We start from the raw sequence: 55,307 nt of genomic DNA on the forward strand, positions 1-55,307 counted from the left end.
GGAATCGGCGTCGCCGGAGCCCGCGCCCTCGCCGAAGCGCTGGACGGGATCGAGTCGCTCGACCTCGGCCGCACGATGTCCGAGCGCAGCCTCGGTTCGACCGGCAACGACCCCGGGGACGAAGGCGCGTACGCCCTGGCCGCCGCCCTCCCCGGCAGTCCGCTGCGACGCCTGGAACTGCGCCACACCGGTATCACCGGCCGCGGTGCCAAGCAGCTCCTCGCCGCACTGCCCGACGACAGCCCGCTGGAACACGTCGGCCTGGGCCCCGGCCTGCCCCGACGCGTCAAGCGCTCCTTCACCGAACGGCTGCGCCCCGCCCGCGCGGCCCACCCGGACCTGCGCGCCATCGGCAGCGTGTACCGGTGAGCCGCGACCTCCGGGCGCCCGGGGCCCTGACGAGCGAGGACGCGGGGTCCTGGCTGCGGGTCCGCCGCTACGCCGTACCCGCCTGGATGATCGAGCAGGCCACCCGGCACCGCCTGGCGGGGGACTGGCGGGCCGCGTGCGCCGCCGCGTCCGTCGAGATCGGCTTCGACCCGGCGGCCCTGGCCTCCCGGTACGGCACCGCCGTCGCCGACGCGGTCGCCGAGGACCTGCGCCACTTCGCGCCCGACCTGCTGCGCTGGCACCTGCCCCGGGTCGGGGGCGGGCGCACCACGCTCGCCCCGAGCCGCCGGATCCTCCTGGCCTCCTACGCCGCGGACGGCGGGCCCCGCCGGGGACGCCGGGTACCCGTGCTGTACGTCACCACCTTCGGGATGGTGGACGGCCCGCAGCGGCTGCGGCTGGAGTGCGAGCCACTGTCCCCCGAGCGCACGGGCGGCGGGCGCATCGACTGGACCGACGAGGACTGGACGGCTGCCCGCCGCTTCTGGGACGCGCGGTGCACGACCGAACTCCGCTCCCGCTACGGCCCGGCCGACCGCCTTCCCTTCTTCCGCCCCGACGGCACCCCGCTCGGCGACGGCGAACTGCCCACCGCCGACCCGGGCCCCGGCGACGCGGCGGGCCGCGCCGAATGGGCCGCGGTCCTGTCGGCCCGCGGCGAGTTCGTCGAGGCCCTCGCGGTGTCCGGCACGGCGCTGGACCTCGACCTGCCGGAGCGGTCGGTCGGCTCGCCCGAACATGCCCTCGCGTCACTGGCGGCCTCCGGCCCGGACCCGGCCCGGCTGCTGTCCGAGGTCCGGCTGCTGGCCGCGGCCGGCGCGGGAAACCGCTTCCGCTACGTTCCCGACTGGCGTTGCCGCGTACTCCTGGAACTGCCCGGCGCCGGGGCCGCGTCGGCACGGGACACGGAGGCCGGTGCGCCGCTGCGCCTGCGCCTCGCCGAGCCCGACGAACTGCGCGGAGTACCCCGGCTGCCGGAGTACGCCTGGCGCCCGCTGCCGGACCTCCAGCTGCTGCGGACCGGCCGGATCACGCCGCGGGCCCTGCACCCCCTGGTCGCCGCCGCACTGTTCCCCGGGGCCGACCCGGCCGAGGGGCCGTCCGGGCCCGCCGCGCCGCGGCCCGTGCGGGTGCGGTGCACCGGTGTCTGGCACGAGGTCCGTTCGCGGGGCGGAGTCCTCGACGTGCCGCACACCGCGCAGGAGCAGCAGCGCGAGCGGGCCCTGCGGGCCTTCGGCGGGACCATCTCCGGCTGCTTCGCCGTGCGCGAGTCCTGGACCTCGGGCGAAGGGCGGCTCCCGCGCGCCCTGCGGGAGGAGCGCCGGGACCTCTTCCTGCGCGCCGCACACGGGGACGCCCCCGGCGTGCTCCAACTCCTCGACGCCGGTGTCGACCCCCATGTCCGGGACGCCAAGGGCCGCACCCTGCTCCACATGCTGACCCACCTGGAGCACGAGGAACTCCTGCCCCGGCTGCTGGCGGCCGGACTCGGCCTGGAGACCCAGGACGACCCCGGGCGCACCCCGCTCCTGGCCGCCGTGCGGGACGGCGGCACCGCCGAGCTCGTCCGGGCGCTGATCGACGCCGGGGCCCGGCTCGACGTGACCGACGAGGCGGAAATGTCCCTGAGCCAGCTGGTGCGCCGCTTCCGGCGCGACGACCTGACCTTCGTGCGGGAGCTGGTGGACGAGCGGTACCCGGACATCGGGGCCGACTACTTCGACGAGTACATGGAGTGGCGGGACGAGGAGGACGCCGACGCCGGCGAGGAGCAGCAGGACGCCCACGAGGACGAGCCCTTCGACGGGGCCGAGGAAGCCGAAGGGGCCGAAGGAAGCGACGGAGCAGGGGAAGGGGCCGGTGACCGGTGAGCACCGCACGACCGCAGCACCACCCGGCCGGCTTCCTCGCCGCCGCCGATGCCCTCAACGCCCGCCTGGACGCCACCCGCACCGAACCCGCCGTCCTTCCCCAGCTCGAAGCCCTCGCACTGGCGGTGACGGCCAATCAGCCCGTCCTGCTGTGGGGCGAGCCCGGCATCGGCAAGTCCGCCGGCATGGAGCGGCTCGCCGACGCCCTCGGGGTGGGGCTGGAAACCGTCATCGCCAGCGTCCACGAGCCCTCCGACTTCGCCGGGCTGCCGATCGTCGGCGACGACCCCGCCACCACCGGCGTCCCGATGGCCCCGCCGGACTGGGCGGTGCGCCTGGCCCGTACCGGACACGGACTGCTGTTCTTCGACGAGTTGTCCTCCGCCCCGCCGGCGGTCCAGGCCGCCCTGCTGCGGGTCGTCCTCGAACGCCGGGTCGGCAGCCTGGTGCTGCCCCCCGCGGTACGGATCGTCGCGGCGGCCAACCCGCCGTCCAGCGCGGCCGACGGCTGGCACCTGAGCCCCCCGCTGGCCAACCGGTTCGTCCACCTCGACTGGACGCACGACCCGCGCACGGTGGCCCGCGGCATGGCCGGCACCTGGCCCGAGGCGGCCGTCCCCACCGTGGACCCCGCACGGGCCGCGGGCGCCGCCGCCCGTGCCCGGGGCGTGATCTCCGGGTTCCTCACCGCCCGTCCGGGCCTCGTCCACCACCTGCCGAACGACGCCGAGGGCCGCGGCCGTGCCTGGCCCTCCCCGCGCACCTGGGAGATGGCGCTGCGCCTGCTCGCCACCGGGTACGCGGCCGGAGCCGGCGGCGAGGCGCTGTCCGCCGTGCTCACGGGGGCCGTCGGCGACGGTGCGGGCCTGGAGCTGCTCTCCTACCTGGAGCACCTCGACCTGCCCGACCCGGAGCGGGTCCTCGCACACCCGGAGGCCTTCGCGCTCCCCGAGCGCGGCGACCGCCAGCTGGCCTTCCTGATCGCCGTGGTGGCGGCCGTGCAGAGCGATCCGACGCGCGCCCGCTGGGAGGCCGGCTGGGTGGTCCTCGCCAAGGCCGTCGACGCGGGCGTGCCCGACGTCGCCGCGCGGGCCGCCGCCGACCTGGCCGCGATGCGGGAGCCCGCCTGGCCCGTACCGGCCGGGATCGACGCCTTCGTGGAGCTGCTCCAGCTCGCCGGGTCCCTGCCCGGCGCCCGCTGACGGGCAGCCGGGCCATGCAGGACGAAGCGTCGTCCCCGTACCCGTACCCGTACGCGTCTCCGCCCCCGGGCGCGAACCCGGACCCGGGTCCCGGACTGGACCGGGCGAAGCTGCTCGCCGCCCGGTACTCCGCCGCCGAGGCCAGGCCCTACCTCGCCTCCGCCCTCTACGCCCTCACCGTCGTCCCCTCCCCGGGCCCGTCGGGGGTGGCCACGATGGGTGTCGACCGGCACTGGCGCTGCTACGTCTCGCCCGCCTTCGTCGAGCGGACCCCCGTGGCGGAGCTGGCGGGCGTGTGGATCCACGAGGTGGCCCACCTGCTGCGCGACCACCACGGCCGCGCCGACCGGCTCCCGCCGGCCGACCAGCGCGATCCTGTCCGGGTCAACATCGCCCAGGACTGCGAGATCAACGACGACCTCCTCGCCGACGGACTGGCCCTGCCCGCCGGGCGGATGGAACCCCGCCTCTTCGGCCTCGCCACGGGCGGTCTGTTCGAGGAGTACCTGCCGGGGGTTCCCGCGACCCCGCCGCACGGCGTGGACTGCGGCTCCGGGGCACACGGGATCCCGCGCCCGTGGGAGGCACGGCCGGGCGGGGCAGAAGGACGGGACCCGAGCGGGATCGGCCCGGCGGAGGCCGAGGCCCTGCGCCGCGCCACCGCCCGGGCCATGCGGGCCCACCAGCGCACCCGCGGCACGCTCCCCGCCGGCTGGGACCGCTGGGCCCGCGAGGTGCTGGAGCCCACCGTGGACTGGCGCCGCGCCCTGTCCGGGGCGGTGCGGGAGGCCGCGGCCTGGGCGGGCGGCGCCGTCGACTACACCTACCGGCGGCCCTCGCGCCGCACGCCCGCGCTCGGCGGCCGCGTCGTGCTGCCGAGCCTGCGCCGCCCGCTGCCGAGGGTCGCGATCGTCATCGACACCTCCGGGTCGATGGGCGAGGAGGAGCTCGCGGCGGCGCTGGGGGAGGTCACCGGCGTGCTCCGGGAAGTGGGGGTCGGGGGCAACCGGGTCGCCGTCCTGGCCTGCGACGCCGACGTGCAGACCGTGAGCCGCGTGACCCGCGGCGGCCAGGTGGAACTGGCCGGCGGCGGGGGCACCGACATGCGCGTGGGCATCCGGGCCGCGCTGTCCCTGCCGGACCGGCCGAACGTGGTGGTCGTCCTGACCGACGGATACACGCCGTGGCCGCAGGAGCCGCAGTCCTGCCGGCTGATCGCCGCGCTGATCGGGGCGGACGCCCCGCGGCCGCCGCACTGGGTGGAGACCGTACGCGTCGACCTCGCCCGGTGACCGTCCGCACTGGCCGGGAACGTACGGTGCCGCACCCCGTGATCACCTGCGCGTGACAGCATGGCGGGGCGGCACGGGCCAAAGCGGCCGGGCGGAGGGGGAGTTCGATGAGCGCAGTACGCAAGAGTCTGGCCAAGGTGGAGATAGCGCTGCGCTGGGACCCCAGCCCGGCCGGTACCCCCGCCAACGACCTGGACATCGTCGCGGCGGTGTACGCGGCCTCCGACCCGCACGGGGAGCCGGTCTACCTCGTGCACTTCGGCAGCCGCGCCCCCGACGGCACCATCACCCTCACGAGGGACAGCCGTACCGGGCAGGGCTTCGGCTTCGACGAGGTGATGACCCTCGAACTGGACCGGCTGGCGCCGGAGCTGGGCCGGGTGGTGGTCGGCGTGGTGATCCAGGACGCCGGTCCCGCCGCGGAGTCCGGCCGCAAGACCTTCGCCGGGGTGGCCGGCAAGGGGCTGCGGATACGCGAGGGCTACACCGACCTCGCGACCGGCGACTTCGAGGAGGTGGCGCACGCCACGGCGGCCACCGTCGCGGAGTTCGTCCGGGACGGCGCGGGCGGCTGGGCGCTGGACGCGCGCCCCCGGGGATTCGACGCGGACCCGGAGGAGTTCGCCCGCGTCATGGGCACCGCGCGGGGCTGATCCCGCGCGCGCAAGGCCCCGGGAGCCTTGCGGACGGGGCGGCGGTCACTCTGCTCGGGAGTGACCGCCGCCCCGTCCGGGTGGCGCGCTGCCGCCGTCCCCACGAGGCAGCGCGGGCAGGTCGCCGTCCGGTCATCGTGGACGGCGGCCCACCGGTACGGGGGGTCAGGGGGTGATGCCGAGCGAGGGCAGCAGGGCCGCGTCGACGAACCTGACCAGGTAGTCGGCGTCCGCGTACCGCCCCTCCAGCACCGGCCGGATCCGCAGCACGCCCATCAGCTGCGCCGGCAGGAACTCCACGGCCGGATGGTCGGCGGCGATCTCGCCCCGCGCCACCGCCCGCGCCACGATCGCGTCGAACGCCGTGAGCTCCGGCTCCACCAGGGCCTCCCGCAGCGCGCCCTGGAGTTCCTCGTCGCTGAGCACCGCGTGCCCGAGCGCCTGGGTGAGGCGGGTGTCGCGGCCCGAGGTGCAGGCGGCGATCCGGGCTGCCTCGCGCAGGTCGCCGGCCAGGGTGCCGGTGTCGACACCGGCCAGCGTCCGGTCCCCGCGGCTCGCGCGGCTCGCCCGCAGGGCGGCGGCCACCAGCCGCGGCTTGGTCTTCCACTGCCGGTAGAGCGTGGACTTGCCGCAGCAGGCGCGGGCCGCGATGCCCTCCATCGTCAGGGCCTCGTACCCGTGCTCGCGCAGCTGCTCCAGGACGGCGTCGTAGAACTCCTGCTCGCGCTCCGGGGTGATCTTGGAGCGGCGTGCGGTGACCTGCGGCGTCGACGTCATGGGGGTGCGCTCTCCTCGCGGTCTCCTGGGTGGCCCTTTCCGGTGTTCCGAGTGTACGGCTACGGAGGCGTATCGGTACACCCGCGTATCGATACGCGAATGTATCGATACACTGGCGTGTCGATAGGAAGCGGGTACGGACCGGCGGGAGACCGCCGGGGACCCGTGTCCACACCCGAAAGAAGTGAGACCGGGGGATGACCTCCCACACCACGCCCGGCCGGCCGGCCGCCGGGAAGAGGGACGCGCGCCGACGGCTCATACGCGAGCTGCTGCTCGTCGCGAGCCTCTTCGCCGTCTACAAGGCGGGCCGGATGCTCTCGACGGGCCGCACCGACGAGGCCCTGCGCAACGCGGACCGCGTCTGGGACGCCGAACGCGCCCTGCACCTGCCCGGCGAGGGCGCCGTGCAGCGGTTGCTGATCCACTCGGACGCCCTCGTGCACACCGCCAACACCTACTACGCCGTGGTGCACTTCCCGGCGACCGCGCTGTTCCTGGTCTGGCTGTACCTGCGGCGCCCACGTCACTACCTGTGGACCCGCCGGGTGCTCGCCGTCCTCACCGGCGCCGCCCTCGCCCTGCACCTGTCCTTCCCGCTCGCGCCCCCGAGGATGCTCGACGCCGCGCACCTGGTGGACACCGGGCAGGTCTACGGGCCCACCGTCTACCGGGCCGAGGCGGCCGCCGACACCGTGGCCAACCAGTTCGCCGCGATGCCCTCGCTGCACTTCGGGTGGGCACTGATGCTGGCCATCGGCATGATCGCGGCCACCCGGTCGCGGTGGCGCGCGCTGTGGCTGCTGCACCCGCTGGTCACCCTGCTCGTGGTGGTCGGCACGGCCAACCACTACTGGCTCGACGCGATCGTGGCCACCGTGCTGCTCGGGGCGACCCTCCTGCTGATCCCCCGCCCGACGGCCGGGCGGGGCGGGGCGAAGACGGGCGCCGGCGCCCCGGTGTCCGTCACGGCGCCGGTCACGGCTCCGGCGGCCGTCTCCGCGCCGGTTCCGGCCCCCGCCGGCGTCTCCGCGTCCGTCCCGGTCTCCGCGGCCGGTGCGACCGCGCCCGTACCCACCGTCGTCGCGTCCGTCGGGGGGCGGCAGTGAACGCCACCGCCCTCGCCGTCGCCCTCTGCCTCGCCGCCGCCGTGACCTACGCGGCCGCCGCCGTCGCGCAGGAGCGGCTCGCCCGCCGCGCCGTCGCCCGCACCGCCACCGCCCTGCTCGGCAACGGCGCCTGGTGGTGGTCTGCCGGGCTGAACGCCGCCGCGGCGCTGCTGCACGCCGCCGCCCTGCGCTACGGCCCCCTCACCCTGGTCCAGCCGCTCGGCGCGCTCACCCTGGTGGCCGCCGTACCGCTGGGCGCGCGCGGCGCCGGACGGCGGGTCTCCGCCACCGAATGGCGGGGCACCCTGGCCACCGTCGTGGGGCTCGGTCTGCTGCTGCTCCCGGCCTCCGGCCCGGCACCCGACGACACCCTCACCCTCGCCGAGGCGCTCGGCGTCTCCGGTGCCACCGCCGCCGTGATCGTCCTGCTCACCGCGCGCAAGGACCCCCGTTCCGGCCTGCGCCACGCCACCGCCTCCGGACTGGCCTCCGCCGCCGCCTCCGCCCTGACCCAGACCGTCGCCGTGGCGGGCGGCCGGGGCGGCGCCCTGCTCAGCGTCCGGGTGGTGACGGTGGCCCTGCTCGTGGTGGTGTTCGCCGTCGGCGGGATGCTGCTCTCGCAGCGCGCCTACCGGGGCGGCCTCGGAGCCCCCCTCGCCGTCGTCAACCTGGCCAATCCACTGGCCGCCGCCGCCATCGGGATGGTCCTGCTCGGCGAACGCATCCAGGGCGGTGCCCTCGGGATCCTGCTCGCCGTCGCCGGAGCCCTGGCCGCCACGCGCGGGGTCCTGCTGCTCACCCGCACCCCGCCCGGCGCACCGGCCGCGTCCACCGAAAGCCGTCCCCTCCGGCCGGCCGTGTGACACCATGATCCGCATGGCTGACCGGTCGTACCTCTCCCTGTGGTCCAGGAACTCCGTCCTCTCCATCGGCTCGGTGGGCTCGGTGCTCTCCATCGGCTCCGTCGGCAGCGTGCTCTCCGTCGCCTCCCTCGGGTCCACGCTCTCGCTGGGCTCGGCGGCCTCCTGGCTGAGCGTGGGCTCCGCCTTCTCCGCCCGCTCCAGCCTCTCCCTGTTCGCCCACCGCTCCCGCGGCGGCATCGCGGTCGTCGGCGCCGTGACGACCGCGGCCCTGGCCACCGCGCTGCTGCGGGCCCGCCGGACCTGAGAACCGTTCCGCCCGCGGTGGCGTCCTCCCACGGGAGAGACCCACACCAACGAGCGGAGTGAACGACCATGGGCATCATCGGCTGGATCATCCTCGGCCTGCTGGCCGGAGGCATCGCCAAGATCCTGCTGCCCGGCCGCGACCCCGGCGGCCTCATAGGCACGACCCTCATCGGCGTCGCCGGATCCTTCATCGGCGGCTGGCTCTCCGTGAAGTTCCTGGACCGCCCGATCCCGAACCACTTCTTCGACCTCGCCACCTGGGGATCCGCCATCGCCGGCTCCCTCGTGCTGCTCATCGTCTACCGCATCCTCTTCGGCAACTCCCGCGACTGACCCGGCGTACCGCGGTGCCTACGCTGGGCCCGCACGGCGCGACGTACGACAGCTGCGAGGAGCCCCGCACCATGAGCCCCATCCCGGTCACCCCCGTCCCCACCGCCGACCTCTACGACGAGTACGGCGAGGACCTCGGCATCTGTGCCACCCCCTTCCGCCGGATCGGCGGCCGCCGGCTCTTCGCCGGCCCCGTGCGCACCCTGCGCTGCCACGAGGACAACGCGCTGCTGCGCCAACTGGTCAACACCCCCGGCGACGGCGCCGTCCTCGTCGTCGACGGCGGCGGCTCGCTGCGCACCGCCCTGGTCGGCGACCTCCTCGCGGGGGCGGCGGCGGCATCCGGGTGGGCCGGGCTGATCGTCAACGGCGCCGTCCGCGACAGCGTCGCCCTCGGCGGGCTCGACCTCGGCGTGCAGGCGCTGGGCACCTGCCCCCGCAAGAGCGGCAAGACGGGTGCGGGCACCGTCGACGAACCGGTCACCATCGGCGGCGTCACCTTCCGGGCCGGGGACACGGTCCACGTCGACGACGACGGCATCGTCGTGCTGCCCGCCGGGCACTGACCCGGGGCGCCGACGCCGGGCAGCGGCGCCGTACGTTTTCCGCCACCCGCGCACACCGGGACCTGGCGGCGGCGGTCCGCGACCGGTTTCACTGCGGGCCCATGAGACGACACAGGATCAGGATCATGGGCCTGCTCGGCGCGCTGACCCTCGCCGCCGGGGTCCTGGCCGGACCCGCCGCGGCGGCGGGCGCCACCCCGCCCGCCGAGTTCGGCACCGACTGGCACGACCCGCTCACCGCCGCCCCACCCGTGGAACGGCCCCCGACCCGCTCCTGCGAGGTGACCCTCGCCGAAGCACAGTTCCGGGACTTCACCCCCTACGAGGGGAACTACGCCCCGCCCGCCGCCTGCGGCCGCTCCGCCTGGGCCAAGGTCGTGCTGCGCCTCGACGGCAAGGTCAAGGGCCGCCAGTACGACCGCCTGGGCAACCTCACCCTCGGCGGCGTGGAGATCCTGCGCACCTCCACCCCCGAACCGTCGCCCGACGGCATCGCATGGTCCGTGGAGAAGGACGTCACCGCGTACCGCGACACCCTCAGCCGCCCCCAGCCCGTCGAGATGCTGATCGGCAACGTCGTCAACGACACCTACACCGGGGTCATCGACGTCAAGGTCACCCTGACCTTCTACGCCGCGGAGGGCCGCACCCCGCCCGCCGACACCCCCGACCTGGTCCTCCCGCTCACCACGCCCGCCGTCACCACCCCGCGCAACACCGAACGGCTCCTCGCCGAGGTCTACGCCACCGGCTCCGGAGGCGGCTGCGAGGAGTACTGGTACCTGACCGTCCCCGACGCCGCCCCCTACTCCTGCAAGGCCGCCGACGGCCCCTACCGCGAGGTGCGGATCTCCGTCGACGGACAGCTCGCCGGCCTCGCCGCCCCCTTCCCGACCGTCTGGACCGGCGGCTGGTCCAACCCCTTCCTCTGGTACGTCACCCCCGGCCCCCGCGCCTTCGACGTCCAGCCCCTGCGCTACGACCTCACCCCCTACGCCGCCCTCCTCAACGACGGCCGCCCGCACCGGATCGAGGTCTCCGTCGCCGGCGTGCCGGCCGGCCAGAGCGGCTGGAGCACCCCCGCCAACCTGCTCCTGTGGCAGGACCACGGCCGCCCGGTCGTCACCGGCGCCCTGACCCGGCACGAGGAGGGCGCCCCGGAGGGCGGCACGCACTGGACCCCCGCCCCCGCCCCCGGCGCCGAACACCGCCTGGACACCGAGGGCGGACACCGCCTCACCGTCACCGGACACCTCGACACCTCCCACGGCCGGGTCACCACCACCGTCGCCCGGGCCGTCCGCGCCACCTCCGCCCACCGCTGGACCGAGGGGGAGGACCGTGACGCCCTCACCGCCTCCTGGAGCGACGAGGAGAGCGTCACCCGGGGCGCCACCACCACCCGCACGCAGCGCGCGTACACCATGGACGGCGAGACCACCCTCGGCCCCGCGGACCGGCTGCGCACCGTGCTGTCCCTCGGCGACCGGGCCGACACGGTGACCCTGCGCGCCGGCCGCGAGGTCGACCGCACCCGGCTCGACGACCGGTACACCGGCGACGCCTCGTACACCGCGAACGTCCCGCGCGAGCAGCGTCACGCCGTCGGCACCACCACCGCCCGCTACCGGCTGTACGGGTCCGCCGTGGGGGACGGCTGTTACGACCGTACGGTGGGCACCGCGCAGGGCACCGTGACGGTGGACCGCCGCCGCTGCTGACACCGCCGGCGCCTACGATGACGCCCCATGGACACGAGTGACGCCGGCAGACGGCTGGTCGACGGCCGCTTCGAACTGATCGGCCCCCTGGGCGCCGGAGGCATGGGGACGGTGTGGCGCGCCCGCGACATCGCCCTGCACCGCGAGGTCGCCCTCAAGGAGGTGCGCCCGCCGGACCCGGCCACCGCCGCCGCCCAGCCCCAACTCGCCGTCCAGCTCCGCGAGCGGGCCGTCCGCGAAGCCCGCGCGCTCGCCCGCCTCACGCACCCGAACGTGGTGACGATCCACCACATCGTGGAGCCCGCGGCCGGGTCGGACGGCCACCCGTGGATCGTGATGGAGCTCGTCAAGGGCGGCTCCCTGTCCGACCGGCTGGCCGCCGGACCGATGCCGCTCGGGGAGGTGCTGCGGCTCGGTCTCGACGTGCTGTCCGCGCTGCGGGCCGCGCACGCCGAGGGCGTCCTGCACCGGGACGTGAAACCGGCCAACGTCCTGCTGCGGCCCGACGGCGGCGCGGTGCTGACCGACTTCGGCATCGCCGCCCTGCACGGGGCGACCGCGCTCACCTCCACCGGGGTGCTGATCGGCTCGCCCGAGTACATCGCGCCCGAGCGGGCACGGGGCGAGGAGGGGCTGGCCGCCTCCGACCTCTGGTCGCTCGGGATGCTGCTCTACGTGGCCGCCGAGGGGACGCACCCGCTGCGCCGGTCCACCAGCCTGGCCACCGTGGTCGCCGTACTGGAGGACCCGATCCCGGCGCCGGTGCGCTCCGGCCCGCTGGGCCCCGTACTGGAACGCCTCCTCGTCCGGGACCCGGCGGCGCGCCCCGACGGGGCGGCGCTGGAAGCACTGCTCAGGGACGCGAGCACCGCTCTCGCGGCAGGGACCGCGGGCTCCCGCGCGGCCGGGCCCGCCCCCGCCCCGGCCCCGGCCACCGCGTCCGTCCCGCCCGGGGCTTACCCGCCCTCCGCGCCCTACGCCCCCGGCCCGGCACCCGCCGCCACCGTCCCCGTGGCGCGCGAGGCCGGCCGCCGCCGTCCGCGCGCCCTCCCCGCCGTCCTGCTGGCGGCCGCCCTGGCCACCGGGATCTTCGGCGCGGTGCAGTGGCTCCCCGACGGCGACACCGGTACCGGCGCCGGTGCCAAACCCGGCGGCGGCGCGAGCCTCCCGGCGACCGCCACCCCCGCGGGCTCCGCCCCCTCCGGATCCGCGCCCGCCGCCCCTCCGCTGGGCCCCCGCACGAGCGCCCCCGCGAGCCAGGCCGCCACCGCCCCCAAGGGCAGCCTGCTCACCCCGGACCGCATCCGCACCGCCCTCGCCGCGCTCAAGCAGCAGACCGGCACCACCACCTTCGCCAAGATGAGCGTCTACGACGAGTACGTCATCGCCTCGGTCCCCACCGCCGCCGGCGCGGAGACCCTGGACTACTGGGAGTACCGCGGCGGTTCCGTCCGGCACACCGGCCCCGCCGGCACGGTCGGGCAGGGCGACCCCCTGATCGACATGGCCGCCGTCGGCTGGGACGCGCTGCCCGCCCTCCTGGAGCGCTCCGCACGCGAACTCGGCGTCCAGAAGCCGTCATCCCGGTACGTCGTCGTCGACCCCTGGATGATGGACCAGGTCCCCTGCATGCGGACCTACCTCAGCGACGAGTACGGCCGCGGCGGCTACGTACTCGCCGGGACCGACGGCCAGGTCAAGAAGGTCGTCCGATCCTGACACCGCGGACCCGTGCGCACGCGGGGGTCCGACACGTCCGGCAGCACCGCAACGTTCCGAGGAGCACGGCCACCATGCCCAGCTGGCGCACCACCCTCACCCGGGCGGGGATCACGACCCCCCGCCTGCGCGACGACTACACGCACACCGCCCGCCGGGTCCTGCGCCGGGAACCGGCCCCCTACGTCACCCTGCGCCTGCTCGCCGCCCCGCCCCTGGTCCCCTGGCTCACCGCCGGACTGGCCTTCATGAACCGGGTCGACGACGTGGCCGAGACCGGCACCCCGGCCGAACGGGCCTCCGCCACCACCGCGTTGGCCGGACACGTCGAGGCGGCCCTCGCCACCGGAGACAGCCCCGACCCCCTGCTGCGCGCCTACGCCCACGCCGTGCGCACCCGGGGCCTGCCGGGGTCCTGGGTGACCCGCTTCCTCGACGGCGCGGCCACCGCCGAGGCGGCCTTCGACGGCTTCGCCGCCGAGGAGGACTTCCAGGCCTACCTCGACGCCTACGCCTGGCCCGGGGTCCTCGTCTTCACCGGCCTCCAGTACGAGGGAGGCCCCGACCCCGAACAGGCCGCCGGCTGGCGCCGGTTCGTCGACGCCGCCCAGCGCGTCGACTTCCTCGCGGACCTGTCCGGGGACCTGGCCGAGGGCCGCCTGTGCATCCCGCGCGCCCGCCTCGACGAGCACGGCGTGACGCGCGCCGACCTGGAGGGGGCCCGCGAAACCCCGGCCGTCCGCGCCCTCCTCGACGCCGAGACCCGCCTCGCCCGCCTCGCCCTGGCCGCCACCGACGGCATCCTGGACCTCACCGAACCGGGGCTGCGCCCGGTGATCGCCGCCATGACGGAACTGATGGACCACCAACTGACCGCGGTGGAAAGGGCCGGCACCGCCGTTCTGCGCCGCGACACCGGATACGGCCTCGTCGCCCCGCTGCGCACCCTCCTGCGGGCCCGCGTCCGCGTCCGCGCCGCCCGGTGACCCCGGCGGACCCGTGACATTCGTACTGCCCGGGTCCGTACAAGCGCATCTGCCGGGTCGGGGGCCCCGTTCGTAGCGTTGGGGACATGACGAAGACCCCGAGCGCGGCGCACCCCGCCCGCATCGCACACCGGYAGGTCCGGGAGCCCGACGCGGACGTGCCCGCGATCCGGTTCCGGCACGCCGCCAAGTCCTTCGGCGCCGTCCGCGCCGTCACCGGGCTCGACCTGGACGTGCGGCGCGGCGAGACCGTCGCCCTCCTCGGCCGCAACGGCGCCGGCAAGTCCACCACCATCGGCCTGCTGCTCGGCCTCGAAGAGCCCGACGCGGGCAGCGTCCGGCTCTTCGGCCGGACCCCCTCCGAGGCGGTGCGGGCCGGGCGGGTGGGTGCGATGCTCCAGGAGGGGCGCGCCGTACCGCGGATCACCGTACGGGAGCTCGTCGCCTTCGTCGCCCGGACCTACCCGGCGCCCCTGCCCGTCCCCGAGGCGCTCGGCCTCGCCGGCCTCACCGACCTCGCCGGGCGCCGCGTCGACCGGCTCTCGGGAGGGCAGGCCCAGCGCGTCCGCTTCGCCGTCGCCCTCGCCGGGAACCCGGAGCTGATCGTGCTCGACGAGCCGACCGCCGCCCTCGATGTGGAATCCCGGCGGGCCTTCTGGGGCTCCATGCGGGCCTACGCCCGGCGCGGCAACACCGTCCTGTTCTCCACCCACTACCTGGAGGAGGCCGACGCCCACGCCGACCGGATCCTGGTGCTCGACGGGGGCGGGATCGTCGCCGACGGCACCGGGGAGCAGCTGCGCCGCACCGCCGCCCGCGGTTCGCTGGTCTGCGTCGACCTGGCGGGCCGTCCGTCGGGCCACCTCGCCGCCCTCCCCGGGGTGGAAGCCGTCGAGGTGCGGGGCGACCGCGCCCGGCTCCGTACGCAGGACCCGGACGCCACCGTGACCGCCCTCGCCGCCCTCGGCGCGGTCCGGGGCATCGAGGTCACCGCGCCCTCGCTCGACGACGTCTTCCTCGCCCTCACCGGCGCCACCGCCGCCACCGCCGCCGGCGCTTCCGGGGGGAACGCCCGATGATCACTGCCTACGTCCGCCTCGAAGTGCGGCGCACCCTGCGCGACGTCTCCTTCGTCGTCTTCGGCATCGGCATGCCGGTCCTGATGTACCTCCTCTTCACCAACCTCGGCGGCGTCGACCCCGAGTGGAAGACCGCCTCGATGGTGGCCATGGCCGCCTACGGGGCCCTCGGCGCGGCCCTGTCCACCGGGACCGGGGTCGCCGAGGACAAGGGCAGCGGCTGGCTGCGGCAGCTGCGGGTCACCCCGATGACCCCGCGCCAGGTGGTGACCGGCCGGGCGCTGACCGGCTCGGTGATCGTCCTGCCCGCCATCGCCGCGGTGCTCGCCGCGGGCGCCTTCGTCAACGGCGTCCGGATGGACGCCTGGCAGTGGGCCGCCGTCGCCCTCGTCCTGTGGCTCGGCGCGCTCCCCTTCACCCTGCTCGGGATCGGCAACGGCTACCGGCTCACCGCCCAGAGCACCGGCTTGGTCAACGTCGGCTGCAGCCTCGCGCTCTCGATCCTCGGCGGTCTCTGGTTCCCGGTCGAGGCGTTCCCGCGGTGGCTGCGCTCCCTCTCCGAGCTGACCCCCACCCGCCGCTTCGCGGAACTCGGCCAGTCCCTCGCCGCCGGCGCCGCCCCCGGCCCGGCCGCCGCCGCGGTGGTCGCGGTGTGGGCCCTGCTGTTCGCCTCGTACGCGGTGCTCTCGTACCGTCGGTCCGCCAGGAAGGTGTGACACATGGAGCAGGTAACCGGAATGACGATGCGGAGCCGACGGGAGCGCGCGGCGGAGCGGAAGGCCGCGTGGGAGGTCAGCAAGGCCGCATGGCGGGCGGCGGAGAAGAAGCGCAAGGCGTGCGGCGAGTCCCCCGACTACGGCCGCGGCCCGATGGGCCCGCCCAACGCCTTCGCGCTGCTGCCGTGGCTGCTGCTGGGCATGGGCGCCATCTCCAACGTCATCAAGGGGGAGACCCCCAACCCGTGGATCGGCGGCCTCGGCCTGCTGGTCTTCAACTCCCTCTACATCACGCTGGTCTTCCGGGCCTTCGACCCGAAGGCGCGCGCGGCGGCCGGCACCCGCTGGTGCCTCGTGGCCCTGGGCGCGGTCACCTGCGCCCTCGCCCTCGCCTACGGGGGCAACTGGCTGCTGTTCTTCCCGCTGTGCGCTCTGGCCACCGGCGCCGTGGTCCGGGGCCGCGAGCTCGCCCCCGCCATGTTCGTGGTCACCGCCCTGGCCGGGCTGATCGCGGGGCAGAAGGAGGGGTGGGACACCCTCGGCATCGTCTACGGGACCTTCCTGTCCGGCATGGTCACCGCCACCATCCTCGCCCTGTCCGAGACGGTCAAGCAGCTCCGTGACACCCGGCAGGAGCTGGCCCGGGCCGCCGTCGACCAGGAGCGGCTGCGCTTCTCCCGCGACCTGCACGACCTGCTCGGCCACACCCTCTCGGTGATCGTCGTGAAGTCCGAGGCCGCTCGCCGGATCGCACCCCGGGACATGGAAGCGGCCCTCGACCAGGTCCGCGACATCGAATCGGTGGGCCGGCAGGCGCTCACCGAGATCCGGGAGGCGGTCACCGGCTACCGCGAGGCGAGCCTGGCCGCCGAACTCGACCGGGCCAGGGGCGCGCTGACCGCCGCCGGCATCGAGCCCGTCGTGCGCCAGTCCGGGCCCCCGCTGCCGCCGCAGACCGCGGCCCTGCTCGGCTGGGTGGTCCGCGAGGCCGCCACCAACGCCATCCGCCACAGCGGAGCGGCCACCTGCGAGATAGAGCTGCACAGCAGCGCGGAGCGGGCCGTACTGGTGATCACCGACGACGGGAACGGCGTAGGCTCGACCCCGCCGGGCAGCGGACTGACCGGCCTGGGCGAACGGCTCGCCCTGGCGGGAGGCACCCTCGGCAGCGGACCGGCCCCGGGCCGCGGGTTCCGGGTCACCGCCGAACTGCCGCTGGAGGCGACCGGTGGGGAAGAGGACGGGGAGGTTCGATGATCAGGGTCCTGCTCGCCGAGGACCAGGGCATGATGCGGGGCGCGCTGGCGCTGCTGCTCGGGCTGGAAGAGGACATCGAGGTGGTGGCCCAGGTCGCCGCCGGGGACGAGATCCTGGCGGCCGCGCTCGAAGCCCGGCCCGATGTCGCCCTGCTCGACATCGAACTGCCCGGCCGCAGCGGTCTCGACGCCGCTGCCGAGCTGCGCACCCGGCTGCCCGGCTGCCGGGTGCTGATCCTGACCACCTTCGGCCGGCCGGGGTACCTGCGCCGCGCGATGGAGGCGGGGGCCGCCGGGTTCCTGGTGAAGGACGGCCCGGTGGAGGAACTGGCCGTCGCCGTGCGCCGGGTGCTCGCCGGGGAGAAGGTGATCGACCCGTCCCTGGCGGCCGCCGCCCTGGGCGCCGGCCCCAACCCGCTGACCCCGCGTGAGATCGACGTCCTCAACGCCGCCGCCGACGGGGCCACCGTCGCCGATGTCGCGGGCCGGGTCCACCTGTCCGAATCGACGGTACGGAACTACCTCTCCGCGGCCATCGGCAAGACGGGCACCCGCAACCGCATGGAGGCCGTACGGGCGGCCCGCCGCCAGGGGTGGCTCTGACCGTACGGGAGGGGGGTGCGAGACCGGCGCGGAAGGCCCGACACCGGGCAGCCGCCGGGCTGGGCGCGGCGTACGTGAAGGACGTCAGTACGCGCCGTTGACGTTGTCGATCGAACCGTAGCGGGCGGCCGCGTAGTTGCAGGCGGCCGTGATGTTGGCGACCGGGTCGTACGAATCCATCGGCGTGCCGGGAACGTGGTAGGCGCGGAAGGTCGGGTCGATGACCTGGAGGAGGCCCTTCGAGGGAATGCCCGCCGCGGCGTTGGAGTCCCAGTTGTTGATGGCCAGGGGATTGCCCGAGGACTCCCGCATCACATTGCGGTGGATTCCGTTGTAGCTGCCGGGAATTCCGTGCCGGGCCATGATGTCCAGGGACTCCCGGATCCAGCCGTCGAGGTTGTTGGCGTACGTGGCCGCGGGCTTCACCGCGGCCGCCGTGACCGCGGTGGCCCTGGCGGCGGCGGCCTTCGCCGCGGCGCCGAGGCGCAGCTTGAGGCCGGGGCGGATGACCGAGGGGTCGGCGCCGATGGCGCTGCGGTTGTCGGCGTAGAGCGTCTGCCACCCGCCGCTCACGGAATGCTCGGCCGCGATCTTCGAAAGGGTGTCCCCGCCCACCACGGAATAGGTGAGGGAGAGCGCCGCCTTTTCGGCGGCGGGCTGCGCCGCCGGCTGTACGGCGGGCCGCGCGAGGGTGCTCGCCGCGGGTGCCGCGGCCGGCTGGGTGACCGCCGCGCCGGCGGTGGTGGCGCTGATCAGCGGGAGGGCGAGTGCCGCGCCTCCCGTGCCGGCGAAGGCCAGCCTACGGGCGATCCGGTACTGCTTCGGCCGACGGTGCTTACCCTTTGCGGACATGGCGCTGTTCCTCACGTGGGGGTACGGGAGAGCCCTGGCGCCGACCGGATTCGGTGTGCGGCCGCCGGGAGTGAGGGTGACCGTAGGCGAGCGCGGGGGACCCGAACAAGGCGCGAATTCCCCCAGGAGATCGACTTCCCGTCGGTGGCCCGGTGAATGACCTTGAATGAAGATCCCGAAAAGGGCGATTTCCTTTCTGGGAAAAGGAAATCGGCGCGGCGCCGGAATTGATGTTGAACGCGTGCGCGTGACTGACATCACGGTTTGACGGGCCGGAATACCGCTTCGCGCAATACGGTCAATTAGCCGACCGATGCTGCCGATTCGGGCGACCGGCGCGATGGTGGCGAATCGCCCATCACGGACTCTTTCCGGCGCCCCTGCGTCTCAGGGGGCGGCGGGCAGCAGCTTCCGGATCGCCGCCACGGCGGCCCGCGGCTCGTCTGCGTGGCAGCGCACCGTACGCACCCGGGTCCGCCGGCCCCACGCCCCGACCACCGTGACCGGCCGGACCAGCTCCAGGGTGACCGAGGTCTGACCGGCCACGGCCGCGTCCAGGACCCCCTCCTCGGGCCGGTTCGCGTCGGGGAAGCGGAGTTCCTCGCGGGCGGAGTCGATCAGCTCCGCCGGTATCCACAGGTCGAGGGAGGTGCGGTGGCGCAGCCGCACCCCGGCGGACCCGACCACGTGAGGCCGGGTGACCGCCGCCGCGTGCAGCCCCAGCGCCAGGAGCACCGTATAGAGGTCGAGGACCAGCATCACCAGGTGGGCGACCGGATACGGGGCGAGAAGGAACGACACTCCGGCCGTCTCCAGCGCGAACACGAAGACCAGCCCGTACGAGGTCGGCGCCTGGGCCCGCGCGTACCCGACGGCGGTGTCCCCCGCCCCGACGCCGTCCCTGCGCCGGGCCGCCCACAGGACGAGGCTCCTCAGCCGGCGTCCCTCGTGCGCCACGAGCAGGCGCGACCGGGCGAGGGCGCCCGGCCCCGCGCCCGTCGCACCGTCCTCCCCGTTCCCCATGGCCCCAGTGAACAGGGGCTCGACCGCACTGCGCCTAGTGGATTTCGGCCAACTCCTTCAGGGTGGCCGCGACCGCCTCCGTGGATGCCGGCAGCAGCGGGAGGCGTACGTCCGGGGTCGGGATCCGGCCCTGCGCGTGCAGTACGCCCTTGACCACCGACGGGTTGGGTTCCGCGAAGGCCGCCGCCGAGAGCCGGGCCAGCGCGTGACCCAGGGCCCGTGCGCGCGGCACGTCACCGGCCCGCCACGCCGCCGCGAGCTCCACGAAGCGCTCCGTCGCCAGATGGGCCGACGCCAGGATCCCGCCGGCCGCCCCGAGCGCCAGCATCGGTGACAGGTACGCGTCGTCCCCGGCGAGGACGGCGAACCCGTCCGGGAGGTCGCCCAGCAGCGCCACCGTGTCCTGGTCGATGCTGCCCCCCGCGTACTTCAGCCCGGCCACTTCCGGCAGGGCCCCGAGCGCCCGCAGCGCGGCCGCGTCCAGCGGCTGCCCCGTCCGGTAGGGGATGTGGTAGACGACCAGCGGTACGGGGCTCACCTCCGCCAGCCGCGCGAAGTGCGCCAACACCCCGGCCGCCGAGGGCCGCAGGAACGACGGCACCGTCACCAGCGCCGCCCCCACCCCCGGCCACCGCGCCAGCCGGGCCAGAGGGGCCTCGCTCGCCCGCGTCCCGCTCGCCCCGGCCCCCACCGTGAGCAGGCCGCCCCGCTCCCGGCAGACCCGGGCGCAGACCTCGGTGACCAGATCGCGCTCGGCCTCCTCCAGCGTGGCCGTCTCCGCGGTGGTGCCGAGGGCCACGATCCCGGCCGCACCCGCGTCGAGCGCCGCGTGGGCGAGGGCCTCCAGGGCCTGCGCGGCGACGTTCCCCGCCCGGTCGAAGGGGGTGATGAGCGGGACGTGGATCCCGTCGAGCGCCGTGGTGTCCGCTGTCGTCTCGTGTGTGTCCAGTCGCATGGGACGAGCTTGGCCCGCCCCGAGCATCGAATCCAGCTCGCATTCCTTACCCGAACCGTAAGCTGGGCCGATGCTCGACGTACGCCGCCTGCGGCTCCTGCGGGAACTCGCCCGCCGCGGCACCATCGCCGCCGTGGCGGAGGCGCTGTCCTTCAGCCCCTCCGCCGTCTCCCAGCAGCTCTCCGTCCTGGAACGGGAGGCCGGGCTGCCGCTGCTGGAACGCACCGGCCGCACGGTCCGGCTCACCCCGGCCGCCCAGAACCTGGTCCGGCACGCCGACGCCGTCCTGGAGCGGCTGGAACGGGCCGACGCCGATCTGGCCGAGGCCCGCGGAGGTCTGGCCGGCGCCCTGCGGATCGGGGCGTTCCCGACCGCCACGCGGGCCATCGTCCCGGCCGCCCTGGTGCACCTGGCCCGCCGCCATCCGGGGCTGGAGCCGATGGTGTCCGAGACCGATCCGGCGGCGGTCGCGCACGCGCTGCGGGCCGGGGACCTGGACGTGGCGCTGGTGCACGAGTACGACCTGGTCCCCGAGCCGCCCGAGCCGGGGCTGGCCACGCGGCCGCTGTACGGGGAGGCGATGTACCTGGCGACCCCGGCGCCGACCACTGCCACCACCCCGGTCGTCCCCGCCCCCACGGCCCCCGCCCCCATGGACCCCGGCGCCCCGCCTGCCGGAGGCCCCGGGCAGGACGCCGTCCTGCGCGCGCACCGGGACGATCCCTGGATCACCGCCACCCCCGGTACCCTCTGCCACGCCATGACCGTCCGGGCCTGCCGGGCCGCCGGGTTCACCCCCCGGGTGCGCCACCGGGTGGACGAGTTCGCCACCGTCCTCGCGCTGGTCGCCGTGGGCCAGGGGGTCGCGGTGGTGCCGCAGCTCGGCGTCACCGGGCCGGCCGGCCCCGCGGTGACCCTCGTCCGCCTGCGCATGGAACGCCGCACCAAGATCGCCTTCCGCAGCGGGGCCGGGGCCCACCCCGCCGTGGCCGCCTTCACGGCCGCCCTGCGGGCCGCCGTACCGCCGGATCTGGCCGCAGCGCGCGCGGAAGCGTGACACAACTCCCGTACCGGTCGGCGCCCGTGTACGTTCGATGATCCAGACCGATCCGAACAGAACGGGGTATGACGTGACGCATCGCGTACGAGGTGTCATCGCGCGGAGCAAGGGCGCACCGGTGGAGACGACCACGATCCTCGTGCCCGACCCGGGGCCGGGCGAAGCCCTGGTCAAGATCCAGGCCTGCGGGGTCTGTCACACCGACCTGCACTACCGGGAGGGCGGGATCAACGACGAGTTCCCCTTCCTCCTCGGTCACGAGGCGGCCGGCATCGTGGAGTCCGTCGGCCCGGACGTCACCTCGGTCGCCCCCGGGGACTTCGTCGTCCTCAACTGGCGTGCGGTGTGCGGCACCTGCCGGGCCTGCCGGCGCGGCCGTCCCTGGTACTGCTTCGCCACGCACAACGCCACCCAGCCCATGACCCTGGAGGACGGCACCCCGCTCTCCCCGGCTCTGGGCATCGGGGCCTTCGCCGAGAAGACACTGGTCGCCGCCGGGCAGTGCACCAAGGTGGACCCGGCCGCCTCCCCGGCCGCCGCCGGGCTCCTCGGCTGCGGGGTGATGGCCGGCCTCGGCGCCGCCCTGAACACCGGCAACGTCGGGCGCGGCGACTCGGTCGCCGTCATCGGGTGCGGGGGAGTGGGCAACGCGGCGGTGGCCGGTGCCCGGCTGGCGGGCGCCTCGAAGATCATCGCCGTGGACCTGGACGACCGGAAGCTGGAGTGGGCGCGCGGCCTCGGAGCCACCCACACCGTCAACGGGCGCACGGAGGACGTGGTCAAGGCCGTCCAGGAGCTGACCGGCGGCAACGGCGCGGACGTCGTCATCGAGGCGGTCGGCCGCCCCGAGACCTACCGGCAGGCCTTCTACGCCCGCGACCTGGCGGGCACGGTGGTGCTGGTCGGCGTACCGACGCCGGAGATGAAGCTCGAACTACCGCTCCTGGACGTCTTCGGGCGCGGCGGCGCGCTGAAGTCCTCCTGGTACGGGGACTGCCTGCCCGAGCGGGACTTCCCGCTCCTGATCGACCTCTACCTCCAGGGCCGGCTCGACCTCGACGCCTTCGTCTCCGAGACCATCCCGCTCGACGGGGTCGAGGACGCCTTCGCCCGCATGGAGCGCGGCGAGGTGCTGCGCTCGGTGGTGCAGTTCTGACCTGACCTGACCTGACCTGACCTGACCTGACCTGACCCGGCTCGACCGGACCATCCGACGGGTGACCGGCCCGCAGGCGGACCTGCGGGCCGGTCGCCCGCCGAGGGGCTCCCCGTCAGGCGCCGAGCAGCGCCAGGAGCGCGCGGACGGCTTCGAGCACGGGCTGTCCGATCGTCCCGACGGTGGCGGCGATGCCGGCCACCGCCATCAGCGCCCGGTGCCGTTCCGCGGGGGGTGCGGCGGCGTCGGCCGTGATGGCCGGGAGTGCGGAGTCGATGATCCGCGCGGACTCGGCGGGCACCTGCGGGCGCAGCTCCGCCAGCAGCGCGAGGAGTTCGCGCAGGGCCTGCTCCAGGGACGGGGCCGCGGGCGCCGCGTGCTGGTGGACGATGCCCTGGTTGCCCTGCCCGCCGTACATGTTCACGGTGTCGCCGCTCATCCGTGGGTCACCCCCGAGTTGCCCTGGCCGCCGTACATGTTCACGGTGTCGCCGAAGTAGTAGTGGCTGGGATTGCTGATGGTCAGGCGCTGCACCTGCACGCGCAGTTCCGTGTCCGGGTTCTCGATCGCGTACGCGATCTGGTGCACGAGCCCGTTGAGGTGGTCGGTGCGGCCGGTGACGAGAGCGGTCGACTGCCCGTTGGACTCGACGGCCAGGACGAAGTGGGAGGCCGCCGTCAGCACGGCCATCATGTCCGCGAAGTAGTACAGGAGGCCGATCCCGGAGGCGGTCCAGACGAACCGGATGGTGCCGTCGAAGGTCGTGTCGGGGCTGCGGGCCAGGACGCCGGCGATGGCGCCGAACACGGTGAAGCCGAGCGCCGCGAGGAGGGTGAGCGCCGTCCGCCGGGCGAAGGTGACGACGGATTCTTTGCGCCGGGGCTTGAGGACGAAGGTGTAGACGCGGGCCACGTTCTGCAGCGGGTACACCGCCCCGCCCACCCACAACAGCCGCTTGGTGACGGTGAGATCGAGCGAGGAGGGCAGCCCGGCGTGGCCGGCCGGCGGCTGCCCCGGCGGGCCCTGCGGCGCCGCCGGTGTGCCGGGCCGCAGCTGCGCCGACGGTGGTGGCGACAACGGTGGTGACTGCCCTGGTCGCGGTGGCCCGTTCGTTTCCATGCATCCCCCTGAGACGGAACCGGGTCGGAGCGGAGCCCCATTAAGGATCTGTCATGCCCCTGCCGCAAGGCGATTTCCGGCCCCGTGGCCCGCCCGGGCGGCGCCACGACGTGCCCGGGACGGCCTAGGGTGCGGAGCATGACCGAACGAGCCGATCAGCAGGCGCCCTTGCAGCCGATGCCCACCGACTGGCACCRCGCCCTCGCGGTGGTCGCCCACCCCGACGACCTGGAGTACGGCTGCGCCGCGGCCATCGCCGACTGGACGGACGGCGGCCGCGAGGTCGTCTACGTCCTGGCCACGCGCGGGGAGGCGGGCATCGACACCATCGCCCCGGACGAGTGCGCCCCGCTGCGCGAGGCCGAGCAGCGCGCGAGCGCGGCCGTCGTCGGGGTTTCCACGGTGGAGTTCCTCGGCCACCGCGACGGGGTCGTCGAGTACGGCCTCGGCCTGCGCCGGGACATCGCGGCGGCCATCCGGCGRCACCGCCCCGAGCTGGTGATCACCCTCAATCACCGGGACACCTGGGGCGGCCCCGGCGGCGGTGGCTACTGGAACACCCCCGACCACCGGGCCGTCGGCCGGGCCACCCTGGACGCCGCCGCCGACGCGGGAAACCGCTGGATCTTCCCGGAGCTGATCTCCGAGCAGGGACTGGAACCCTGGGACGGCGTGCGGTGGGTCGCCGTGGCCGGTACCGCGACGCCGACCCACGCGGCCGACGCCACCCCCGGACTGGAGCGCTCCGTCAGGTCCCTGATGGAGCACAAGGCGTACATCGAGGTGCTGACCGACCAGGACCCGGAGGCGTACGTGCGGACCTTCCTGACCGGCAACGCCGAAGGGGTCGCGGCCCGCTTCGGCGGCCGTCCGGCGGTGGCGTTCGAGGTCTTCCCCCGCTGACGCGCCTGCCCTAACCTGACGTTCCATCAGATAGGGCGGGGGTGCGGGCCACGGTGATCGACACCGTCTCGACGGAGACCGGCGAGGGCGCGGAGCGGCGGGTCCGGCTGGAGGTGGAGGACGGCATCGCCCTCCTCACCCTCTGCCGCCCGGACCGGCTCAACGGCTGGAGCTGGGAGTCCACCCGCCAGCTGGGCCTGCTCGCCGACCGGATCCGCTTCGACCCGTCCGTGCGCGCGGTCCTGCTGCGCGCGGAGGGCCGGGCCTTCTGCGCCGGCATCGACGTCACCGCGCCCGGAGGGGCGATCACCGGGGACTCTCCCGCCGAACGGACCCGCAACTACTACGAGGGCATCCGCTGGGTCCACGAGCGCTTCGCGGTCCTCGCCCGCCTCCCGCAGCCGGTCATCGCCGCCGTGCGGGGATACTGCCTCGGCTTCGGCTTCGAGCTGGCCCTCATGGCGGACATCCGGATCGCCGCGGACGACGCCGTCTTCGCCCTGCCCGAGGCCGGCCTCGGCGTGGCGGTGGACGCCGGGGGCGACCTGAGGATCGCCCGGGAGGCGGGCGCGGGCTGGGCGAAGTTCCTCGCCCTGACCGGCCGCCGGATCGACGCGGCGACGGCCGAACGCCTCCACCTGGTCCAGCTGGTGGTCCCGCCCGACGCGCTGGAGGAGACCTCCCGCGCGCTGGCCGCCGAGATCGCGGCCAACGCCCCGCTCGCCGTCCAGGGCATCAAGCGGGGGATCGACGCCTACGCCGACGCCGCCCTGCCCGCCGCCCTCGACCGGGTCGCCATGACCGCCGCGCTCACCCTCACCTCCGAGGACTGCCGGGAGGGGTACGGGGCCGGGGCCGCCCGCAGGCCCCCGCGCTTCAGGGGAGCATGAGCACCGGCCGGACGGAGATGCTCTCCCACGCCGGCACCGGCCGCCGTCATCGGCCCGGGTCGGGCCCGGTCAGGGGCTGAACGGTGCGCGCCCCAGCTGCTCGCGCACCGGGACCACCCCGGGCTGCACCAGCGCCCGCCGCTGCCAGTTGGCCCCGTCGACGACCAGGGTGTGGCCGGTGACGAAGCGGGCGTAGGGCGAGGCGAGGAAGGTGGCGGCCCAGCCCAGTTCGCGGGGCGCGCCCACGCGCAGCGCGGGCTGCCGGCCGTCCCTGTCGCCGGGCGCGGCGCGCTCCAGGCCGCCCCGGATGTCGGCGCTCATATCGGGGTGCGGGACCAGCCCCGGCACGAGGCCGTTGATCTGGATCCCGTACGGGCCCCATTCCACGGCCAGTGTCTCCACCAGGTTCTTCACCCCGGCCTTCGCGGCGGCGCTGTGCGCGAACCCCGGGCCGCCCGTCCAGGCGTAGGACGCGCCGATGTTCACGATGGAGCCCGGGGTGCCGGCCGCGAGGTGGCGGCGGGCGAACTCCCGGGTCGTGAACCAGGTTCCGGTCAAGGTGGTGTCCACCACGGCCCGCCAGGCGTTGGGGGACAGGTCCTCCGCCGGGCAGGGGAAGTTGGCGGCCGCGTTGTTGACCAGGACGTCCGGCGGTCCGAGCGCCGCCTCGGCCGCGTCGAAGACCTCCGCGACCCGTTCGGGGTCGCGGATGTCGCAGACGGCGGCCGCCACCCGGCCCGCGCCGGGGACGGCCGCCAGTTCCGCGCGCGCCGCTTCGAGCCGCTCCGCGCGGCGGCCGGCGATCACCAGGCCGGCGCCGAGCCGCGCGAACTCGGCGGCGATGGCCTTGCCCAGACCGGTGCCGCCGCCGGTCACGAGGACCACCTGCCCCGCGAAGGTTCCGGGGGGCAGGGCGGCGGCACCGAGGGGCGGTGGCGCGGGCAGGCCGCGCCGAGCGTTGTCCGTCATGGGGGCATCGATAGCGCGCGGGCGCTCAGATCGCCATGCCCGTGACGGGCCTACGGCTTCGGCAGGTACGCCTGCTTGGTGGCGCAGGTCCAGATCACCGGCTTCAGCTTGCCCTTCGCGTTCACGGCGGCCCCGCCGACCCGGCCGTCGTCGGAGACCGACTCGGCCATGCTCGCCTTGTCCGCGGAGAGCCGCGGCAGGGCCAGCAGCGGGCCCGAGCCCGGCCAGAGCTGTGCCTGGTCGGCCTGGGTCGGCTCGTCGGGGTGGAACTTGGCGGTGCCGACGCTGACGTTCGTCGTGGGGCTGATCGCCTCGAAGGTGCCGTACGGGAACGGGTTCAGCACGCCGGGGGAGGTGCCGGGCGCGGTGTACGGGGGCGTCCAGGTCCACGGCTTGTACGCGTACCCCGGGCCGTACCAGTCGTAGCCGACGACGCGGCCGCTCTCGTCGATGCCCTGGACGTAGCTCTCCTGGTACAGGCCGCCGCCGCTGGGGGCGAGGGAGACGGCCGGGCCGCCGTCGGCGGGCCAGAGCACCGGGGTGACCTCCCAGTGCTGCTGGTCGCCGTCGTCGGTGTAGTCCACCTTGGCCGTGCCGAGGATGTCGCCCCTGTTGTTGATGCCCGTGACCAGGTCGACGCGGGCGTGCGGCTCGGCGTTCGCCGGCGGCGCGAGCTCGCGGACCTTCTGGCCGTCCTTCCAGACGAGGCCCACGCCCGCCCGGTTGCGCGAGACGACGTACCCGGCGTCGTTGACGTCGGCCTCGCCGTACGGGTCGTCGCTGCCGGGCAGCGGCGTGATCGCCGCGTCGCCCGCCCGGTAGGTGAACACGTAACCGCCGCCGCCGTTGCCGAAGATCCGGCCGACCATCAGGCCGTCCTTGTTCACGGCGAGCAGCTCGCCGCCGAGGCCCGCCGCGGGCAGCGGGACCTTGTGGAGGGTGGTCCCGGCCCAGTAGACGGGCAGGCCGCCGGAGACACCGACGGACAGGTTGCCCCTGCCGAGGTCGTTGACCCCCTCGGCCTGCCGGTTGCCCGGGTTGTGCAGGGACGACCCGATGGAGCCCAGTACCTGGATCCTGGGCGTGCAGGTGGCGGCGGCCGAGGCCGGGCCCGCGGCGGTGACGATGCCGGCGAGGACGATCGCGGCGGCGGCCGCGGAGGCGCCCCGTCTCATGGGTGTGCTGTTCATCGGATTCCCCCTGTGGTGTGCGGTGGCGGCGCGGCCGTCCGCCCCGAGCGGTGCCGACGACGGGCGCGCGTGATCCCCCATTGCGTCATATGCCGTGTGAAACCGGCGTGTTGATGTTATCTCCAGGCATCGGTGTTGACCCGTCGTTCGTGTGTCTGATTTCGGAATCGGCCGCCCCGGCCGCCGGTGGCACCTGACGGGGCAAGGGCCGGTGAAGGGTCCCCGAGGGGCCCCGAGGGTTCCCAAGGGGGCAAGCGACCGCTTAGTATGCCGCCGAGCGTGGTTCCTCGACGGCGGCTGGAGGCCCCGGATGCAGGCATGGCGAGTACACACGACCGGCGAACCCCGCGAGGCCATGCGCCTCGAAGAGGTGCCCGAACCCGTGCCCGGCGAGGGCGAGGTGAGGCTCAAGGTGCTCGCGGCGAACGTCAACTTCCCCGACGCGCTCCTCGTCCGCGGCCAGTACCAGATCAAGCCGCCCCTGCCCTTCACCCCGGGCGTCGAGATCTGCGGGGAGACCGAGGACGGCCGCCGCGTCATCGCCAACCCGAGCCTGCCCCACGGCGGGTTCGCCGAGTACGTGACCGCCCCCGCGCGCGCCCTCCTGCCCGCCCCGGACACCCTCGACGACGCCGAGGCCGCCGCCCTGCACATCGGCTACCAGACCGGCTGGTTCGGCCTGCACCGCCGCGCCCGGCTGCAGCCCGGTGAGACCCTGCTCGTGCACGCCGCGGCGGGCGGCGTCGGCAGCGCCGCCGTCCAGCTCGGCAAGGCCGCCGGCGCCACCGTCATCGGGGTCGTCGGGGGCAAGGCCAAGGCGCGCACCGCCGAGGAACTGGGCTGCGACCTCGTCATCGACCGCACCGCCGAGGACACGGCCGCCCGCGTCAGGGAGTTCACCGCCGGACGCGGGGCCGACGTCGTCTACGACCCGGTCGGCGGCGACGCCTACACCGCCTCCACCAAGTGCGTGGCCTTCGAGGGCCGGATCGTGGTCGTCGGCTTCGCCGGCGGCACCGTCCCCACGCCCGCCCTCAACCACGCCCTGGTGAAGAACTACGCCATCCTCGGCCTGCACTGGGGTCTGTACGCCGCCAAGGACCCCGCCGCCGTCCTCGCCTGCCACACCGAACTCACCCGCCTTGCCGCCGAGGGCCTCGTCAAACCGCTGGTCAGCGAACGCGTCCCGCTCGCCGCGGCGGCCGACGCCGTCCAGCGCCTCGCCGACGGCACCACCACCGGCCGGCTGGTCGTCGTACCGTCCCTGCCCTCCGTGCCCTCCCTGGCCGGCGCACCCGCCCCGGACGGAGCCGACCGATGACGCCCACCGCCGAGGAGCTCACCGCCCGCACCCGGGCCCTGCTCGCCGCGCACCCGCCCGCCACCACCGCCCGCCCCGACTTCCTGGGTGCCCGCTTCGACGCCGGACTCGCCTGGGTGCACTACCCCGAAGGCCTCGGCGGCCTCGGTGCGCCCCGCTCGCTGCAGGCCGTCGTCGACGCCGAACTGGAGGCCGCCGGGGCCCCGGACAACGACCCGCGCCGCATCGGCATCGGCCTCGGCATGGCGGCCCCCACGATCCTCGCCTACGGGACCGAGGAGCAGAAGCGGCGCTTCCTGCGCCCCCTGTGGCTGGGGGAGGAGGTCTGGTGCCAGCTCTTCAGCGAACCCGGCGCCGGCTCCGACCTCGCCGCCCTCGGCACCCGCGCCGTCCTCGACGACACCACCGGCGAGTGGGTCGTCGACGGCCAGAAGGTGTGGACCTCCAGCGCCCACACCGCCCGCTGGGCCATCCTCATCGCGCGCACCGACCCCACGCTGCCCAAACACCAGGGCATCACCTACTTCCTCTGCGACATGCACGCCCCCGGGGTCGAGGTCCGTCCCCTGCGCCAGATCACCGGCGAGGCCGAGTTCAACGAGGTCTTCCTCACCGGCGTCCGGATCCCCGACGCGCACCGCCTGGGTGCCGTCGGCCAGGGCTGGGCCGTCGCCCGCACCACCCTGATGAACGAGCGCGTCTCGATCGGCGGCATGCGCATCCCCCGCGAGGGCGGCATGATCGGCCCCGTCGCCGCGGTCTGGCGCGAACGCCCCGCACTGCGCACCCACGCCCTGCACCAGCGGCTGCTCGGCCTGTGGGTCGAGGCCGAAGTGGCCCGTCTCACCGGGGAGCGGCTGCGCCAGCAACTCGTCGCCGGCCAGCCCGGCCCCGAGGGCAGCGGCATGAAGCTCACCTTCGCCCGTCTCAACCAGGAGATCAGCGGCCTGGAGGTGGAACTCCTCGGCGAGGAGGGACTCCTCTACGAGGACTGGACCCTGCGCCGTCCCGAGACCGTCGACTTCACCGGCCGTGACGCCGGCTACCGCTACCTGCGCGCCAAGGGCAACAGCATCGAGGGCGGCACCAGCGAAATCCTCCTCAACATCGTCGCCGAACGCGTCCTCGGTCTGCCCGCCGAACCGCGCGACGACAAGGACATCGCCTGGAAGGACCTCGCCCGATGACCGCCTCGCGCGCCTCCCTCGACCTGCTCTACTCCGACACCGAGGAGGAACTCCGCTCCGCCGTCCGGGCGTTGCTCGCCGACCACTGCGCTCCCGCGACCGTGCTGGCCCGCGCGGAGAGCGGTCGCCCGCACGACCCCGGTCTGTGGCGCACGCTCGCCTCCGGGATCGGTGCCGCCGGGCTCCTCGTCCCCGAGAAGCTCGGGGGAGCGGGCGCGAGCCACCGCGAGGCCGCCGTGGTCCTGGAGGAGCTCGGCCGGGCCGTCGCCCCCGTTCCGTACCTGACCGGCTGCGTCCTGGCCACCGAGATCCTGCTCGGGTGCGACACCGCCGAGGCCGGTGACCTGCTGCGCGAACTCGCGGCCGGACGGCGGGTCTGCGTCCCCGCCCTCCCCCTCACCCAGGCCCCCGGCGCCCCCCTGCCCCAGCCGCTGCGCGACACCGGCGGGGGCGCGCTGACCGGCACCGTCACCTCCGTCGCCGACGCGACGGCGGCCGACGTCCTGCTGGTCCTGGCCGACACCGGGCTGCACGCCGTCCCCGCGGCCGGGGCCCGGCTGGCCCCGGCCGTCCCGCTGGACCTCACCCGGCCGCTCGCCACCGTCACCCTCGACGGGACCCCCGGCACCCGCCTCGCGGACCCCGCGACCGCGCGGGCGGCCGTGGCCGGAGCCCTGCTGTCCGGCGCCGGACTGCTGGCCTCCGAACAGCTCGGCCTGGCCGAGTGGTGCCTCACCGAGACCGTCGCCCACGTCCGGGTCCGCCACCAGTTCAACCGCCCCGTCGGCTCCTTCCAGGCCCTCAAGCACCGTCTCGCCCGGCTCTGGCTCGACGTGGCCTCCGCCCGCGCGGCGGCCCGCGCCGCCGCCGAGGCCCTCGCGACGGCGTCACCCGACGCCCCGCTCACGGTCGCGGTCGCCCAGGCCTACTGTTCGGGGGTCGCGGTCCGGGCCGCCGAGGAGTGCGTCCAGCTGCACGGAGGCATCGGCATGACCTGGGAACACCCCGCCCACCTCTACCTCAAGCGGGCCAAGGCCGACTCCCTCGCCCTGGGCACCACGGGCCACCACCTGGGCCTCGTGGCGGATTTCGCGGAACTCCCCGCGCCGGCCTGAAACCGCGGCCGGCCGGCGGACCCGGCGGACCCGGCGGACCCGGCCGACCCGGTGGCCGCGGCCGACGGGCACCGGCCGGCCGCGGCGTCAGGACCGCGCCGGACGGCGCCTGCGGTAGAGCGTGACGCGGTCCGCGTGGCCCAGCCAGCGGACCGTGGGCCGGCAGACGGCCTCGACGGCCCAGTGGCGGCGCAGCTCCGCGAAGAAGGCGGCGTCGGCGCACATCCCGCCGGGGCCCTCGCCGACGTAGAGGAACAGCTCCCCGCGGTAGGCGCGCAGGGCCCGTGCGGCCATCGGGTCCGCGGGAGGGGGCCACACCAGCAGCAGCGTGTGCCCGGGGTGGCGGCGCACGGCGTCGGCCGCCGCGAGCGTTTCGACCTCGGCGTAACGGAAGCCGTGCGTGAAGCCGTTCCCCTCGACGGGATGCAGGTCGGTGGCCACGACGCCGACCCCGGCGAGGGACAACTGCCGTGCCCAGTAGCCGGATCCGGCGCCCACCTCCACCAGGGGCGCGCCGCCGGTGACGGTCCCGATCCACYCCACGGCCGAGGCGGTGCACACCGCCCAGCTGTAGAGACCCGCGAGGTCCTGGCGGCGCAGCATCAGCGGGGACGCGGGACGGTCGCCCGGCAGGTGGTCGAAGACCTCGATCACCGGGCCGTCGGGTCCGGGCGCGCGCAGCGCCGGGTACCACAGCAGCGGCACCATCTGCGGGTTCCGGTCGGCGAGCAGCAGGTCCCGCTCGGGGAGCAGCTCGGCGAGGGAACGGAACGCGTGCCCCCAGCCCGGCAGCATCACCGTCGGCGTGGCCTCCCACATCGCCTGCAACCGGGTGGAGAGCTCGACCAGCCTCTCCACCACGGTCGGACCGGCCGCCGGGGCGGCCAGCGGATCGCTCATGCGGGCGGCTGCTACGACAGGTACCCGTGCCGGACCTCGGCCAGGGCGTCCTCGGCCGGGGCGGCGGGAGGGGTCAGCATCGCCATGTGCGCGACGACGCTGATGCCGTCCCGGTCGGCCGGGGCGGCCGGGCTCGCGGAACCGGCGGTGGCCGCTCCGGTGAGCGCGGCGACGGCGGCCGCGACGACGGCGGCGTTGCGGGTGGTCGTATTCATGCGTGGTCCCCCAGAAGTCTCACGTGGAACAAGAAATGATCTTCAGCAATCAGCTTACACAGCGCGTGACTTGGTGATGCGGACGCCCCTGCGCCCCGGTTCGTACAGCGCCCCCGGCGGCGCCCGGCGGCGCTCGGCGGCCCTCAGCGGCTCTCGGCGCCCTCAGCGGCCGCCCGTGGCTCACTTGGTCCCGCACCCGGCCCCGCCCGCGCCCCGCCACGGGCCGCTTCCTATCCTCGGCCCATGACGGCCACCCTCACCCGCCTCACCGCGCCCGCACTGCGCGCCCACCGCGACGAACTCGCCGCCCTCCTGCGCGACGTCGTCGCGGACGGAGCCTCCCTCGGCTTCCTCACCGGCCTCGGCCACGAGGAGGCCGCCGCCTGGTGGGACTCCCTGCTGCCCACCGTCGAGGAGGGCGCCCTCGCCCTCTGGATCTCCCGGGGCCCCGACGGCCGGCTCGACGGCACCGTCGGCTGGCACCGGGAGACCAAGCCGAACGGCCGCCACCGCGCCGAACTGCGCAAGCTGATGGTCCACCCGTCCGCCCGGGGCCGCGGCACCGCCCGTGCCCTGCTCGCCGAGGCCGAGCACCAGGCCGCCGTCGCCGGGATCGTCCTGCTGTTCCTCGACACGGAGACCGGCAGCCCGGCCGAACGGGTCTACCGCGCGGCCGGCTGGACCGAGGCCGGCACCATCCCCGACTACGCCACCGACCCGGCCGGGCGGCTGTGCCCCACGACCCTCTACTACAAGCATCCCGATCGGGCCGCCGACCGGAGGTGACCTCACCCGCCACGCCGCGTTAGACCCCGTAGCGCGGAACGCCGAGCGAGGGAGACCGTATGTACGCAGCAGCAGCAGCAGCAGCAGCCCGACCGAGCCGCCGCACGGTCCTGCGTACGGCCTTCACCGCGGCCGTGCTCGCCAGCACGGCCGCGGCCCTGGCCCCCGTCCTGGGGGCCCGGCGCCCGCGCCAGACCCTCACCCCGGCGCCGCTCACCGAGGAGACGTACCGCGGCCGCCACATCAGCGTCGACCTCGCGGGGGCCGCGGTGCGCATCGACGGCCGCCCCCTGCACGTCATGCGGCGTGCCGACGGCAGTTACCTCAGCGGGGTCAACCACTTCGAGTCCTTCGCGACCCCGCTGGAGCTGGCCCGTGCCGCCGTCGACGAACTCGGCACCACCCAGCTGGCCCTCGCGGCCCCGCACCACGGCTGACGGACATCCCGGGAGGAGCCCCGCCTTGTACACGCGGCAGAACCAGAAGGACCTGACCGGCGCCCAGAAGAAGCGGTTCACGGCGGCCGTGCTGGAGCTCAAGCGCAACGGCACGTACGACGCGTTCGTGCGGACCCACGACCGGTACTTCGTGCCCGACCGGGACCGCAAACTGCGCGTGGGGCACATGTCCCCGTCCTTCTTCCCCTGGCACCGGCGCTACCTGCTGGAGTTCGAGAAGGAGCTGCGGGCCCTCGACCCGGGGGTGTCCATCCCGTACTGGGACTGGACCACCGACACCAGCCCCGTCTCCTCCCTGTGGGCCGACGACTTCCTCGGCGGCACCGGCCGCGAGGGCGACCGGCAGGTGATGACCGGCCCCTTCGCCTACGAACGCGGCAACTGGACGATCACCGTGGGGATCACCGAGGCCCGCTTCCTCACCCGCAACCTCGGCCGTCCGGACAATCCGATCTCCCTGCCGACCCCGGCCGAACTCCAGTGGGCGCTCGACGACCCCCTCTACGACAGCTCGCCCTGGGACTCCACCGCCGCCGGCGGCGGCTTCCGCAACAAGCTGGAGGGCTGGGCCGCGCCCAAGAGCGAGCGCTGGCGCAACCACAACAAGGTCCACCAGTGGATCGGCGGTCACATGACGGGCGGCACGGCCCCCAACGACCCCGCCTTCTGGCTCCACCACGCCTTCGTGGACCTGCTGTGGGACCGCTGGCAGCAGCAGCACCCCGACTCGGGCTACCTGCCGGCCGCCCCCCTCGCCCCGGGCGACCCCCAGCGGGGCCGGGTGATCGCCCTCGACGAGCCGATGCCGCCGTGGGGCGTCAGCCCGCGCGAGATGTACGGACACCAGGGCGTCTACCGCTACGCGTGAGCTCCCCGCGCCGGGCCCGGTCTCCCGGGCGGGCCGGGGCCGAGGGCATGGGGGAAGGGCCCCCGCCGTCCGGCGGGGGCCCTTCTCATCAGGTCGGGCCGGTGGTCAGCCGCCGTAGCCGCCCTGGGTGTGGTGGTCGCCGTGCTCGCCGCCCGATGCGTTGATGCAGGTGTTGCCGAAGGCGGGGTTCAGCAGGCCGATCACGTTCACGGTGTTGCCGCAGACGTTGACCGGGACGTGGACCGGAACCTGGATGAGGTTGCCCGACAGGACACCGGGGGAGCCGACCGCCGCACCGTGCGCTCCGGCATCGGCAGCCGCCAGACCCGCACCGGCGGCCAGGGCGCTACCGGCAGCAGCGGTGATGACGAACGCCTTTGCGATACGCGACATCAAGATCTCCTCGTGAGATGTGGGGCGCCGCAGTGGTTGCGGCATTTGACATGGCATACAACGCGGCGAGGGCCGAGTGGTCACGGTCCGTAGGCCTAACCGGTGACCGAGAACCGGACGGAGGCGAAGTACTGCCGCACCCGGGTCACCGTTCCGGGCAGCAGGACCGCCACGGCCGGCCCCGCGCAGCGCGGTTCGCGGTAGAGGGTCGCGGTGGCCCGGGTCCGGTTGGTGACGGCCCGGGTGCCGCCGCCCTCCGCCTCGACACAGCCCTTCGGGGAGGCCACGCCGTGGACCCGGTCGTCCTGGCCGACGTACTGGAAGTCGGGCCCGTCGGCCAGGGCGGGGCCCACGGCCCCCGAGAGGCCGGCCGCGGCCAGCAGCAGGGCGGACAGGACGCGTGGTGCGCGGGGGTTCCGAACGGTTCGCATGCCGGTCCAACCCGGACGGCCCCGCCCCGGGTCACGCCTTGTCACCCCCGGCACGCCTGTGCGACCGTGCCCGGAGCGCGGGCGAGGACCGAGGAGAGCACGGATGAGCACAGCGAGCGGCGGCGGACGGCCCCGGGCCGGTACCGCACACGGCACGGTGGAGGGACGGTGGGGCCCCGGCGGGACCGCCGTCTTCCGGGGCGTCCCCTACGCGGCCCCGCCCGTCGGCCCGAGCGCCTTCGCCGCCCCCGGACCCCCGGCGGCCTGGGACGGCGTCCGCGACGCGGGGGAGTTCGGCCCCACCGCCCCCAAGGTGCCCTACCCCGAGACCTTCGCCGCCCTGCTGTCCGACCCGGAGATCCCCGGCGAGGACTGCCTCACCGTCAACGTGTGGACCCCCGACCCGGCGCCCGCGGCCCGGCTGCCCGTCATGGTGTGGCTGCACGGCGGTGCCCACACCCGGGGCTCCTCCGCCGTCCCCGTCTACGACGGCTCCGCCTTCGCCCGCGACGGGGTCGTGCTCGTCTCGGTCAACTTCCGCCTCGGCGTACTCGGGTACGGGCTCTTCCCCGACGCCCCGGCCAACCGCGGCCTCCTCGACCAGATCGCCGCCCTCGAATGGGTCCGGGACAACGTCGCGGCCTTCGGCGGCGACCCCGGCCGGGTCACCGTCTTCGGGGAGTCGGCCGGGGCGATCAGCGTGGGCGCCCTGCTCGCGGCCCCCCGCGCCGAGGGCCTGTTCGCGCGGGCCGTCCTGCAGAGCGGAGCCCCCGAGGCGCTGCCGCGCGAGAAGGTGCGCGCCATGGTCCGCCGGATGGCCTCGCTGCTCAAGGTGCCGGCCACCGCGGCCGCCTTCGGGGCGGCCGGGCTGCCGGCCCTGCTCACCGCCCAGGCTGCCGTCCTGCGTCGCTCCTCCCCGGTGCTCGGCGGCCCCGCCTTCGGCCTGGTGACCGACCCCGCCACGCTGCCCGGCGACCCGCTGGAGGCCGCCGTCGCGTCCGAGGTGCCGCTGCTGCTGGGCTGGACCTCCCAGGAACACCGGCTCTGGCTCGCGCCGACCGGCGCGATGCGGCTGCTGGACCGGCTGGGCCCGCTGACGGTGGCGCTGGGCCGGGTCCGCAGCGGCAAGGACCGGGCCGCCGTACGGGCGCTGCGCGCCGCCCTGCCCGGGGCCGGTCCGGCCGACCTGACCGGGCACCTGCTGACCGACCGGCTGCTGCGCGACCCGCTGCGGCGGATCGCCGGGGCCCGGCGGGCGGCGCCGAGCCACCTGTACGAGTTCGCCTGGCCCAGCGGCGTACCGGGCCTCGGGGCCTGCCACGCCCTGGAGCTCGGCTTCGTCTTCGACACCCTCGGCGTACCGGAGTCGTCCTGGCTGGCCGGGCCGGACGCCCCGCAGGCGCTCGCCGACGAGATGCACGCGGCGTGGGTGCGCTTCGCGGTGACCGGGGACCCCGGCTGGGAGCCCTGGAACGGCAACGGCCCGCCGAAGGTGTTCGGCGGGCCGGAGCCGGAGGCAGTGCGTGCGGAGGCTGCTACTCCACTGGTCCTTCCATGACCTTGCTGATGAACTCGATCGGTCCCTGACCCATGTTCGGCACGTAGGTCTTGGCGTTGTGCTGGCCGCCCGGGATCACTCTCAGGCTGGTGTGGATCGGTCCCTTGGTGTAGGTCGCGACGAACTTCTGCACGTCCGGGAGCGTCTTCTTGTTGCTCTCGTTGTCGCCGACCTGGAAGGCCAGGTAGACGTCCGGGCCCTTCTTGTCGATGAGCTGCTTGGCGAGGAGCTCCGGATTGTTCTCGGCCTTCTCCTTGTCGTGGCCCACCCACAGGGGGGAGTCCGGGACGATGTCCGGTCCGGAGCAGATCGCGGCCTTGAACTTCTCCGGGTACTTGAGCACGGCCTTGAGGCTGGCGAAGCCGCCGGTGGACGAGCCCATGTAGGCCCAGCCGTCACGCGACTTGACCGTGCGGAAGTTCTCCTTCACCAGGTTCGGGACGTCCTCGGTCAGCCAGGTGCCCATCTTGGGCTGCTCCGGGATGTCGGAACCGTCCCAGTAGATGGCCTTGGGTTCGTCCGGCTGCGGGTTGAGCACCGGCATCGCCAGGATGAAGGGCTTGCTCTTGCCCTCGGAGTACCACTGGCTGATGCTCGACTGGAGCTTGAGGTCGGTACCCATCCAGTAGTTGATCGGGTAGCCGGCGCCGCCGGGCAGGGCGATCATGACCGGGAAGCCGCTCTTGGCGAACTTGGGGTCGTTGTACTCCTTCGGAGCCCAGATCCACACCTTCCCCTTGAAGCCGGACTTCTTGCCGTCCAGCTCGGTGACCGCCACGTGGGTGCCGTCCGACAGGGTCGACGCGTTCTTGAACTGGGCCGTCGGGTTCGTGGGCATCAGCGCCTTCGAGTTCGGCGCCTGCTTGGGCGCTCCGCCCTTGTCGCCCGCGGGCTTGCCGAAGGACACGGCCTCGCCCTTGTCGGTGAACGGCGGTATCTCGAAGTAGCTCATGGCGCCCGCGGCGATGCCCGCGAGGGCCAGGACCGAGACTCCGGCGATGATCCACTTCTTCGCCTTGGACTTCCGGCGCGGGGGCTCCTCGCCGTAGGGGGGCTCGTACTGGTCGTACTGCTGCCCCTGCTGCTGGTGCTGCTGCTGGTAGGGCGGCTGCTCGTAGCGGGGCTGCTGCATCGTGGGGGCCTCGTACCCCTGGTCCTGCTGCCCGTAGCCGTTCTGGCCGTAGGGGGCCCCGCCCTGCTGCGGCTGCCCGTAGCCGGGCCGGCCGTAGGGCTGCTGACCCTGCGGGGGGCGGCCCTGCGGGGGCTGCCCGTAGGGAGGCTGGGGCCGGCCCTGGGGCGCGTACTGCGGCTGGCCCTGCTGTCGGCCCTGTTGCTGACCGTACGGGGGCTGCTGCGGGTACTGCCCTTCCGGCCGGTACGGCGGCTGGTACTGCCCGTCGGAATCGTGCGACATCTGCGGTGGTCTCCGGCTGTTGCTGCCCCGTTTGGGGGTGGACTGCTTCCGTTCGAATGATGAACGATAGTCCGTCCGGGTTCCCCATTTTTACTTCTCTTGGCTTTTCCCGGGGGAGGCCGTTACCCGTCGCCTGGTGGGCCCGCGCTGTTCCCGTGCTGTTGGTCCACCGTCCCTGGCTCATGCACACGGCCCTGGGTATGGTGCGTCCGCGCCGCCACCCCCAGACCCCCTCACGCCCGGAGGTACGTCCCGTGTTTGGCATGACCATTTCATGGTCCCGTCGCAAGGCCGCCCTGGCCACCGCCTTCGCCGTCACCGCCGCCGGTACCGCGCTCTGGGCGGGCATCGGAGCCGCACAGCCCGCCCACGCCGCGGCCCTGCCCGCCCCCGACCACGTCGTCGTGGTGGTGTTCGAGAACCACGCCTACAGCCAGGTCATCGACAGCTCCAGTGCCCCGTACATCAACTCCCTGAAGACGGGCGGAGCCAACCTCACCAACTCCTTCGGCGTCACCCACCCGAGCCAGCCCAACTACCTCCAGCTCTTCTCGGGCTCCAACCAGGGCGTCACGAGCGACAGCTGTTACACGCCCGGGTTCAGCTCCGCGCCCAACCTGGCGTCCGAGCTGATAGCCGCCGGCAAGAGCTGGGCCAGCTACAACGAGACCCTCCCCAGCCAGGGCTCCACCACCTGCTCCAGCGGCAACTACGCCCGCAAGCACAACCCCTGGTTCGCCTTCTCCAACGTGCCCACCAGCACGGCCAGGACGATGACGCAGTTCCCCACGGACTACACCACCCTGCCCAAGGTGTCCTTCGTCGTCCCGAACCTCTGCAACGACATGCACGACTGCTCCGTCGGCACCGGCGACACCTGGCTCAAGAACAACCTCAAGGCCTACGCCGACTGGGCCAAGACCCACAACAGCCTCCTGGTCGTCACCTTCGACGAGGACAACCGGCTCGCCGGGAACAAGATCCCGACCGTGCTCTACGGCCAGCCCGTCACCCCCGGCTCCACGTCGAGCACCACCTACAACCACTACGACGTGCTGCGGACGCTGGAGGACCTGGCCGGGCTGACCACCCACGCCGGGAACGCCGCCACCGCCACCGACATCACGGGGATCTGGACCTCCTGACCATGTACGTCGCGGACTCGCGCGCGAACAACGCGCCCGCCGTGCTCCCCGAGTCGCAGGCCGTCGCCCCGGGCACCCGCCCGGGGCGGCGCGCCGCCCTCGCCCCCACGGTGCTCGCCCTCGGCACGGTCAGCCTGATCACCGACGTCTCCTCGGAGATGGTCACGGCCGTGCTCCCGCTCTACCTCGTCGCCGGACTCGGGCTCTCCCCGCTCGGCTTCGGCCTGCTCGACGGCGTCTACAACGGCGTCAGCGCCCTGGTCCGGCTCACCGGAGGCCACCTCGGCGACCGCTTCGGCCGCCACAAGGCACTCGCCGGGATCGGCTACGGCCTCTCCGCCCTGTGCAAGCCGCTCCTGCTGCTCGCGCACACCCTGCCCGCGATCGGCGCCGTGCTCGCCCTCGACCGCACCGGCAAGGGCCTGCGCACCGCCCCGCGCGACGCCCTGATCTCGCTGGCCGCCACCTCCGAGGACCGCGGCCGGGCCTTCGGCGTGCACCGGGCCATGGATACCGCCGGCGCGCTGATCGGGCCGATCCTCGCCTTCCTCATCCTGCGCGGCGCCGCCGGCGGCTACGACGCCGTCTTCACCGTCAGCGCCTGCGTCGCCGCCCTGGGCGTCCTGGTGCTTGTGCTGTTCGTACCGGGCCGCCGCGCCGTGCCCGCCCCCGACGCCGAGCCCGTCTCCCTGCGGGCCTCCCTCGGCCTGCTGCGCCGCCGCGACCTGCGCCGGATCAGCCTCGGCGCCCTGCTGCTGGGCCTGTGCACCGTCAGCGACGCCTTCGTCTTCCTGCTGCTCCAGCGCGCCACCGGAATCGCCGACCGCTGGTTCGCCCTGCTCCCGCTCGGCACCGCGGCCGCCTTCTTCCTGCTGGCCCTGCCGCTCGGCCGGCTCGCCGACCGCGTCGGCCGCCGCCGCGTCTTCCTCGGCGGTCACCTCGCGCTGCTGCTCGTCTACGGACTGCTCCTGGCCGGCGGCGGGCACCCGGCCCTGCCGTACGCGGTGCTCCTGCTGCACGGCGGCTTCTACGCGGCCACCGACGGCGTGCTCATGGCCGAGGCCGCCGGAGCCGTTCCCGAGGAGCACCGCGGCGGCGGGCTGGCCCTCGTCCAGACCGGCCAGGCCCTCGCCCGGTTCGCCGCCTCCCTCGGCTTCGGAGCCGCCTGGACCCTGTGGGGAGCCCGCCCGGCCCTCGCCGTGGCGGCCGTGCTGCTCGCCGCGGCCGTCGCCTGCTGCCTCCGGCTCCGCCCCGCCTGACCCCGCCGCACCCCCGAAAGGCCCCGATGACCGCCACGCCCCCCACGACCACGCCCCCCGAGGCCCCGTCCCCGGCGACCCCGTCCCCGATGACCCCGCGGCGCCGGATGCTGATCCTGGTGAGCGCGGTCGTCCTGCTCGCGGCCGTGGGGGTGCTCGCCTTCGTCCGCGCCTCGTCGCGGGCCGACGAGAAGAACCACGCACGGGCGGGCGGCCCGGCCGTCTCCCACGGCGAGGTGACCCTGGCCCCGGACGGCGGCGGGCGGCGGCTCGTCTTCCGCAACATGGCCTGGGGTCCCTTCCGCGACGAGCTCGCCACCGTCCCGGCGGACGCGCCCGAGGGTCCGCGCACCGCCTCCGGGGTGAAGTGCCTGCGCTTCCACTCCGCCGGGGGCACCGGGATCTGCCTCCAGGCGGAAGCGGGCGCCGTGCAGGAGAGCTACCGGGCGGTGGTGCTCGACTCGCGCCTCAAGGAGATCACCGACCGCCCCCTGGCCGGCATCCCCACCCGCGCCCGGGTCTCGCCCGGCGGCCACCTCGTCGCCTGGACCGTGTTCGTGGGCGGGGACTCGTACGCGGGTACCGACTTCTCCACCCGCACCTCACTGCTGGACCTGCGCACCGGGAAGTACGACGCGTCCCTGGAGGACTTCACGATCCGCAAGGACGGCGAGACCTACCGCAACGCCGACGTGAACTTCTGGGGGGTCACCTTCGCCGCCGACGAGAAGACCTTCTACGCGACGCTGGCCACCGGCGGTCACACCTACCTGGTCCGGGGCGATCTGGCCGCGCGGACGGTGACCACCCTGCGGGAGAACCTCGAATGCCCCTCGCTGTCCCCGGACGGGACCCGTCTGGTGTTCAAGAAGCGGGTGCCCGGCCTGTCGGCCGACGCCCCGTGGCGCCTCTACCTCCTCGACCTGGCCTCGATGAAGGAGACCCCGCTCGCCGAGGAGCGCAGCGTGGACGACCAGGTGGTGTGGAGCGACGAGCGGACCATCGTCTACTCCCTGCCCGGCGACTTCGGCGCCGACCTGTACACCCTGCCGGCCGACGGCAGCGGAGCCCCCGCCCGGCTGATGCCCTCGGCCCTCGCCCCGGCCTTCCTCGGCTGAGCCGCGGAGGAAGGCCGGGAGGGGTCGCAGCACCGTTACGCCGGGATCAGCGTCTTGCGCCGGCGCTTGCGGGGCTGGGCGCCCGACATCCGCAGCTCGATGAGGGCGCGGACGGTGGGCCACTCCTCGTCGAGCACGGAGTAGAAGGCCGTACTGCGCACCGCGCCGTCCAGCCCCCGCGAATGGGCCCGGCGGACCCCTTCGCAGGTGAAGCCGAGACGTTCCATCGCCGCCCGCGAGCGCCCGTTGCGGGCGTCCGCGCGCAGGGAGATGCGGCGCACGCCMCAGGTCTCGAAGGCGTGGCGGAGCATGAGCAGCTTGGCCTCGGTGTTGATCCCCGTGCCCTGGGCACCCGGCGACAGCCAGGTGTTGCCGATCTCGGCGGCATCGGGGATCGCGGTCGCCGGATCCCCGAAGGGGACCCCCGGCACCGCGGGCCACACCAGCGGACCCTGCCAGTAGTCGAGTTCCAGGAACCGGGTCGAACCGACGACCCGCCCGTCAGTGGCTCTGACCACGGCGAACGCAAGCGATCGACCCGCTGCCTGATCTGAGAGGGCGCGGTCGATGTACTCGTGGGACGCCTGCAACCCGTGCGGCACGGGAGTGAAGGCGTAAGTCGTACGATCCTCGGCACCGGCCACGGCCAGGGCCTCGGTGTGGTGGGGGGCGAGGGGCTCAAGCCGCACGGAGCGGCCGACGAGGAGTACGGGTACGGGCACGGAGCCTTCGGTCCTTCTGGGCGGTGGGGTGGTTGCACAGTCTGCGCTCCTGACGTCACCCCCCGCGCAAAACGCGGGTGAAAGGCAACGGGCTGTCAGGTGAACGCGAGTGGCTCAATGTAGCCCCTTAAAGTCCTCTCATGAACCCCCAATTTGGCAATGGCGCGGCATCGTTTTTTGATGACTTTGGTCCGCGCGACGGAGAGCCCGTGATCCTGCTCCACGGACACCCGTTCAACCGCTCGATGTGGGTGCCCCAGGCGACTGCCCTGACGGCTGCGGGATACCGAGTCATCGCCCCTGACCTGCGAGGATACGGGGAGAGCCCGGCTCTGGAGGAGAAGACGACGCTCGCCCGCTTCGCCGATGACGCGGCCGCGCTGCTGGCGGATCTGGGAATCGAACAGGCGGTCGTCGGCGGAGTGTCCATGGGCGGGCAGATCGCTCTGGAGGTCAGGTTGCGCCACCCGGGTCTGGTACGGGCGCTCGTGCTCAGCGACACCTCCCCGGCGCCGGAGACGCCGCAGGGGGTGAAGTTCCGCAGGGAGCTCGCCGAGCGGCTCCTGGAGGAGGGCATGGCCCCGTACGCGGATGAGGTCATGGACAAGATGCTGGCCCCCTACAACCTCATCGCGCAGCCCGGGGCCGCCGCCCGGGTGAGCGCGATGATGCGCGCCACCGACCCCAGGGGGGCGGCCGCGGCCCTGCGCGGACGGGCGGAGCGGCCCGACTACCGGCCCGTACTCGCGGCGCTGCCCGAGACGGTGCCCTGCCTGGTGCTGGTCGGCGCCGACGACGTGTACACCCCGGTCGCGGACGCCGAGGGCATGTGCGCCCTCGCCCCGCACGCCCGGCTCACCGTGATCGAGGGGGCGGGCCACCTGCCGGGAGTCGAGCGGCCCGAGGAGTTCAACCGGGCGCTGCTGGAGTTCCTCGCCGCCCTGTGACCGGCCGCCCCCTGCCGGCCGGGGGCCGGCCGGGGGTATCCGGCGGCCCAGCGAGGTGGCCCATCGAACCCACCCCCTATTGGACCATCCGAACGGGCCATTCCGCTGATCCAATGGACCGGTGACGATACGCTTCCTGCCCGCCCCCGGCGCCCCGCGCCGCCTGGCCGCCGCCCAGTTGAGCAACTCGGTCGGCGACGGCGCCTACTACGTGTGCTCGGCCCTCTACTTCACCCGGGTGGTGGGCCTCTCACCCGCCCAGATCGGCCTGGGCCTGACCCTCGCCTGGGCGGTCGGCTCGGTCGCCGGGGTCCCGCTGGGCGCCCTCGCCGACCGACGGGGACCGCGCGGTACCTCGGTGCTCCTGGCCCTGGCCACCGCCGCGTCCGTGGCCTCCTTCCTGTTCATCCGGTCCTACGGGGCCTTCCTGTGCGCCGTGGTCCTCTACGCCGTCTCCCAGTGCGGTCTCGCGGCCGCCCGGCAGGCGCTGCTCGCGGGGCTCGTCGCCCCGGCGGAGCGGACGGGGGTGCTGGCCCACCTCCAGTCCACGCTCAACGCCGGACTGGCCCTCGGGGCGGCACTGGGCGGACTGGCGCTCGGCGCCGGCACCGAGCGGGCCTACCTCGTGGTCTTCGCCCTGGACGCGCTGAGCTTCCTCGGCTGCGCGGCCCTGCTGGCGACCCTGCCCGCCGTGCCGCCCGTCCCGGACCGGGCGGCGGGGGCGCCCCGGCTGGCGGTGCTGCGCGACCGGCCGTACGCGCTGGTCACCCTGCTCAACGCCGTGCTGCTGCTGCGGATGCCGCTGCTCAGCCTGGCCATACCGCTGTGGATCGTGGAGCGAACCCAGGCTCCCGRCTGGCTGGTGTCGGCGCTGTTCGTACTCAACACCGTGGCCGTGATGCTGTTCCAGGTACGGGCGGCGCGCCCTGTGACCGACCTCGACAGCGCCACGCGGGCGCTGCGGGTCTCCGGGCTGGTGATGGCCCTGTCGTGCGCCGTGTTCGCCGCCTCGGCGCTCCCGGGGGCCGGATGGGCCGCCGCGGCACTGCTCGTACTGGGCGCCGCACTGCAGGCCGACGGCGAGATGCGGCAGTCGGCCGGGTCCTGGCAGATCGGCTTCTCGCTGGCTCCCGCCGAGCACATGGGCCAGTACCAGGGCTTCTTCGGCACCGGGGTGCCGGTGGCCCGCACCCTGGGGCCGCTGCTGCTGACCTCGCTGCTCCTGCTGTGGGGGATCCCCGGCTGGCTGCTGCTCGGCGCCCTGCTGCTGGCCGCCTCCTACGCGATGGGCCCCGCGGTGCGCCGGGCCCGGTCGGCCGCGCCGGCCGAGGACGTCCCGGCCGGGGGCGTGGCCGCGTAGAACGCCCGGGAACCCCCGCCCCGGCTCCCCACGGCCGACCCGGCCGAGGGGACCCGGGCCGTCGGCTGCGATCATCCGTCCATGGACGACGTACTGCGGCGACTGGCCGCCGTGGGCCCCTTCTTCACCGTCGCGCACGGCGAGGGGCCGCCCGGCCCCGGCTTCCGGCCGCTCGGCGAGCTGTACGGGGAGCACCTCGCGCCGTACGTGGCCGAGGTCGGACGGCGGATCGGCAGCGGTCCGGGCCGGGTGGCGGCCTCGACCGCGCAGTTCGGGATCGCCTCGCGGCTGTGGTCGCTGGGCCTGGGCTGCGCCGCGCTCGGCAGCGAGGTCCCCGACCTGGACCCCGCCCGGCTGTGGTGGCGCCTGCCCGCGGCCGGCTCGCTCGAACTGTGGCTCCCCGAGCCGGCCGCCCGGCCGGCCGCGGCCCTCGGCGAGAGCGTGCTCGGGAACCTGGCCGTACTCGACGCCGCGCTGCGCGAGCGGTACGGGGTCTCGGCGAAGGTGCTGCGCGGCAACGCCGCCTCCGGGCTCGTCGGCGCGCTGCGCGTGCTGCTCGACCGGGTCCCGGCGGAACCGGCCGTCGAGCTGGCCGGCGCCCTGCTCGCCGACGGCGGGCCCCTGGCCGGCACCGGCACCTTCGTCCACGAGGAGGGGCTCGGGGTGGCCTTCGTACGGCGCAGCTGCTGCCTGTACTACCGGGTGCCCGGCGGCGGCCTCTGCGGGGACTGCGTGCTGCGGACCAGGTAGCCGCGCCGCGGCCCGGGGCCGTTCGGAGCAGCCGGCGGTGCCGCGGCCGGGCGGTCCGCCGGAGCATCGCCTAGCGTCCGCTGCATGAACGCCCCCACATCGAGGACTCCGGGCGGAGTGTCCCGTCGCGCCGCGCTCACCGGTCTCGCCGCGGGAGCCGGCTCCCTCGCACTGCCGGGCACGGCCCAGGCCGCGCCCACCGCTCCCTCCCCGTCCGCGGCCGCCGCCGATCCCACGCCCGGGGCCATGAAGCTCTTCGCCGATCCGGGCTTCGACTTCGCCGGGCTCCTCGCCCTCGGCGCGGCCGGGATGCGCGCCTCCGAGGTCGGCGAGGTGCTGACCGCCGTCAACGCGGTCAACGCCGCCGGCCCGTCCGAGCAGAGCTACACCGACACCTTCCGCGCCTGGGGCGACCGGCTCGCGGCGCCCCCCGCCGCGGGGCGCCACGGAGGGGAGGTCCCCCCGCAGACCCGCCGCTTCCGCTCGCTGCGCGCCGCGCAGTACTACGCCCAGGCCCTCTTCTACGTGCTGGGCACCACCTCACCCGCCGACGAGAAGGCGGTCTACCTCGCCGGACGCGCCGCCTGGGACGCCTTCACCGGGCTGTGCTCCCCGGCCGCCGTCCGGGCGGAGGTCCCGTACGGGGGTACGCACCTGCCGGTGTGGTTCTTCCGCCCCGAGGACCCCGCCCGGCCGCGCCCCACCGTGATCCTCACCAACGGCAGCGACGGGCAGAACGTGGACATGTGGACCTACGGGGTGTCCGCCGCCCTCGACCGGGGGTGGAACGCCCTCGTCTACGACGGCCCCGGCCAGGGACAGCTGCTCTTCGTCGAGGAGATCCCCTTCACCACCCGCTGGGAGAAGGTGGTCACACCGCTCGTCGACTGGCTGGTGGCCCGGGGGGACGTGGACGCCGGCCGGATCGCCCTCACGGGCCTGAGCATGGGCGGCAACCTGGTCGCCCGTGCCGCGGTCTTCGAGCACCGCCTGGCCGCCGTGGTCTGCCAGCCGGGCTGCCTCAGCCCCTGGCTGGGCTTCGACAAGGAGCTGCGCGACGTCGTCATGCCGGACAAGGCGGAGACCAACCGGGTCTGGAACGAGGACGTGGTCCCCGAGCTGACCCCGCGGCTCGCGTTCACCGTCAAGAAGCGGTTCGAGATCTTCGACCGGCAGGCGCTGCGCCAGGCGCGCGCGGGCAAGGTGCTCACCGACCTCTGGACGCCCGCGCAGGTGGCCATCGGCCTCGACGTCACCAGGCTGGTCCCGAAGATCAAGGCGCCGACGCTCGTCCTGGACTACGACTTCGAGCAGTTCTACCCGGGGCAGCCGCGGCAGATGTACGACCTGCTGCGCTCGCGGCGCGAGTACGTGAAGATGACGGAGGCCACCGGGGCACAGTTGCACTGTTCCCCGATGGCCCCGCAGCAGCACTGCGACGTCGTCTTCGACTGGCTGGACGGAACGCTCCGCCCGGACCGCTCCTAGAAGGTGAGGTTCCAGGAGTCGATCTTGCCGGTGTCGCCGCCGGCGTTGTCGTTCACCCGCAGCTTCCAGGTGCCGTTCGCGACCTCGGAGGAGGCGTTGACGGTGAAGACCTGGTTGATGTTGTCGGTGCCGCCGCCCGCACGGTTGTGGACCGTGTAGACGGAGCCGTCGGGGGCGACTAGGTCGACCTTGAGGTCACCGATGTACGTGTGCACGATGTTCACGCCGACCTTGAGGGTGGCCGGGGCGTTGCCGGTCACTCCGGAGACGGTGATCGGGCTCTCCACGGTGGTGTTGTCACCGATGGCGACGTCCGCGGTGTTCTCGAAGTACTTGCCCGCGGGCGGGGTGGCGCCGACCGCCTTCAGGGCGTCGACCTGGCCCTCGCCGAAGAAGGAGTTGTTCGCGGTCGTACCGGTGCAGCGGCCGTCGGCGGGGCAGGCGATGTCGTTGGCCTGGGTGGCCAGCTTGTCGCGGATCTGCGCCGGGGTGATGCCCGGATTGGCGCTGGCGATCAGCGCCGCGACGCCCACCACGTGCGGGGTGGCCATCGAGGTGCCGCTCTTGGTGCCGTACTTGCCGCCCGGCAGCGTGGAGTAGACGTCCTGGCCCGGGGCCGCGACGTCGATGACGCCCTGGCCGAAGTTGGAGAAGGAGGCCTTGCTGACGCCCGTGCCGTTCGCCGCGACGGTGACCACGCCCGGGAGCTCGGTCGGGATGTCCATGCAGGCGTTGGTGATGGTGCGGGTGACCGGGGTCGAGTCGTTGGGGCTCGCGGTATCGGTCGTCTTGTGCGCGAGGTCGTAGTCCTCGTTGCCCGCCGCGGCGATCTGGAGCGAGCCCTTGCTCTCGGCGTACTCCTGGGCGCGCTTGACGCCCTCGATGATGGCCGCCTGGTCGATGTTGTCCGGGCAGTTGAACTGCCACGGGTCCGTGTAGTAGCTGTTGTTGGTGACCTTGAAGCCGTGGTCACCGGCCCACACGAAGCCGCAGATGGTGTTCTCGGCGAAGAAGAACGAGTTGCCCGGCTCGGCGACGCGCACCGCGGAGATCTTCACGCCCGGGGCCACGCCGACGACGCCCTTGCCGTTCTTGGCGGCGGCGACGGTACCCGCCACGTGGGTGCCGTGGGTGTCCACGTCACGCCAGGCGCCGGTACGGGTGTCGGGCTTGCCGTAGGCGCAGGAGACCGAGTCGGCCGCGTTGAAGTTCGGGGCCAGGTCCTGGTGCTGGTCGTCGACACCGGTGTCCAGGATGCCGACCTTGACCGACGGGGAGCCGGGGGTGACGGCCCAGGCCTGGTCGGCCTTGATCTGGCTCATGTCCGCGCGGACCGGCTCGCCGGCCGCGGTGGAGGCCTGCGCCGGGTTGGCGGGCAGCGCCGGGTTGTAGGCGTCGGCGGGGACGTCCGAGGTACGGGTGGCGCCCACCTGCTGCACCCCGCTGACGCCGCGCATGGTGGAGGCGAAGGTGGCGGAGGTGGAGTGGGCGACGATCACGCCGATCGCGTCGAAGGACGAGAAGACCGTGCCGCCGTTCGCGGTGACGGCCGAGCGGATCGCGGTGCTGTCGCCGGGGGCGCTGATCACGAGGTAGGCACGGGTGCCGGCGGCCCAGGTCGCACTCTGGGAAGCCGGGGCCGCAGCCTTGGGGGCGGCCGCCGGAGCGGAAGCCGGGGCGGAGCCGTTCGGGTTGACGGGAGCGGTGCCGGCGATCGCGGCTGGGGCTCCGAAGGCGAGGGCGGCGCCGAGGGCGGCCGCCATCACCAGGCTACGTCGGGGTCGGCTGGATATGTGGGGTATCAATGCGTCCTCCGATGGCACAGCGGTGCTGTTGGCACCTGCCGGGCCGTACGAAACGAGTGGTGGACGCAAGATGTCAGACGGGCCACCCCGGAGGGAAGTACCTTTTAGCGCAGTGGAGTTACCGGCCGGTTGGCTGAAAATGGTGCTTGGCGGGGGTTCGTCGCCCTTTCGCCTCCCGCAGACGGGGACACCGGCCGGGCTGGGCACCGTGGGGGCGAGCCCTGCCCGGCCGGATCCCGCGGGTGCGCCGGTCAGGCCGGCACACCGTCCTTGGCCCCGGCCGACGGGTCGGCGGAGGGGGTGGTGGAGGGGGTGGCGGAGGAGTCCGTCGAGGGCGCGGGCACCGCGACGGGCGCCTCGTCGGGGCGGGCTCCGTGTCCGTCGTCGATCAGCGTGGATTCGTCGAAGGGCAGCCGGCCCGCGAGGACCTCGGTGGCCCGCTCCCGGTCGAACTCCTTCGTCCACGTTCCGATCAGCACGGTGGCGACGGCGTTGCCCGCGAAGTTGGTCAGGGCACGGGCCTCGCTCATGAAGCGGTCGATGCCCACGATCAGGCCGACGCCGTCGACCAGTTCGGGCCGGTGTGACTGGAGCCCGCCGGCCAGCGTGGCCAGACCCGCCCCGGTGACGCCCGCGGCGCCCTTGGAGGCCACGATCATGAAGAGCAGCAGCGAGATCTGCTCGCCGAGCGCCAGCGGCTTGCCCATGGCCTCCGCCACGAACAGGGAGGACATCGTCAGGTAGATCGCCGTCCCGTCCAGGTTGAAGGAGTAGCCGGTCGGCACGGTGATGCCGGTCACCGGCCGGGAGACGCCGAGGTGTTCCATCTTCGCGATGAGCCGCGGCAGCGCCGACTCCGAGGAGGAGGTCGACAGGATCAGCAGGAACTCCCGCCCCAGGTACCGCAGGAGGGCGAAGACGCTGACGCCCGTACACACCCGCAACAGGGTGCCGAGCACGACGAAGACGAAGAGCAGGCAGGTGGTGTAGAAGCCGATCATGATTACGGCCAGGGACTTCAGCGCGTCGATGCCGGTCGCTCCGACCACCGCCGCCATCGCCCCGAAGGCACCCACCGGTGCCGCCCACATGATCATCGCCAGCACCCGGAACACCAGCTTCTGCACGTGTCCGATCCCGCGCAGCACCGGTTCGCCCGCCGTGCCCATCGCCTGGAGCGCGAACCCGCACAGCAGTGCCACCAGCAGGGTCTGGAGCACCTGGCCCCCGGTGAAGGCGGACACCAGCGTCGTCGGGATGATCCCCAGCAGGAACTCGGGCGTGCTCTGGGCGCCGCCCGCCTTCGCCTGGGCCTCCCCGGCGTGCCGGGCGGCCTCGGTCAGGTGCAGCCCGCTGCCGGGCTCCAGGAGGTTCCCCACGACCAGCCCGATCGCGAGGGCCACCGTCGACATGACCATGAAGTAGCCGAGGGCGAGTCCGCCGACCGCGCCCACCTTGGCGGCCTTGCGGACCGAGCCGATCCCCAGGACGATCGTGCAGAAGATCACGGGCGAGATCATCATCTTGATGAGGTTGACGAAGCCGGTGCCCAACGGCTTGAGCTCGACGGCCACGCCGGGAGCGGCGAAGCCCACGGTGATGCCGAGCAGCACCGCGGCGATCACCGCGATGTAGAGATAGTGGGTCTTGTCGCGCCTGGCGGCCACGTCGCCTCCTGGTGGTGAATGTGTTCCGGGAGACCATCGCCCACCCTGTGACCCCGGTCACCCTTGCGTTCATTGAGTTCACGGCCGGGTGCACACTGAGCGCCATGTTCCGCTTTCCCCGACCGCCCCGCAGCCTCGCCGGCCAGCTCTTCGCCATGCAGGTGCTGCTGGTCGCCGTCGTCGTCGCCGGGTGCGCGGTCTTCGCGTACGCGACCGCCCGGGGCCAGGCCGAGGACGCCGCCCGGCGCCAGGCCGGGGCCGTGGCGCGGTCCGTCGCCGACTCCCCGTCGGTGCGCGAGGCCGTCCGGACCGGCGGGAGCGGGGCGGGCCCCTCGGCGGCCCTCCAGCCCTACGCCGAGCGCGTGCGCGCCGACTCGGGCGTGGACTTCGTGACGATCATGGCCCCGGACGGGCGGCGCTGGACCCACCCGGACCCGCGCCGCATCGGCGAACGCTTCCTCGGCAACACCGCCCCCGCCCTGCGCGGCGAGACCTTCAGCGAGACCTACACCGGCACGCTCGGCCCCTCCATCCGCGTGGTCACCCCCCTCGCCGACGAGGGCGGCCGGATCGTCGGCCTGGTCAGCGCCGGGATCACCGTGCGCGCCGTCAGCGACCGGCTGGCGGAGCAGCTCTCCGCCCTCGCCTGGGTGGCGGCCGGCGCGCTGGCCCTGGGCGGCGTGGGCACGTACGTGGTCAACGCGCGGCTGCGCCGTCACACGCACGGGATGAACGCCGCCGAACTGAGCCGGATGTACGACTACCACCAGGCGGCCCTGCACGGGGTCCGGGAGGGGCTGCTGATGCTCGACGGCCACCGCAGGATCACCCTCGTCAACGACGCCGGCCGCGAACTCCTCGGCCTGCGCGGGGAGATCACCGGCGTCGGCGTCGCCGACCTCGGCCTCCCCGCCCCGCTCACCGGGGCGCTCCTCGCCGACCGTCCGCGGGTCGACGAGGTCCACCTCACCGCCGACCGGGTGCTGGTGGTCAACAGCTCACCGGTGGCCGGCGGGGGCCGCCGCGGCACCGTGGTCACCCTCCGCGACCACACCGAACTCCAGTCGCTCACCGGGGAGCTGGACCACGAAAGGGGCTTCACCCAGGCGCTGCGCTCCCAGGCCCACGAGGCGGCCAACCGGCTCCACACCGTGGTCTCCCTCATCGAACTGGGCCGCAGCGAGGAGGCGGTGGAGTTCGCCACCGCGGAACTGGAGCTGGCCCAGGCCCTGACCGACGAGGTCGTCACCGCCGTCGGCGAGCCGGTGCTGGTCGCCCTGCTGCTCGGCAAGGCGGCGCAGGCGCACGAGCGGGGCATAGAGCTGGTCGTCACCCCGGACAGTGGTGCGAGCGGGGCCGTCGAGGGGATGGACGGGGTCCCCGGGCTCCCGCCCGCGCGCGACCTCGTCACCCTGCTCGGCAACCTGATCGACAACGCCGTCGACGCCCTCACGGGGGTGCCCGGAGCGCGGATCGCCGTCACCGTGCGCCGGGACCCGGACGGCCTGCTGCTGCGGGTCGCCGACAACGGCCCCGGACTGCCCGAGGGGGTGGACGTGTTCCGGCGCGGCTGGTCCGGCAAGGGGGAGGGGCGGGGCCTGGGACTGGCGCTGGTCCGTCAGGTGGCCCACCGGCACGGCGGAGCCGTCGACGCGGTCTCCGGGCCGGTCGGGGGCGCGGAGTTCACCGTCAGCCTGCCGCTGCGCCCCGGCGGTACGGGGCCGGGCGGGGCGGCGGAAGCGCAGGACGGACAGGAGGCGGCGGGGACGGCGGGGACGGCGGGGACGGCGGGGACGGAGGGGACGGAGGGGACGTGGGGGACGGCGGGGACGGAGGGGACGTCGCGGGACCGGATGCCGCGGGCGCGGGAGGTGGGGCCCGGGGAGGCCCGGGACCCGGCCGCGGAAGGCCCGGACCCGCGGCCCCGCATCCCCCGTCAGCGCCGTGCGGGGGGTGCGTCGTGAGCGCCCCCGAGGTGCGGGTGCTGGTGGTCGAGGACGATCCCGTCGCCGCCGCCGCACACGCGCTCTACGTCGGCCGGGTGCCCGGCTTCACGGCCGTGGCCGCCGTCCACTCCCTCGCCGAGGCCACCCGGGTGCTGGAGCGGACCCGGGTCGACCTGCTGCTCCTCGACCTCACCCTGCCCGACGGCCACGGGCTGCGCTTCGCGCGCGGGCTGCGGGCCGCCGGGCATCCCGTCGACGTCATCGCGGTGACCTCGGCCCGGGACCTGGCGGTGGTCCGCGAGAGCGTCTCGCTGGGCGTGGTGCAGTACGTACTGAAGCCCTTCGCCTTCCCGACGCTGCGCGAACGCCTGCTGCGCTACGCCGAGTTCCGTGCGTCGGCGGGCGAGGCGGCCGGTCAGGACGACGTGGACCGGGCGCTCGCCGCACTGCGCGCGCCCGGTCCGGCGGAACTGCCCAAAGGGCTCAGCGCCCCGACCCTGGACCGGGTCGCGGCGCTGCTGCGGGCGGCGCCCGAGGGGCTCACCGCCGCGGGGGCGGCCGAGGCGGCCGGGATCTCGCGGATCACCGCACGCCGGTACCTGGAGCACCTGGTGGACACCGGCCGGGCGGACCGCACCCCCCGGTACGGTCAGGTCGGCCGCCCCGAACTGCACTACCGCTGGCTGGCGGCGGCGGCCGGCTCCGCGTCGAACGCGTAGAACCTGCGGTGGTCCAGCATGTCGGCCGGGGTCACGTCGTTCCACGGCCGCATGGTGTCGCGCAGGTCGACCACGTTGGCGGTGCCGGCGGCCGGCAGGTAGGGGGACTGCGGGTGCTTCGCCTGCCAGTCGGCCCACAGCTTGTCGATGAAGGCGTGGTGCATCCAGAACACCGGGTCGTTGGGGGAGACTCCGGTGGCCATCTGGCCGCCGACCCACACGTGCACCCGGTTGTGCAGGTTGGCGCCGCGCCAGCCCTCCAGGTTGTTGCGGAAGCCGTTGGAGGAGCTGTTCCAGGGCGCCATGTCGTAGACCGGCATCGCCAGGACGGCGTCCACCTCGGCCTTGGTCGGCAGCTGGGCGACGCCCTCGCCGAGCGCGCGGCGCAGGTAGTTGCGCCCGTCGACCCGTACGGTTACCTCCCACTTGCCCGTCGCGTACGCGAAGGGTCCGTCCATGACCTGCCCGTCGCGGGCCCGGCCGGTGCCGCCGAGGAAGTCGGCGGCCCAGAGGGAGGAGCGGGTGGTGCGGTCGGCGGTCCAGTCCCAGTACGGGATCGACACGCTCGCGTCCACCGCCTGAAGAGCCGCCTCGAACTCCAGCAGAAAGCGACGGTGCCAGGGGAGGAAGGAGGGGGAGCGGTGGCCGACGCGGTCGCCCGAGTCGGTGTCGCTCATGATGAAGCCGTTGTGGGTGGTGACGAACCGGTCGTAGCGGCCCGTCCGCTTCAGTTCGAGCAGCGCGTTGGTGAAGGCGCGCTTCTCCTCGGGCGTGAGCGYGGCCTGGTTCTTGCGGACGGTCATGCCATGCCCCCCATCTGCATCGGGGCGAGCTGCGAGCCCTGGAGCTCGCGCACCGCGGCACGGGCCAGCGAGGTCGGGTCGGCGAAGGTCTCGTAGTGGTTGACGACGCTGATCCAGGTGCCGTCCGCGTTCTGCATCACGTGCAGTTCGCGGCCGTCTATCCTCACGGTCGGCAGACCGGGGGAGTGGTGGCCGCCGTGGTGACCGCCCCCCGTGCCGGGGGCTATCTGGATCCGGCGGCCCTGGTACACCTCGTCGACGGTGCCGGCCGGGGTGGTGGCCGCACGGGAGTCGGTGGCGGCGGCGTGCGCGGTGGCGCCCGCGATGCCGAGGACGGTGAGTGCGCCGGCAGTGGTGCCCAAGGCCTGCCGACGGGTGATCTTGTTCATGGCCGAAGGACTATCAGGGCCATGGCGGCAGTTGGCTGCTATCCGGACATCAGCGGATAAGTTTTGTGTAGAACAAATGAAATGATCTTCCTGTTCGGGTCGGTCCCGGCAGCCGGGGCGGGAAGATCTGCGGGTGAAATGCTACTGGACAGTAATTCTTCCGGCATGACGGGGGCGCTATGGAGGGGATCACATGCCGGGGTCGGCCGGAAGGTGTGGCTCGCGCCGCACTTTCCTCAAGCGTTTCCCGAGGGGTGCCGAAGCCGATTTCGTCATGTTCCGCACCCTATAGTCGCGATATGGCTCTTCATGAGACGAAGGACGCGAACGCCAGGGACGCCGATACGGACGTGTTCACGTCCGCCCTCAGCGGCCAGATCCTCCCGAAGTACCGGATGCCCGACGACCACTCGCCCTCCGAGGTGGTCTACTCGCTCCTCCACAACGAGCTGCTCCTCGACGGCAACGCCGCCCAGAACCTGGCCACCTTCTGCACCACCTGGTCGGACGACGGCGTGCACCGCCTGATGAACGAGTGCCTCGACAAGAACATGATCGACAAGGACGAGTACCCGCAGACGGCCGAGATCGAGGCCCGCTGCGTCAACATCCTGGCCGACCTCTGGAACGCCCCGCCCGGCACCTCCGGCACCGGCTGCTCCACCACCGGCTCCAGCGAGGCCGCCATGCTCGGCGGCCTCGCCCTCAAATGGCGCTGGCGGGCCCGCCGCCGGGCCGAGGGCAAACCGGCCGACCGGCCCAACCTGGTCTGCGGCCCCGTGCAGATCTGCTGGGAGAAGTTCGCCCGCTACTTCGACGTCGAGCTCCGGCAGGTCCCCCTGGAGCCCGGCGCGACCGGCCTGGTCCCCCACCAGCTCGCCGCCCACGTCGACGAGAACACCATCGGGGTCGTCGCCATCCTCGGCGTCACCTACACCTGCGACTACGAACCCGTCGCCGAGATCGCCGCCGAGCTCGACCGGA

56 protein-coding genes (2 of these 56 cut by a window edge) are annotated in these 55,307 nt (G+C 74.2%); 38 read left to right on the forward strand and 18 right to left on the reverse strand.

Annotation, left to right across the window (positions count from 1 at the left end; all coding sequences use genetic code 11):
• From AB4039_RS06445 to AB4039_RS06465, 5 genes are all read left to right on the forward strand, one after another.
• Positions 1-369, forward strand: the end of a protein-coding gene (locus AB4039_RS06445; RefSeq protein WP_442270227.1) for a gala protein. The gene continues 783 nt to the left of window position 1, outside the view; only the last 369 of its 1,152 coding nucleotides appear in the window; the start codon falls outside the window, past its left edge; its stop codon occupies positions 367-369.
• Positions 366-2,261, forward strand: a complete 1,896-nt coding sequence (locus tag AB4039_RS06450) for an ankyrin repeat domain-containing protein (protein WP_442270228.1) — start codon at positions 366-368, stop codon at positions 2,259-2,261. Before AB4039_RS06445 ends, AB4039_RS06450 begins: the two co-directional genes overlap by 4 nt.
• The gene (locus AB4039_RS06455; RefSeq protein WP_442270229.1) at positions 2,258-3,463 is read left to right on the forward strand and encodes an AAA family ATPase; all 1,206 of its coding nucleotides are present in this window, start codon (positions 2,258-2,260) and stop codon (positions 3,461-3,463) included. The genes AB4039_RS06450 and AB4039_RS06455 overlap by 4 nt, the downstream gene beginning before the upstream one ends.
• Before the next feature lie 14 nt (positions 3,464-3,477).
• Entirely contained in the window at positions 3,478-4,755 is a 1,278-nt protein-coding gene (locus AB4039_RS06460; protein ID WP_442270230.1) for a vWA domain-containing protein, read from the forward strand.
• Positions 4,756-4,862: 107 nt separating this feature from the next.
• Positions 4,863-5,408 carry a TerD family protein gene (locus AB4039_RS06465; protein ID WP_266847247.1) on the forward strand — a complete coding sequence of 182 codons (546 nt, stop codon included), beginning with the start codon at positions 4,863-4,865 and terminating at the stop codon, positions 5,406-5,408.
• A gap of 165 nt (positions 5,409-5,573) precedes the next feature.
• Here the strand turns inward: AB4039_RS06465 and AB4039_RS06470 are convergent, their stop codons facing one another.
• Entirely contained in the window at positions 5,574-6,185 is a 612-nt protein-coding gene (locus AB4039_RS06470; protein WP_266847249.1) for a TetR/AcrR family transcriptional regulator, read from the reverse strand.
• Positions 6,186-6,382: 197 nt separating this feature from the next.
• Here AB4039_RS06470 and AB4039_RS06475 point away from each other — a divergent pair, with 197 nt between their 5' ends.
• The 12 genes from AB4039_RS06475 (at position 6,383) to AB4039_RS06530 (ending at position 17,442) form a co-directional block, all read left to right on the forward strand.
• Positions 6,383-7,294 carry a phosphatase PAP2 family protein gene (locus AB4039_RS06475; RefSeq protein ID WP_266847251.1) on the forward strand — a complete coding sequence of 304 codons (912 nt, stop codon included), beginning with the start codon at positions 6,383-6,385 and terminating at the stop codon, positions 7,292-7,294.
• Positions 7,291-8,157: a hypothetical protein gene (locus AB4039_RS06480; RefSeq protein WP_442270231.1), complete on the forward strand. Its 867-nt coding sequence runs from the start codon at positions 7,291-7,293 to the stop codon at positions 8,155-8,157. Before AB4039_RS06475 ends, AB4039_RS06480 begins: the two co-directional genes overlap by 4 nt.
• 13 nt (positions 8,158-8,170) lie before the next feature.
• Complete coding sequence (locus AB4039_RS06485; RefSeq protein WP_266847254.1) at positions 8,171-8,461, forward strand: hypothetical protein; 291 nt, start codon at positions 8,171-8,173, stop codon at positions 8,459-8,461.
• 68 nt (positions 8,462-8,529) lie between these two features.
• A complete protein-coding gene (locus tag AB4039_RS06490) occupies positions 8,530-8,796 on the forward strand; it encodes a GlsB/YeaQ/YmgE family stress response membrane protein (RefSeq protein ID WP_266847256.1) in 267 nt (88 codons plus the stop codon).
• Positions 8,797-8,867: 71 nt separating this feature from the next.
• Complete coding sequence (gene rraA, locus AB4039_RS06495; protein ID WP_442270232.1) at positions 8,868-9,362, forward strand: ribonuclease E activity regulator RraA; 495 nt, start codon at positions 8,868-8,870, stop codon at positions 9,360-9,362.
• A gap of 101 nt (positions 9,363-9,463) precedes the next feature.
• A complete protein-coding gene (locus AB4039_RS06500) occupies positions 9,464-11,083 on the forward strand; it encodes a peptide-N4-asparagine amidase (RefSeq protein ID WP_442270233.1) in 1,620 nt (539 codons plus the stop codon).
• Between the two features lie 27 nt (positions 11,084-11,110).
• Positions 11,111-12,802: a serine/threonine-protein kinase gene (locus AB4039_RS06505; protein ID WP_442270234.1), complete on the forward strand. Its 1,692-nt coding sequence runs from the start codon at positions 11,111-11,113 to the stop codon at positions 12,800-12,802.
• 74 nt (positions 12,803-12,876) lie between these two features.
• Positions 12,877-13,788 carry a squalene/phytoene synthase family protein gene (locus tag AB4039_RS06510; protein ID WP_266847258.1) on the forward strand — a complete coding sequence of 304 codons (912 nt, stop codon included), beginning with the start codon at positions 12,877-12,879 and terminating at the stop codon, positions 13,786-13,788.
• Positions 13,789-13,874: 86 nt separating this feature from the next.
• Entirely contained in the window at positions 13,875-14,867 is a 993-nt protein-coding gene (locus tag AB4039_RS06515) for an ABC transporter ATP-binding protein (protein ID WP_442270235.1), read from the forward strand.
• Positions 14,864-15,583 (forward strand): ABC transporter permease, encoded by a 720-nt coding sequence (locus AB4039_RS06520; protein ID WP_442270236.1) that lies wholly within the window; start codon positions 14,864-14,866, stop codon positions 15,581-15,583. The genes AB4039_RS06515 and AB4039_RS06520 overlap by 4 nt, the downstream gene beginning before the upstream one ends.
• A 3-nt stretch (positions 15,584-15,586) precedes the next feature.
• Positions 15,587-16,840 (forward strand): sensor histidine kinase, encoded by a 1,254-nt coding sequence (locus AB4039_RS06525; RefSeq protein ID WP_442270237.1) that lies wholly within the window; start codon positions 15,587-15,589, stop codon positions 16,838-16,840.
• Positions 16,837-17,442 (forward strand): response regulator transcription factor, encoded by a 606-nt coding sequence (locus AB4039_RS06530; protein ID WP_266847259.1) that lies wholly within the window; start codon positions 16,837-16,839, stop codon positions 17,440-17,442. Before AB4039_RS06525 ends, AB4039_RS06530 begins: the two co-directional genes overlap by 4 nt.
• 84 nt (positions 17,443-17,526) lie before the next feature.
• Here the strand turns inward: AB4039_RS06530 and AB4039_RS06535 are convergent, their stop codons facing one another.
• The 3 genes from AB4039_RS06535 to AB4039_RS06545 form a co-directional block, all read right to left on the reverse strand.
• Positions 17,527-18,294 (reverse strand): LysM peptidoglycan-binding domain-containing protein, encoded by a 768-nt coding sequence (locus AB4039_RS06535; protein WP_266847261.1) that lies wholly within the window; start codon positions 18,292-18,294, stop codon positions 17,527-17,529.
• A 387-nt stretch (positions 18,295-18,681) separates the two neighbouring features.
• Positions 18,682-19,317, reverse strand: a complete 636-nt coding sequence (locus AB4039_RS06540) for a hypothetical protein (RefSeq protein WP_266847263.1) — start codon at positions 19,315-19,317, stop codon at positions 18,682-18,684.
• Positions 19,318-19,351: 34 nt separating this feature from the next.
• Entirely contained in the window at positions 19,352-20,272 is a 921-nt protein-coding gene (locus tag AB4039_RS06545; RefSeq protein WP_442270238.1) for a dihydrodipicolinate synthase family protein, read from the reverse strand.
• 70 nt (positions 20,273-20,342) lie between these two features.
• On the opposite strand from AB4039_RS06545, the gene AB4039_RS06550 reads away from it, so the two are divergent.
• On the forward strand, positions 20,343-21,329 hold the full coding sequence (locus AB4039_RS06550) for a LysR substrate-binding domain-containing protein (protein ID WP_442270239.1): 987 nt from the start codon (positions 20,343-20,345) through the stop codon (positions 21,327-21,329).
• A 73-nt stretch (positions 21,330-21,402) separates the two neighbouring features.
• Complete coding sequence (locus AB4039_RS06555; protein ID WP_266847269.1) at positions 21,403-22,488, forward strand: S-(hydroxymethyl)mycothiol dehydrogenase; 1,086 nt, start codon at positions 21,403-21,405, stop codon at positions 22,486-22,488.
• A gap of 115 nt (positions 22,489-22,603) precedes the next feature.
• On the opposite strand, the gene AB4039_RS06560 is transcribed toward AB4039_RS06555, so the two are convergent.
• Together AB4039_RS06560 and AB4039_RS06565 are read right to left on the reverse strand one after the other, a co-directional pair.
• A complete protein-coding gene (locus AB4039_RS06560) occupies positions 22,604-22,927 on the reverse strand; it encodes a hypothetical protein (RefSeq protein WP_266847270.1) in 324 nt (107 codons plus the stop codon).
• A complete protein-coding gene (locus tag AB4039_RS06565) occupies positions 22,924-23,565 on the reverse strand; it encodes a DUF6232 family protein (RefSeq protein ID WP_266847272.1) in 642 nt (213 codons plus the stop codon). The genes AB4039_RS06560 and AB4039_RS06565 overlap by 4 nt, the downstream gene beginning before the upstream one ends.
• Positions 23,566-23,745: 180 nt before the next feature.
• On the opposite strand from AB4039_RS06565, the gene AB4039_RS06570 reads away from it, so the two are divergent.
• Entirely contained in the window at positions 23,746-24,510 is a 765-nt protein-coding gene (locus AB4039_RS06570; RefSeq protein ID WP_442270240.1) for a PIG-L deacetylase family protein, read from the forward strand.
• A gap of 53 nt (positions 24,511-24,563) precedes the next feature.
• Positions 24,564-25,400, forward strand: coding sequence for an enoyl-CoA hydratase/isomerase family protein (locus AB4039_RS06575; RefSeq protein WP_266847275.1), 837 nt, complete (start codon positions 24,564-24,566; stop codon positions 25,398-25,400).
• 69 nt (positions 25,401-25,469) lie between these two features.
• On the opposite strand, the gene AB4039_RS06580 is transcribed toward AB4039_RS06575, so the two are convergent.
• Both AB4039_RS06580 and AB4039_RS06585 read right to left on the reverse strand, forming a co-directional pair.
• Complete coding sequence (locus AB4039_RS06580) at positions 25,470-26,369, reverse strand: SDR family oxidoreductase (protein ID WP_266847276.1); 900 nt, start codon at positions 26,367-26,369, stop codon at positions 25,470-25,472.
• Positions 26,370-26,419: 50 nt separating this feature from the next.
• Positions 26,420-27,559, reverse strand: coding sequence for a hypothetical protein (locus AB4039_RS06585; protein ID WP_266847278.1), 1,140 nt, complete (start codon positions 27,557-27,559; stop codon positions 26,420-26,422).
• A 310-nt stretch (positions 27,560-27,869) separates the two neighbouring features.
• Here AB4039_RS06585 and AB4039_RS06590 point away from each other — a divergent pair, with 310 nt between their 5' ends.
• Genes AB4039_RS06590 through AB4039_RS06600 form a run of 3 tightly spaced genes read left to right on the forward strand, consistent with a single transcriptional unit; the run spans position 27,870 to position 31,182 of the window.
• Positions 27,870-28,880: an NADPH:quinone oxidoreductase family protein gene (locus tag AB4039_RS06590; protein WP_442270241.1), complete on the forward strand. Its 1,011-nt coding sequence runs from the start codon at positions 27,870-27,872 to the stop codon at positions 28,878-28,880.
• Entirely contained in the window at positions 28,877-30,067 is a 1,191-nt protein-coding gene (locus AB4039_RS06595; protein WP_266847281.1) for an acyl-CoA dehydrogenase family protein, read from the forward strand. Before AB4039_RS06590 ends, AB4039_RS06595 begins: the two co-directional genes overlap by 4 nt.
• Complete coding sequence (locus AB4039_RS06600; RefSeq protein WP_266847282.1) at positions 30,064-31,182, forward strand: acyl-CoA dehydrogenase family protein; 1,119 nt, start codon at positions 30,064-30,066, stop codon at positions 31,180-31,182. Before AB4039_RS06595 ends, AB4039_RS06600 begins: the two co-directional genes overlap by 4 nt.
• An 87-nt stretch (positions 31,183-31,269) precedes the next feature.
• Here the strand turns inward: AB4039_RS06600 and AB4039_RS06605 are convergent, their stop codons facing one another.
• Together AB4039_RS06605 and AB4039_RS06610 are read right to left on the reverse strand one after the other, a co-directional pair.
• Complete coding sequence (locus tag AB4039_RS06605; RefSeq protein ID WP_442270242.1) at positions 31,270-32,082, reverse strand: hypothetical protein; 813 nt, start codon at positions 32,080-32,082, stop codon at positions 31,270-31,272.
• Between the two features lie 11 nt (positions 32,083-32,093).
• Positions 32,094-32,297 carry a hypothetical protein gene (locus AB4039_RS06610; protein WP_442270243.1) on the reverse strand — a complete coding sequence of 68 codons (204 nt, stop codon included), beginning with the start codon at positions 32,295-32,297 and terminating at the stop codon, positions 32,094-32,096.
• Between the two features lie 243 nt (positions 32,298-32,540).
• On the opposite strand from AB4039_RS06610, the gene AB4039_RS06615 reads away from it, so the two are divergent.
• Genes AB4039_RS06615 through AB4039_RS06625 form a run of 3 tightly spaced genes read left to right on the forward strand, consistent with a single transcriptional unit; the run spans position 32,541 to position 34,409 of the window.
• The gene (locus AB4039_RS06615; protein WP_266847287.1) at positions 32,541-33,083 is read left to right on the forward strand and encodes a GNAT family N-acetyltransferase; all 543 of its coding nucleotides are present in this window, start codon (positions 32,541-32,543) and stop codon (positions 33,081-33,083) included.
• A gap of 59 nt (positions 33,084-33,142) precedes the next feature.
• Positions 33,143-33,520 carry a tyrosinase family oxidase copper chaperone gene (locus tag AB4039_RS06620; RefSeq protein WP_442270244.1) on the forward strand — a complete coding sequence of 126 codons (378 nt, stop codon included), beginning with the start codon at positions 33,143-33,145 and terminating at the stop codon, positions 33,518-33,520.
• Between the two features lie 25 nt (positions 33,521-33,545).
• Positions 33,546-34,409, forward strand: coding sequence for a tyrosinase family protein (locus tag AB4039_RS06625; RefSeq protein WP_442270245.1), 864 nt, complete (start codon positions 33,546-33,548; stop codon positions 34,407-34,409).
• 105 nt (positions 34,410-34,514) lie between these two features.
• Here AB4039_RS06625 and AB4039_RS06630 read toward each other — a convergent pair whose 3' ends face one another.
• Together AB4039_RS06630 and AB4039_RS06635 are read right to left on the reverse strand one after the other, a co-directional pair.
• The gene (locus tag AB4039_RS06630; RefSeq protein WP_266847292.1) at positions 34,515-34,802 is read right to left on the reverse strand and encodes a chaplin; all 288 of its coding nucleotides are present in this window, start codon (positions 34,800-34,802) and stop codon (positions 34,515-34,517) included.
• Positions 34,803-34,897: 95 nt separating this feature from the next.
• Positions 34,898-35,233 (reverse strand): hypothetical protein, encoded by a 336-nt coding sequence (locus AB4039_RS06635; RefSeq protein ID WP_442270246.1) that lies wholly within the window; start codon positions 35,231-35,233, stop codon positions 34,898-34,900.
• Between the two features lie 103 nt (positions 35,234-35,336).
• Between AB4039_RS06635 and AB4039_RS06640 the strand changes: the two genes are divergently transcribed.
• On the forward strand, positions 35,337-36,791 hold the full coding sequence (locus AB4039_RS06640) for a carboxylesterase/lipase family protein (RefSeq protein WP_442270247.1): 1,455 nt from the start codon (positions 35,337-35,339) through the stop codon (positions 36,789-36,791).
• On the opposite strand, the gene AB4039_RS06645 is transcribed toward AB4039_RS06640, so the two are convergent.
• Positions 36,769-38,205, reverse strand: a complete 1,437-nt coding sequence (locus AB4039_RS06645; protein WP_442270248.1) for an alpha/beta hydrolase — start codon at positions 38,203-38,205, stop codon at positions 36,769-36,771. The genes AB4039_RS06640 and AB4039_RS06645 overlap by 23 nt on opposite strands.
• Before the next feature lie 263 nt (positions 38,206-38,468).
• Here AB4039_RS06645 and AB4039_RS06650 point away from each other — a divergent pair, with 263 nt between their 5' ends.
• From AB4039_RS06650 to AB4039_RS06660, 3 genes are all read left to right on the forward strand, one after another.
• Entirely contained in the window at positions 38,469-39,350 is an 882-nt protein-coding gene (locus AB4039_RS06650) for an alkaline phosphatase family protein (RefSeq protein ID WP_266847089.1), read from the forward strand.
• A 2-nt stretch (positions 39,351-39,352) separates the two neighbouring features.
• Complete coding sequence (locus AB4039_RS06655) at positions 39,353-40,609, forward strand: MFS transporter (protein WP_442270249.1); 1,257 nt, start codon at positions 39,353-39,355, stop codon at positions 40,607-40,609.
• 89 nt (positions 40,610-40,698) lie between these two features.
• Positions 40,699-41,727, forward strand: a complete 1,029-nt coding sequence (locus AB4039_RS06660; RefSeq protein ID WP_266847169.1) for a hypothetical protein — start codon at positions 40,699-40,701, stop codon at positions 41,725-41,727.
• 35 nt (positions 41,728-41,762) lie between these two features.
• Here the strand turns inward: AB4039_RS06660 and AB4039_RS06665 are convergent, their stop codons facing one another.
• On the reverse strand, positions 41,763-42,449 hold the full coding sequence (locus tag AB4039_RS06665; RefSeq protein ID WP_442270250.1) for a GNAT family N-acetyltransferase: 687 nt from the start codon (positions 42,447-42,449) through the stop codon (positions 41,763-41,765).
• 140 nt (positions 42,450-42,589) lie between these two features.
• Between AB4039_RS06665 and AB4039_RS06670 the strand changes: the two genes are divergently transcribed.
• The 4 genes from AB4039_RS06670 to AB4039_RS06685 all read left to right on the forward strand — a co-directional run bounded on the left by AB4039_RS06670 (position 42,590) and on the right by AB4039_RS06685 (position 46,994).
• On the forward strand, positions 42,590-43,396 hold the full coding sequence (locus tag AB4039_RS06670; RefSeq protein WP_266847094.1) for an alpha/beta fold hydrolase: 807 nt from the start codon (positions 42,590-42,592) through the stop codon (positions 43,394-43,396).
• 121 nt (positions 43,397-43,517) lie between these two features.
• Complete coding sequence (locus AB4039_RS06675; protein ID WP_442270251.1) at positions 43,518-44,756, forward strand: MFS transporter; 1,239 nt, start codon at positions 43,518-43,520, stop codon at positions 44,754-44,756.
• Between the two features lie 81 nt (positions 44,757-44,837).
• Positions 44,838-45,506, forward strand: coding sequence for a (2Fe-2S)-binding protein (locus AB4039_RS06680; RefSeq protein ID WP_442270252.1), 669 nt, complete (start codon positions 44,838-44,840; stop codon positions 45,504-45,506).
• Between the two features lie 84 nt (positions 45,507-45,590).
• On the forward strand, positions 45,591-46,994 hold the full coding sequence (locus tag AB4039_RS06685) for an alpha/beta hydrolase family protein (RefSeq protein ID WP_442270253.1): 1,404 nt from the start codon (positions 45,591-45,593) through the stop codon (positions 46,992-46,994).
• Here the strand turns inward: AB4039_RS06685 and AB4039_RS06690 are convergent.
• Together AB4039_RS06690 and AB4039_RS06695 are read right to left on the reverse strand one after the other, a co-directional pair.
• Positions 46,991-48,760 (reverse strand): S8 family serine peptidase, encoded by a 1,770-nt coding sequence (locus tag AB4039_RS06690; RefSeq protein WP_266847101.1) that lies wholly within the window; start codon positions 48,758-48,760, stop codon positions 46,991-46,993. The two genes, AB4039_RS06685 and AB4039_RS06690, sit on opposite strands and share 4 nt — an antisense overlap.
• A gap of 290 nt (positions 48,761-49,050) precedes the next feature.
• A complete protein-coding gene (locus AB4039_RS06695; RefSeq protein WP_442270254.1) occupies positions 49,051-50,466 on the reverse strand; it encodes a cation:dicarboxylate symporter family transporter in 1,416 nt (471 codons plus the stop codon).
• Positions 50,467-50,570: 104 nt separating this feature from the next.
• Here AB4039_RS06695 and AB4039_RS06700 point away from each other — a divergent pair, with 104 nt between their 5' ends.
• Both AB4039_RS06700 and AB4039_RS06705 read left to right on the forward strand, forming a co-directional pair.
• Positions 50,571-52,430 carry a sensor histidine kinase gene (locus tag AB4039_RS06700; RefSeq protein ID WP_442270255.1) on the forward strand — a complete coding sequence of 620 codons (1,860 nt, stop codon included), beginning with the start codon at positions 50,571-50,573 and terminating at the stop codon, positions 52,428-52,430.
• Positions 52,427-53,131, forward strand: coding sequence for a response regulator (locus AB4039_RS06705; protein ID WP_266847107.1), 705 nt, complete (start codon positions 52,427-52,429; stop codon positions 53,129-53,131). The genes AB4039_RS06700 and AB4039_RS06705 overlap by 4 nt, the downstream gene beginning before the upstream one ends.
• On the opposite strand, the gene melC2 is transcribed toward AB4039_RS06705, so the two are convergent.
• Together melC2 and melC1 are read right to left on the reverse strand one after the other, a co-directional pair.
• Positions 53,086-53,934, reverse strand: a complete 849-nt coding sequence (gene melC2 / locus AB4039_RS06710) for a tyrosinase MelC2 (protein ID WP_442270256.1) — start codon at positions 53,932-53,934, stop codon at positions 53,086-53,088. The genes AB4039_RS06705 and melC2 overlap by 46 nt on opposite strands.
• Positions 53,931-54,323: an apotyrosinase chaperone MelC1 gene (gene melC1, locus AB4039_RS06715; RefSeq protein WP_266847111.1), complete on the reverse strand. Its 393-nt coding sequence runs from the start codon at positions 54,321-54,323 to the stop codon at positions 53,931-53,933. Before melC1 ends, melC2 begins: the two co-directional genes overlap by 4 nt.
• Positions 54,324-54,622: 299 nt before the next feature.
• On the opposite strand from melC1, the gene AB4039_RS06720 reads away from it, so the two are divergent.
• On the forward strand, positions 54,623-55,307 hold the 5' end (the start) of the coding sequence (locus AB4039_RS06720) for a glutamate decarboxylase (protein ID WP_266847113.1). Its footprint extends 707 nt past the window's final position; the window shows 685 of its 1,392 coding nt (coding positions 1-685); its start codon is at positions 54,623-54,625; its stop codon lies off the right edge, out of view.

It is taken from the genome of Streptomyces sp. M-16 (genome assembly GCF_052114405.1).
Taxonomy (GTDB): domain Bacteria; phylum Actinomycetota; class Actinomycetes; order Streptomycetales; family Streptomycetaceae; genus Streptomyces.

What these genes read in the sequence shown, in the direction of transcription:
- AB4039_RS06680 (WP_442270252.1), top strand. Translation starts at nt 44,838, where the DNA reads ATGGACGACGTACTGCGGCGACTGGCCGCCGTGGGCCCCTTCTTCACC.
- AB4039_RS06585 (WP_266847278.1), bottom strand. Translation starts at nt 27,559, where the DNA reads ATGAACAGCACACCCATGAGACGGGGCGCCTCCGCGGCCGCCGCCGCG.
- AB4039_RS06590 (WP_442270241.1), top strand. Translation starts at nt 27,870, where the DNA reads ATGCAGGCATGGCGAGTACACACGACCGGCGAACCCCGCGAGGCCATG.
- AB4039_RS06535 (WP_266847261.1), bottom strand. Translation starts at nt 18,294, where the DNA reads ATGTCCGCAAAGGGTAAGCACCGTCGGCCGAAGCAGTACCGGATCGCC.
- AB4039_RS06505 (WP_442270234.1), top strand. Translation starts at nt 11,111, where the DNA reads ATGGACACGAGTGACGCCGGCAGACGGCTGGTCGACGGCCGCTTCGAA.
- AB4039_RS06610 (WP_442270243.1), bottom strand. Translation starts at nt 32,297, where the DNA reads ATGAATACGACCACCCGCAACGCCGCCGTCGTCGCGGCCGCCGTCGCC.
- AB4039_RS06460 (WP_442270230.1), top strand. Translation starts at nt 3,478, where the DNA reads ATGCAGGACGAAGCGTCGTCCCCGTACCCGTACCCGTACGCGTCTCCG.
- rraA (WP_442270232.1), top strand. Translation starts at nt 8,868, where the DNA reads ATGAGCCCCATCCCGGTCACCCCCGTCCCCACCGCCGACCTCTACGAC.
- AB4039_RS06560 (WP_266847270.1), bottom strand. Translation starts at nt 22,927, where the DNA reads ATGAGCGGCGACACCGTGAACATGTACGGCGGGCAGGGCAACCAGGGC.
- AB4039_RS06465 (WP_266847247.1), top strand. Translation starts at nt 4,863, where the DNA reads ATGAGCGCAGTACGCAAGAGTCTGGCCAAGGTGGAGATAGCGCTGCGC.
- AB4039_RS06640 (WP_442270247.1), top strand. Translation starts at nt 35,337, where the DNA reads ATGAGCACAGCGAGCGGCGGCGGACGGCCCCGGGCCGGTACCGCACAC.
- AB4039_RS06635 (WP_442270246.1), bottom strand. Translation starts at nt 35,233, where the DNA reads ATGCGAACCGTTCGGAACCCCCGCGCACCACGCGTCCTGTCCGCCCTG.
- AB4039_RS06510 (WP_266847258.1), top strand. Translation starts at nt 12,877, where the DNA reads ATGCCCAGCTGGCGCACCACCCTCACCCGGGCGGGGATCACGACCCCC.
- AB4039_RS06645 (WP_442270248.1), bottom strand. Translation starts at nt 38,205, where the DNA reads ATGTCGCACGATTCCGACGGGCAGTACCAGCCGCCGTACCGGCCGGAA.
- AB4039_RS06530 (WP_266847259.1), top strand. Translation starts at nt 16,837, where the DNA reads ATGATCAGGGTCCTGCTCGCCGAGGACCAGGGCATGATGCGGGGCGCG.
- AB4039_RS06490 (WP_266847256.1), top strand. Translation starts at nt 8,530, where the DNA reads ATGGGCATCATCGGCTGGATCATCCTCGGCCTGCTGGCCGGAGGCATC.
- AB4039_RS06630 (WP_266847292.1), bottom strand. Translation starts at nt 34,802, where the DNA reads ATGTCGCGTATCGCAAAGGCGTTCGTCATCACCGCTGCTGCCGGTAGC.
- AB4039_RS06685 (WP_442270253.1), top strand. Translation starts at nt 45,591, where the DNA reads ATGAACGCCCCCACATCGAGGACTCCGGGCGGAGTGTCCCGTCGCGCC.
- AB4039_RS06700 (WP_442270255.1), top strand. Translation starts at nt 50,571, where the DNA reads ATGTTCCGCTTTCCCCGACCGCCCCGCAGCCTCGCCGGCCAGCTCTTC.
- AB4039_RS06550 (WP_442270239.1), top strand. Translation starts at nt 20,343, where the DNA reads ATGCTCGACGTACGCCGCCTGCGGCTCCTGCGGGAACTCGCCCGCCGC.
- AB4039_RS06485 (WP_266847254.1), top strand. Translation starts at nt 8,171, where the DNA reads ATGGCTGACCGGTCGTACCTCTCCCTGTGGTCCAGGAACTCCGTCCTC.
- melC1 (WP_266847111.1), bottom strand. Translation starts at nt 54,323, where the DNA reads ATGAACAAGATCACCCGTCGGCAGGCCTTGGGCACCACTGCCGGCGCA.
- AB4039_RS06470 (WP_266847249.1), bottom strand. Translation starts at nt 6,185, where the DNA reads ATGACGTCGACGCCGCAGGTCACCGCACGCCGCTCCAAGATCACCCCG.
- AB4039_RS06595 (WP_266847281.1), top strand. Translation starts at nt 28,877, where the DNA reads ATGACGCCCACCGCCGAGGAGCTCACCGCCCGCACCCGGGCCCTGCTC.
- AB4039_RS06620 (WP_442270244.1), top strand. Translation starts at nt 33,143, where the DNA reads ATGTACGCAGCAGCAGCAGCAGCAGCAGCCCGACCGAGCCGCCGCACG.
- AB4039_RS06580 (WP_266847276.1), bottom strand. Translation starts at nt 26,369, where the DNA reads ATGACGGACAACGCTCGGCGCGGCCTGCCCGCGCCACCGCCCCTCGGT.
- AB4039_RS06655 (WP_442270249.1), top strand. Translation starts at nt 39,353, where the DNA reads ATGTACGTCGCGGACTCGCGCGCGAACAACGCGCCCGCCGTGCTCCCC.
- AB4039_RS06525 (WP_442270237.1), top strand. Translation starts at nt 15,587, where the DNA reads ATGGAGCAGGTAACCGGAATGACGATGCGGAGCCGACGGGAGCGCGCG.
- AB4039_RS06475 (WP_266847251.1), top strand. Translation starts at nt 6,383, where the DNA reads ATGACCTCCCACACCACGCCCGGCCGGCCGGCCGCCGGGAAGAGGGAC.
- AB4039_RS06500 (WP_442270233.1), top strand. Translation starts at nt 9,464, where the DNA reads ATGAGACGACACAGGATCAGGATCATGGGCCTGCTCGGCGCGCTGACC.
- AB4039_RS06540 (WP_266847263.1), bottom strand. Translation starts at nt 19,317, where the DNA reads ATGGGGAACGGGGAGGACGGTGCGACGGGCGCGGGGCCGGGCGCCCTC.
- AB4039_RS06615 (WP_266847287.1), top strand. Translation starts at nt 32,541, where the DNA reads ATGACGGCCACCCTCACCCGCCTCACCGCGCCCGCACTGCGCGCCCAC.
- AB4039_RS06670 (WP_266847094.1), top strand. Translation starts at nt 42,590, where the DNA reads ATGAACCCCCAATTTGGCAATGGCGCGGCATCGTTTTTTGATGACTTT.
- AB4039_RS06600 (WP_266847282.1), top strand. Translation starts at nt 30,064, where the DNA reads ATGACCGCCTCGCGCGCCTCCCTCGACCTGCTCTACTCCGACACCGAG.
- AB4039_RS06545 (WP_442270238.1), bottom strand. Translation starts at nt 20,272, where the DNA reads ATGCGACTGGACACACACGAGACGACAGCGGACACCACGGCGCTCGAC.
- AB4039_RS06660 (WP_266847169.1), top strand. Translation starts at nt 40,699, where the DNA reads ATGACCCCGCGGCGCCGGATGCTGATCCTGGTGAGCGCGGTCGTCCTG.
- AB4039_RS06520 (WP_442270236.1), top strand. Translation starts at nt 14,864, where the DNA reads ATGATCACTGCCTACGTCCGCCTCGAAGTGCGGCGCACCCTGCGCGAC.
- AB4039_RS06650 (WP_266847089.1), top strand. Translation starts at nt 38,469, where the DNA reads ATGACCATTTCATGGTCCCGTCGCAAGGCCGCCCTGGCCACCGCCTTC.